Here is a 57671-nt window from a genome sequence, read left to right as displayed (position 1 = left end):
GCCAAAGTACTGAGATCCATGGCCCTTGCCCGCAACGTCCGGGAACTCCAGCGGGAGCTGGACAAAACAGGTGGGGTTGGCCACACCAGCGGCCTCCATCGAGGCGGCACAGGAGTTTGCCTCCGCGTACTGGGTGTACCAGAAGCCCATCTGGACCATCGCAGCCGAGCCCTTCATGAAGGCCTCGTTTGCCTGAGGGTACTGGGTGCCGTCGAGTACGTTGCTGGCGATAATACCGTCCTTCTTCATCTTGGCGATGATCTCCAGCACCTCGATTCCGGCCGGGTCATTCCACTTCGCCTTACCGGTGGATGCCTTGATAAAGAATTCCGGGTCTACCGAGTTGGCGATGGAGTGGTACATCTCGGTGGGGAACGTGTCGTCCCCACCTGCGGCCATCGCGAAACAGGTTTTTCCGATGGCGGTGATCTTCGCGCAGGCGTCGACCCACGAGGTGTAGTCGGTGGGTACCGTTGCTCCGGCCTCATCGAAAATGTTCTTGTTGTACCAGAGGAAGCCCGCGGACATTCCGCCCAGCGGAAGCGAGACGATGCGTCCGTCCGATCCGGTCAGCTGGTCAACGTACCCGGCACTGAACTTCTTTTTCCAGTCGTCACCGAGGGTGTCCTTTGCGAGTGGCTCCAGATCGATCGCGTAGGGACCCCAGGTGTCGGGCACGCCGCCCGCGGCGGACAGGTCATAGACATCCGGGCCCTTGCCGGACTCGAGGGCGGGGACCAGGGTATTGCGATAGTCCACGTTTTCAAAGTTCTTGTAGTTGACGGTGATGTCCGGGTATTCCTTGTTGAACTCGGCGATGTATCGCTTGGCCACGGCGGTGTCCGGAGTCCAGCCCCACCAGTTCACCTCACCGGACGTTGCCGGCTTGACGTTGGCATCCGCGGCCCCACCGTTTCCACATCCGCTCAGGATCAGGACGGACGCTGCGGCGAGCCCGGCTACGGCCAGGAACTTCTTGGTTTTCATACGGTTCCTCTCACTTCATTGTGATCTGTTTCCGCGCGTGTCGCTCCAGGGGAAAGCGCGCATCATCGCGGCCAACATCGAACCTCTTCCCGTGGAAAACCGCGGGTTTCCGGCTCAATAGAAACTTACTATACTTTTGTTTCTAAGTTCCAACAAGGGTTGCCGGGTATTTTTTCCACGGAAAAACCCGTGGGTCGCACATCGAAAAGAAGTGCGACCCACGGGTCAATCGTGATGCCGGGAACGGTGCGGTGCCTAGCCCTCAGCGGGCACCGGGGCGGCGGCGCGAGTCTCGGGCGCCTCCCACACCGCCTTCTTGGGCTTCTGGAAGAACAGCACAAACACGGCACCCAGCAGGGCCACGGCGGCGGGCAGTAGCAGCGTCTGTGACATCGCCGTGGTGAACGGCTCGTGCAGGAACACGGGCAGCTCTCCCCCACCGATTTCCGACAGGCCGGAGGCACCGCCGGGGGCGGCGGGCATCTCGGCGGTCAGGCGCGCCTGGATCAGCGCGGCGATGCTCGCGCTACCCAGCACGGCACCAATCTGACGCGTGGTGTTGAACACGCCCGAGCCAGCGCCGGCCTTGTGCGGCGGCAGGTTACGCGTGGTCATGTTGGACACCGGACCCCACATGAAACCGTTGGCGAAACCGAGCAGCGCACTCGGGAAGAGCATCATCCACAGCGGCTGATCCGGGGTCATGAGCAGCGAGTACCACAGCAGCGACACCGACAGCACGGTGAGACCAAACAGCGCGAACCACTTGGGGTTGACCCGGTCGATCATCTTGCCCACCACGGGCGCGAGGCCAGCCGAGATCACGGCCATCGGCACCAGCATCAGCGCCGACTGCGTCGGGGTCAGGCCGCGCACCGTCTGGTAGAAGAACACCAGCGGCAGCGACATGCAGGTGATGGTGAACCCCACGGTGGTAATCACGAGGTTACCCACCGAGAAGTTGCGGTCCTTGAAGAGATCAAGCGGCAGCAGCGGCTCGGACTTCGTGATCGCCTGCCACCCCACAAACGCGGCCAGCACCACGATGCCCGCAATGATGAGGCCCCACACGCTGATCGGCCCCGTGATGGTGCCCCAGTTGTAGGTCGCACCCTCCTGAATACCGAACACCAGCAGGAACATACCCACGGCACTCAGGAACACGCCGACGATGTCGAAGCGGTGCGGGCTGGTTGCGAGCTGCGGCACGTTGCGCCACACCATGATGAAACCGATGATGCCCACGGGGACGTTGATGAAGAAGATCCACTCCCAGCCGACGCCATCCACGAGGACGCCACCCAGGATCGGACCCACGAGCGTCGCAACACCGGCGGTGGCACCCCAGAGACCCATGGCGGCGCCACGACGATCCGGCGGGAAGATTCGGGTAATGACGGCCATGGTCTGCGGCGTCATCAGTGCGGCGCCGAGACCCTGCACGGTACGGGCGATGATGAGCACCTCAACACTGCCCGACAGGCCACACCACAGCGAGGCCAGGGTGAAGATCGTGAGACCGATGAGGTAGAGGTTTTTCGGGCCGAAACGGTCGCCGAGGCGGCCGGTGATCAGCAGCGGAACGGCGTACGCCAGCAGGTAGGCGCTGGTCACCCAGATCACGGTGTTGATATCGGTGTGCAGACCACGCATGATCGCGGGGTTCGCGACCGAAACGATGGTGGTGTCGATCAGGATCATAAAGAATCCGATGACCAGCGACCACAGCGCCGGCCAGGGCCGCACGGCGGTAGCGGGGGGTGTTGACATGGGTGTCACTTTCTACTGAAGGGGGATCAAAAAATTCAGGGGGCCGGATAGAAGTTGCGGGTCTTCGCCGCGGTGGCACTCGCGCGCTCCTCGGGCGAGCGGCAGTCCTCCCAGGGCAGCGCACCGGACGCGAATCGGGCCAGTTGAGCCTCGAGCCAGGCGATCTCCGCCTCGTACATGGCGAGCTGATACGGCGCGTTAATCCAGTACATTTCGGGGACACCGAGGCCGCCAACCGTCTCAATATCGCCGCGAAGCCTGTCCACGCGGACGCGCAGTTGCGTCACCCGCTCGGACAGGAGCTCCCGCACCTGCGGGGCGGGCAGAACGTGGGCCTCGGAGAGCGCCTGGAGGACTCGTGGACGCTCGGTCATCGGGGTGCGCAGCAGCTCAGCCACATCGACAAATAGGCGCTCACGGCCGGGATCGGTGATCTCAAACAGGGTGCGTTCGGGCCGAGCACCCTCGCGCTCAACCTGCGCGGCGATGGCAAAGCCCTTCTGCTCCAGCGCGTACACGGCACGGTACAGCGAACCCGGGCTCACCTTCACCACGGTGTCTTCCCGACGCTGGGTGGCGATCTGATACATCTCATAGGGATGCATGGGGCGCTCAAGGAGTAATCCCAGCGCCACGATCTCGATCGGCTTGAGCGTAATCTCTGCCACTTCACCCTCCAACAAAACTATTCCACATGGAATATACCCCCTGGAGGGGTCAACCGCAACACGATCAATTGCGGAAGACCTAGTAATTGTCCGGCCGATCGAGTTCACTGGCCTTATGGACCCAGCCCTCTCCGTACGCCCCTTCCGGGCCTCCGATGCCGCCCCACTGACCGATCTACTCCATGCCGCATATGCCGAGCTGGGTGCGATGGGGCTGAACTACACCGCCGTCGATCAGGACGTGGAGACCACGCGCGCTCGAGCTCTCGGCGGCCAGTGCTGGGTGATCGAGCGGGCCGGGCAGATCGTCGCATCGCTCACGATGTCCCTGCCGCCCTCGGACGGCCTGCGGGAGCTCACCGCCGAGGCCCGCGTCGGCGACCGTGCATGGCTCAACCAGGTAGCCGTATCCCCGGCCCTCCGCGGCCGCGGACTCGCTGCCGATCTGTGGCACCGCGGGCGTCGGTGGGCCGCCGCGCGGCAGGCGACGTCCATCGGCGTTGATACCGCCATCCCGGCGGTTCACCTTGTGCGGCTCTACGAGTCGTGGGGGTTCGAAACGGTCGACACGATCCACTGGCCCGGCAAGACCTACGACAGTGTGGTGATGGCCCGCCCGTTAGGCCCATCGGACGCCTGATCGAGGAAGCGGCGGCGGGAAGTGGTCCGGAGCCCGGGCCACCCCACCCGGATTACGCGAACTGGCCCGCAGAGGGTGTCGGTGATCCTTCGGTAGACGCGGTCGTGCCCGGGACGGGAAAACCCGTCCTGGGCACGAATACCTCCGCGTATCGTGAGCCTAGGCGGCCGTGGCCTCCGCGGCGGCGCGGGCGGCCGCGGGCAGCGCGGCGATAATCTCAGCCACGGCGGCCTCATCGTGGGCGGCCGAAACAAACCAGGCCTCGAACACGCTCGGCGGCAGGTTGATCCCGGCATCAAGCATGGCGTGGAAGAACGGGCCGTAACGGTAGACGTCCTGCGCCTGGACATCCGCGTAGTTTTCCGGCACCTCGGCGGCGAACACGAAGGAGAACAGGTTGCCCGCGCGCTGCACGGTGTGCACCACTCCGGCATCCGCAAGCGCCGCGGAAACCGTGGCGGCGAGCGTATCGGCGGTGCGATGCAGGTGCGCGTACACCTCGGGGGTCGCGCGGCGCAGGGTCTCCAGGCCCGCGGCCACCGCGACCGGGTTACCCGAGAGCGTGCCGGCCTGATACACCGGGCCGAGCGGTGCGAGGTGATCCATGACCTCGGCACGGCCACCCAGGGCCGCGAGCGGCATGCCACCGCCGATGACCTTGCCAAACGTGAAGAGGTCGGGCACATAGTGCTCCCCCGCCGCTGCCTGGAGGCCCCAGAACCCGGCCGGGCCGACTCGGAATCCGGTGAGTACCTCATCGAGGATCACCAGGGCGCCGTGGGCGTGCGCAATCTCGGCCAGTGCCGCGTTGAAGCCGGGCTTCGGCGGCACCACACCCATGTTCGCCGAGGCGGCCTCGACGATCACACCGGCGATGTTCTCGCCGTGCTCGGCGAACACCGCGCGCAGCGCATCAAGATCGTTGTAGGGCACCACGAGGGTCTGCCCGGCGGTCGCCGCGGTGACCCCCGCCGATCCCGGCAGCGCGAGGGTTGCGAGGCCCGAGCCGGCGGCGGCCAGCAGCCCGTCCGAGTGCCCGTGATAGTGCCCGGCGAACTTGACCAGCAGCTCGCGGCCGGTGAACCCGCGTGCAAGGCGGATCGCGGTCATCGTGGCCTCGGTGCCGGTGGAGACCAGGCGCACCTTCTCGATCGGGCTCACCCCGCCCACGCTAACCCGCTCGCGGATCAGCTCGGCCAGCTCGGTCTCGGCCGGGGTCGACGCCCCGAAGGAGAGTCCACGCGCGGCGGCCTCCTGCACGGCGCGCACCACGTCCGGCTGGGCGTGACCGAGGATTGCCGGACCCCAGGAGCACACCAGGTCCACGTACTCGGTACCCTCGGCATCGGTCACGCGGGCACCCTGCGCGGACACCAGGAAGCGCGGCGTACCGCCGACCGAACCGTAGGCACGCACCGGGGAGTTCACCCCACCCGGGATCGACGACTTCGCGCGGGTAAAGAGGTCAGCATTTTGTTCGTGAGACACGGGGCTCCTTGAATCGGGAACGGAAAGAACTAGGCGCGCAGCCAGGTGGCCAGCTCGGTGGCCCAGTAGGTGAGCACGGCATCGGCGCCGGCGCGGCGGATGCCGATCACCGACTCCTCGATCGCGCGGCGGCGATCGATCCACCCGTTTGCGGCGGCGGCCTCGATCATCGCATACTCACCGGATACCTGGTACGCCCACACCGGCACGGTCGATACCGCGGCCACATCGGCGAGCACATCGAGATAGGACATCGCGGGCTTCACCATCACGATATCCGCGCCCTCGGCGAGGTCGAGCAGGGTCTCGCGCATGCCCTCACGACGGTTGCCGGGATCGAGCTGATAGGTGCGGCGATCGCCCTGCAGCTGGGAGTCCACGGCCTCGCGGAAGGGCCCGTAGAACGCCGATGCGTACTTGGCCGAGTAGGCGAGCAGCGCGGTATCGATGTGGCCGGCACGGTCAAGGGCCGAGCGAATCGCGCCCACCTGACCGTCCATCATGCCACTGAGACCCAGGAGGGCGGAGCCCGCCTCGGCCTGGGCCAGCGCCATCGACACGTAGCGCTCCAGGGTCGCATCGTTATCCACCGCGCCGCCCTCGGTCAGCACACCGCAGTGGCCGTGATCGGTGAACTCGTCCAGGCACAGATCGGTCTGGACCACCAGGGCATCGCCCACCTCGGCGTGCAGGGCCCGGGTGGCCCGCTGCAGGATGCCCTCCGGAGCGTCGGCCTGGCTGCCCACGGCATCGCGGACGGTCGGGATCCCGAACAGCATCACGCCGCCGACGCCGGCGTCGGCGGCCTCGGCGGCCGCGGCCCGAAGGGTGTCGAGGGTGTGCTGGAAGACGCCGGGCATCGAACCGATCGCGCGCTTCTCGCTCAGCTCCTCGTTCACAAAGAGCGGCAGGACAAGCTGCGCCGGATCGACACGGGTCTCGGCCACCAGGCGACGCATCGCCGGGGACTGACGCAGGCGCCGCGGGCGCTCGGGCAGGGAATTCATGGGGTGTCCTCTCCGCCGCAATCGAGCGCGGCAGAATCGGGGTGTACGACTTCATAGTACGTTTCGAGGGCGGTAATCATGCCCTCCACGCTGCGGATCGGCGCCTCACAGGTGATCGCCAGCCCGAGGGCCTCGGCGGCCTCGGTCGTGCGGTCACCAATACTCACGCGCACCACGGACGCCGCGAGATCCGGCACCTGGGTGATGAACTGGGCGGCCACGCTGCCCGAGGTCACCAGGATCGCGGCGATGTCGCCGCGCGCCAGCGCGGTGCGCACCTCGGGGCTCAGATCCACGGGGATCGTGCGGTAGGCGTGCACGCGGGTAACGTCGGCGCCGAGCGCGGTCAGGCCGTCCACGAGGGTCGGCCCGGCGAGGGCGGAATCGAGCACCAGCACCCGGCCGAGGCTCACTCCCGGTTCGCCAAAGCAGGCGACCATACCGCGCGCGGTGTGGTCCTCGGGTGGCACCAGATTGACTCCGTAGCGGGCCTCCTCGAGGGCGGCCGCGGTCGCGATGCCCACCGCGGCCACGCGCGTGCCCGCGGGAATCACGGCGGCGTGGGCGCGCAGCACCCGGACGGTCGTTGCGCTGGTCACGGTGACCCAGTCGAACTCGCCCCGGGCGAGTGCCTCGAGCGCCGCCTCCAGGGCAGCCGCGTCCGGCGCCGGCTCAAAATCGATGACCGGAGCGATCACGGCCCGGGCACCGTGCGCCGCGAGACTCTCGGCCACAAACACGCCCCAGCGCCCGTCTCGGGGCACCAGCACGCGGCGGCCACCGAGTGCGGCGGGGACACCGGTTCGCGGCCCCCGCGTCCCGCTCGGGGATCTGGATGCCGCGTTTTCGCTGAGGTTCGAACTCATCGGCCTAGTTCAGCGGCGCGATGGTCGCGGCGCCGTCGGCCAGGAGTGCATCGGCAAGCTCGATGCCGAGACCACGCGCGGCATCGGCCGCAGCGCCCGCGGAAACCCGCGCGGACCGCGTCTGCTCTCGCAGCTCGGCACCGGTGGGAGCGTAGACCGCGGCATGCAGCGCGAGCGTAGCCTCGGTGAGTACCGCGTGGGCACCAATCGGGGCGGCACAGCCGGCTTCCAACCGCGCGAGTACGGCGCGTTCGGCATCGGCCTCGGCTCGGGTGGCGGCATGCTCCAGCGCGGCAAGGGCGGCGCGGATCGGGGTCGATTCGGCGGCCGCGAGATCCGCCGCCCGCACCTCGATTGCCAGCGCACCCTGGGCGGGTGCGGGCGGCCAGGCGTCCAGCTCGAAACGCTCCGTGATCGCGGCCTCGCGGCCGAGGCGTTCCAGCCCGGCCACGGCGAGAACCACGGCATCCATCTCACCCGAGGTGACAAACCCCAGCCGGGTGTCGATGTTGCCGCGGATGTCGACGATCTCGAGGTCCGGTCGGCGACGACGCAGCTGAGCGATCCGCCGCGGCGAACCCGTCCCGACGCGAGCGCCCTCGGGCAGTTCGGCGAGGGTGAGTCCGTCGCGGGCGCAGAGCGCATCGCGGGCATCCGCGCGCACCGGCACCGCACCGATCGCGAGCCCGGGGGCCGCCGCGGTGGGCAGATCCTTCATCGAGTGCACCACGAGGTCGCACTCCCCCGCCAGCAGGAAGTCACGCAGCGCCGAGGCGAACACCCCGGTGCCGCCGAGGCTCGCAAGCGAGGCCCGGGTGACGTCCCCGTGGGTGGTCACCGGAATCAGCACGGTTTCGATGCCGGTGGCCTCAGTAATGGCGCGCGCGACATCCCCGGTCTGGGCCAGGGCCAGCGCGCTGCCCCGGGTACCGATCCGCAGAACGGCACCCGGGGTCTCGGCGGGGCTCAGGGTCACGGCGCGATCCCCGCGAGGGCCGGCTTGAACCCGGCCCGGACGTTTTCGCAGCAGCCCGGGCGGCACACGTCGTACCAGGGGCCGAGGTCGGTCATCGCCGGACGCTCGGACACCGGCACGCCGTCGCGGCGCTCCAGAACCAGGTCAACCAGGCCCTTCACAAACTCGTGGTGGGTGCCCGGAGTGGGCACGCGCAGCGAGTACAGACCGGCGTCGGTGGCCGACTCGGTGGCCTCGTTGTCGAGATCCCACAGGACCTCCATGTGGTCGCTCATGAAGCCCAGCGGCACGATCACGACGGCACGGGTGCCGGTGGCCGGCAGCTCCTCGATCACGTCGTTGATGTCGGGCTCCAGCCACGGCATGCTCGGCGGGCCCGAACGGGACTGGTACACGAGCTCCCACGGTACGTTCTGATCGATCGCAAGTTCCTGCTGCACCGCGGCCATCACGACCTCGGCCACCGCGAGGTGCTGCGCCGCATAGGCACCGCCCTCGCCGAAGTTGCGCTCGGCGGGGCCGGAACGCACCGCGTCGGTGGAGGGAATCGAGTGGGTCGCGAACAGGATCTTGACCTCGGTCGCGAGATCAATATCGCGCACGTCCTGCACGATCTTCGCGAGTGCGTCACCCACACCCTCGATGAACGGGGTCACAAAACCGGGGTGGTCGAAGAACTGACGCACCTTATCGATCTCGATCTTGCCCTCGAGCCCGGTCTCGTCCAGCGCAATCGCGAAGTCCTCGCGATACTGACGGCAGGAGGAGAAGGAGGAGTAGGCGCTGGTCGCGATCGCGATGAGCTTGCGGTAGCCGCGGTCGTGAGCCTCCTGCACGGCATCGCGCAGGTAGGGGTCCCAGTTGCGGTTACCCCAGATCACCGGCAGGTCAATGCCGCGGCTCGCCAGCTCGGCCTCGAGGGCCGCCTTGAGCTCGCGGTTCTGGTCGTTGATCGGGCTCACGCCGCCGTGGTGGCGGTAGTGGACGGCCACCTCCTCGAGGCGCTCCTCGGGGATTCCGCGGCCGCGGGTCACGTTCCGCAGGAACGGGATCACGTCGTCCTGACCCTCGGGGCCGCCGAAACCGGCGAGCAGGATCGCGTCGTAGTCCACGGCGGTCTCCACAAACGGCGCACCTGAACGGGCGGCCTCGGTGGCACCGGGAACGATGTTGGCATCGGGCGTTGCGGCCTCGGGCACCGCGGCGACGGGTGCCGCCTCGATGGTTACGGCCTCGGCCGATCCCTCGCGCGAGCAGGCGCAGTTGCCGCCGCAGCCGCCGGACTGTTCAGTGGATTTCAGGTCACTCATCGGATCACCTCGGGAATCTCGGAGGCCGGAATACGCCGGCCGGTATAGAAGGGCACCTCTTCGCGCACGTGGCGACGGGCATCGGTAGCGCGCAGCTCGCGCATCATGTCGACCAGCTCGGTTAGCTCATCGGATTCGATCGGCAGGATCCACTCGTAGTCGCCGAGCGCGAAGGAGGAGACGGTGTTGGCGATGGCCCCGCGGAACGAGGCACCCATCCGGCCGTGCTCCATGAGCATCTGAGCGCGCTCCTCCTCGGGCAGAAGGTACCACTCGTAGCTGCGCACGAACGGGTAGACGGTGATCCAGTCCTTGGGCTCGCGGCCGGTCAGGAAGCCGGGCACGTGGCGCTTGTTGAACTCCGCTTCGCGGTGCACACCGAGGGCGTTCCAGGTGGGCAGCAGCTCGCTCAGCAGCTCGGTGCGGCGCAGCACGCGCGCGGCCGACTGCAGGTCTTCGGCACGGTCACCGTGGATCCAGATCATCAGGTCGGCATCGGCGCGCAGGCCCGACACATCGTAGAAACCGCGGGTCACGACACCCTTCGCGGCGAGCTGATCGACAACCTCGGACAGCTCTCCCACGGCCCCCGCGGAGTACTCGCCACGGAACGCGGGGTTCCGGCGAAGCACAAGCCAGAGGGTGTAACCGAAGGGATTTTCCGGCGTGTTTACCGGGCTGGTAGCGGTGGACATGGCTACTCCTTAGTGTTCGTGTCGACGGTGTTCGAGGGTGCCGTGGAGGCTGACGCGGGAGAGGGATCTTCCTCCCCGGCCACGGGCGCGGAGGGTGCTGCCGGGGCGGCACCACCGCGAAGCTCATCGTTTTCGAGGTACTCGGTGGCGACCAGGTGCCGCACGCGCTTGGCCGCCGCATGGGCGTCGGGCACAACCGAGGCGAGCCCCGTTCCCGACAGCCAGGCACCGGTCACGTCGAGCCCGGGCACCGCGGTAATCGCCGCGCGAATTCGTTCGGCACGCTCGCGCGCCCCGCGGGCGGCACCCGGCGGTGTGCTGCGCCAGCGCGTCCGAGCAAATCCGACAACCGCGCTCTCGGGAAGGTCGACGCCGAGAATGGCGGCGGCATCGGCGCGGGCGATCTCGGCCAGCTCGTCATCCGTGCGCTCGCCCAGGCGATCCGGATCGAAGGACAGCCGCACGGCGTGACGACCGGGGAACTCGGCAAGGGCGTTGGCCAGCCAGCCCCACTTCGCACTCGAGTGGGTCAGGGCCTTGGCACGCACGCCGCGCTCATCGGTCTGATCGGCGATCAGCACGCCGCTTCCGCGGGGATGACCATCGAGGTTCGGGGCATCCAGTAGCAGCGTGGCGAGCACGACCTCGGGGGAAACCTCGGCGGTTTCCTCGGCGAGGGCGGGCACGGCATCGGCCAGAAGCGCGAAGGCGGGCAGCTCGGCGGTGGCGATGATCACACGGTCGGCATAGTGGAGCACGTTACCCGCGGTGTGCAGGCTCCAGAGGGTGTGATCGCCCGCGGGCTCGGCCACGGCGGCCGGATCGGCGTCCTCAGCCATGGGGAGGTCCTCGGGGGCGATCGCGCCGGAATACAGCGCGGTCACCGGGGTATCGGCGTGCACGGCACCGCCCAGGCGGGTGATCTCGGCCACCAGAGCACTCACGAGCACGTGCATGCCGCCATCGATCCCCTCGACGCGCGCACCGGCGCGCGCGGAGCCGGCGGCATCGGTGAGTTCCGCGACCGCGGCCCCCAGCGAGCCGGTGCGGGTCAGCGCCTGGTTCAGGCCGGGAGCAACGCGATCCACGTCGATGTCCTCCGGTCCCACCGAGTAGACGCCGCGCACCACCGGGGTCACGAGCTCGGTGAGCACGCTCTCCCCCATGCGCTTGCGCACGAGCTCGGCGAGGTTGTGCTCGCGACCGATGGTGAGCACCGGGCGTACGCGATCCAGGTACGCGCGGGTCGCGCCGCGGGTGCCGATCACGCGGCGAACGTCTTCCGCGAGCGGATTCGCGGGAATACCCAGCAGCGCCGTCTTCGGCATTGGCACCGAGGCGCCGTCGCTGCGACGCAGCCAGGCACCGGCCGGATTCGGCGTGACGATCTGGTCCTCGAGACCGAGCGCGGTCACGAGCTCACGCACGTGGCCGCCGCGGGTCGCGTAGCTCTCGGCGCCGCCGTCCAGCACCATTCCGGCGACCTCGACGGGAGATACCGAACCGCCGAACATTTCGGAGGCTTCCAGAACGGTCACGCGGATGCCCACGCGGAGACAGTCAACCGCGGCGACGAGGCCGGCCACGCCGCCCCCGACGATAACGATGTGACGTGGCTCGATCACAGCGAGTGCACCAGTTCGACCACGCGGGTCAGTACGGCCGGGTCGGTCTCGGGCGGTACGCCGTGGCCGAGGTTCATCACGTGGGCCGGGGCGTCGAGTCCCCGGCGGTGCACCTCGCGGACGTGCGCTTCAAGGACCGCCCAGGGCGCGGCAAGCATGGCCGGGTCGATGTTGCCCTGAACCGGCACGTTTCCGCCGAGGCGCCGGATGCCCTCATCCAGGCGGGTGCGGTAGTCAATACCCACGACGTCGGCACCCACATCGCGCATCTGCGGCAGGATCTCACCGGTACCCACGCCGAAGTGAACCACCGGAACCCGCGCCTCGGTGGTCCCGTCGGGCAGCGTGAAGGTGAGGTCGCGCACGAACTCGAGTACGCGGGCGCTGGCCGGGGCCACGTGGCGCGCGTAGTCATCGGGCGAGAGGGATCCGGCCCAGGAGTCGAACAGCTGAGCGGCCGAGGCCCCGGCGAGCACCTGGGCACGCAGGAACCGGCCGGTGATCTCGGCGGTCCAGGCCATCAGCGCGGCCCAGGATTCGGGGTCCGAGTGCATCATCGTGCGGGCACGGATGTGATCCTTGCTCGGCCCACCCTCAACGAGGTAGGCGGCAAGGGTAAAGGGAGCGCCGGCAAAGCCGATCAGCGGGGTCGTGCCGAGCTCGGCCACCGTGCGGGCCACGGCGTCGATGATCGGGCCGAGTGCGCTGTCCAGCTGGGCAGGATCGTTTGCCACGAGTTCGGCGACGTCGGCGGCGGTGCGCACGGCCTTACCCATCACCGGGCCGCGACCGGGAACGATCGACACGTCGACCCCCACCAGCTTCAGCGGAACGACGATGTCGCTGAAGAAGATTCCCGCATCCACCGCGTGTCGACGCACCGGCTGCAGCGTGATCTCGCTCGCGAGCTCCGGGGTGAGGCAGGCCTGCAGCATCTCGGTTCCAACGCGCAGCTCCCGATACTCGGGAAGTGAGCGGCCGGCCTGACGCATAAACCAGACCGGAGTCGTGGCCGGACGGATACCGCGGTACGCCGAGATGAGGGTGGACTCGGCGGTCAATCCCGCCTGAAGCGGGTGTGTGGTGGGGACAAGCATGACCCCATCATCTCAAACCTCGCGCGAAAAGTTGCCGACAACCGGTCGAGGCCTCGCCGACACCGTGTCGGGAACTTTATCCCGGTCAGCGGCCAAAAAACTCGGGTTACTATGGATACGTGCTGATCTGTTTGACCGCGAGCCACAAGAACTCCTCCTTCGACCTCCTCGAGCGACTTTCCGCCGCCGAGGGGCGTCTTGAGCGCGCCCTACTGGATGCCAACCCCGACATCACCGGGGCCGTCATCATCAACACGTGCAACCGCTTCGAGGCCTACCTCGAACTCGGCACCGACGGCACCCCGCCCGAGGCGCGCACCGCGCTCACCGAGGCCGCCGCGAGCTCGGCGCAGATCGCCACCGATGAGCTCGTCGACACCTGGGATCTCCACGTGGGCGAGGAGGCAGCCCGGCACCTCTTTGCCGTCTCCTCCGGGCTCGAATCCGTGGTGGTGGGCGAGGGAGAAATCGCCGGTCAGGTGCGCCGTGCGCTTGATTTTGCCCGCGCCGAAGACACCACCACGAGCGATCTTGAACGACTGTTCCAGCGCGCCTCGCAGACCTCCCGGGCGGTCAAGAACAAGACCCCGTTGGGCCGGGCGGGCCGCTCGCTCGTACGCCTTGCTCTGGATCTCAGCGAGAGCCGCATCCACGACTGGTCGACACTGCGCGTGCTCCTGATCGGCACCGGTGCCTATGCCGGGGCGAGCCTCGCCGCGCTGCGTGATCGCGGGGTCACAAACGTCGCCGTTTACTCACCATCCGGGCGCGCCGCCCGCTTCGCCCAGGGCCACGATATCGAGGCCGTCGCGGCCGCCGACTTCGCGGCCGCCGTGGCCGAGGCGTCCCTCATCGTGACCTGCACCACGGCCTCCGACTTTGTGCTCGACGCCGATATTGTCACCACCGGGCGTCGCCTCGTGCTGACGAACCCGCCGCAGCTCGATCACGAGGATGCCCCGGGCTGCCCGATCACCGCGCCAGCACGCCAGCTGGTCATCGACCTCGGACTGCCGCGCAACGTCAATCCCGACGTCGTGAGCGCCGGAAACATCGAGCTGCTCGACCTCGAAACCATCCGACTGCACGCGCCGCTGGAGGAGGTCCAGGCCACCGAACACGCCCGCGTGCTGGTCAATCGCGCCGCCAAAAAGTTCATTCAGGTGACCTCCGAACAGGGCCTCGATCCCGCGGTGGTGGCCATGCGCCGACACGCCCATGAGATCCTCGAGGAGGAGGTCGCTCGGGTTGCCCCGCGCGATCCGGATGGCGTCGCCGAGCGCGCACTGCGTCACCTGATGGGTCGGATGCTGCACGTGCCCACCGTCCGCGCTCGGGAACTCGCCCGCGCCGGCGAGCACGATCGCTACCTGGAAGCGCTCGAAACGCTGCTCGGTCTCGCGGTACCCGACGCGACGGTTGAGCATGCGGAATCGGACACCGAGGGTGCCGCCCGTCAGGCCTCCTAGGCCTGTCCCGCCACGTTTCGCGGCCCTGAGGATCGACATCCCGTCGGTATAAACACCTCGAAATCGCGCTACTTTATGGTTAGGCTACCCAAAGCGGAACCCGCCATTTAGACGGCTTCCCTCCCCCTACCCCACCCGGAGAGTCATGACCCAGATCCCGCAGAACACCCCGTCCTCCGCGAAGCTGCGCACGGACGCGGTGTCGATCGGATACGACCGCACGGTCATCAGCAGCGACCTCTCGGTGGAGATTCCCGAGGGTTCGTTCACCGTCATCGTCGGACCGAACGCCTGCGGAAAGTCCACCCTGCTGCGCTCGCTGGCACGCCTGATCACCCCGAGCGAGGGCACCGTCCTGCTCGACGGAGCGGACATCTCAAAGCTCGGCACCAAGGAGCTGGCGCGCCGCCTCGGGCTGCTCCCGCAGACCTCGATCGCACCCGACGGCATCCGCGTAGCCGACCTCGTGGCGCGTGGCCGCTACCCGCACCAGGGTCTGTTCACCCGCTGGTCTGAGGCCGATGAGAGGGCCGTCGCCGGCGCACTCGCCGCCACCAAGACCACCGAGCTGTCCGAACGCCTGGTTGAGGAGCTCTCCGGCGGGCAGCGCCAGCGCGTCTGGGTCGCCATGGTCCTCGCCCAGGACACCGGGGCACTCCTGCTCGACGAGCCCACCACCTACCTCGACATCGCGCACCAGATCGATGTACTGGAGCTGTTCCGCGAGCTCAACGAGGGTGGCCAGACCCTCGTCGCCGTGCTCCACGACCTGAACCACGCGGCCCGCTACGCGACCCACGTCATCGCGATGAAGGACGGTGCCGTCCGCGCCAGCGGCACCCCGGCGGAGGTCATCACCGAAGAGCTCGTCGAGGACGTCTTCTCACTCCCCTGCCGCGTGATTACCGACCCGGTGACCGGATCGCCGCTGGTGATCCCGCTGGGTCGCGCCGCGGTCGTGGAGGCACCCGCAGAGGCCGCCACTTCCGGTTCGACGACGGGGTCCGGTATCGCTGCCTAGTCGACGCGCCGGAAGCGCTCCACGGCCTGCAGCTCCTGCATCTGGCCTCCGGAGTGGGTCACGAAGGTGTCCGCCAGGGCAAACTGGCTCGCGTGCGCCGCATGGGCCGCCCGTACTCGATCCCGGTGCTCGGCCCGTGAGATTTCGAGCGTGAAGTCCGGATCCTCGGGATCCAGGATCACGTACAGCGGAAGCTCAAGCTCCCGCGCCACCCGCCGCGTCATTTCGTGACAGGCGAGGTGATCGGGGTGTCCGTAGCCACCATCCGAGTCGTAGGTGACGAGGGCACCGGGGGCACCGGGGGCACCATCAAGGATCAGGGCGCGCAGGTCGGCGTCCATCTCTGCCGGTTCGGCCGCGGTGAGGGCCTCGGGGTCGCGGTCGGGCGCGGCGGCCGCGCGGCCATCCGCACCCCACACCATGCCCGAGTCTCGATAGTGACGGCGACCCGCGCCCAGGTAGGCGTGGCGTGACACGCCGAGCGCATCCAGCGCCGCCCGCAGTTCGGCGGCGCGCACGGCCGTGAGATCGGCACCGTTCGGCACCGAACCGGGCACGATTTCGCCCCGTTCACCGCGGGTCGCGGTCACCACGGTGACCGTGATGTCCGCCTCGGCGAGCGCCGAGATGAGCGCTGAGGTGGTGAGGGTTTCATCATCCGGATGCGCGTGGACGAGTACCACCCCCGCGGAAAACTCGGCGGGCAGACCGCTAGCCACGGGCACGCTCGGTCTCTGCGGCATCCATCAGCCCCGCATAGAGTTCACGCACGCGCGCGGCGGCCACCCGGGAGTCCGTTTCGGCCGAGTACTCACGGCCGCGCAGGCCCAGCTCACGTCGGCGCTCGGGATCGCGCATGAGCGACGTGATCGCCTCCGCCCACAGCTCCGGGCTGCGCTCATCCACGAGCAGACCGCTGACACCCTCGCGCACGGCATCCTGCAGGCCACCCGCGCGGGAGGCGATCACGGGGACGCCACTCGCAGCACCCTCGGTCGCGACGAGACCGAAGGTCTCCGAATAGGAGGGAATGAGCACGATCGCGGCCGAACGCATCGCGGCCGCGAGGTGCTCGCGATCGAGGCTGCCGAGGAGGCGAATCTCCACGCCCGCGGCGGCCGCGTGGTCGGTGATGCGACGACGATGGGTGGGCGTACCGCCACCGGCGATGCGCAGCTCGGGCCGCTCGGCCACCGGGATCTGCGCCAGCGCGTCGATCGCGAGATCGATTCCCTTGACGGTGCGCAGGCGCGCGGCGATCAGCAGGTAGTCGCCCGCGGGGCCGCCGGGATGGAAGAGTTCGCGATCCACACCCGGGGAGACCACGCGCACGTTACCCTCGGTGATCTGAGCGGCCTCGGCACGGCTCAGCGAGATCACGAGGTCGCTCTCGCGGGCGAGCATCGCCTCGCCCCGGAACCGCTCGGGCTCCTGCGGGCCGGCTCCCGGCGGACGCAGCGTCGCCGTCAACGCGGCCAGGGTGTGGAATGTCTGCACGTGCGGCACACCCCACTCGCGCGCCACCGGAAGCGCGGCCATACCGGAATACCAGTAGTGCGAGTGGATGAGGTCGTAGCGTTCCCCCGCGGCGAGCGCGCGCGAGAACGCCTCGATCAGCGGCGGCTGGAGGTCCGGCTTGTCCAGGTATCGGGGGTCGCCATCGTCGATCAGGCGTACGCGCAGACCCGGCTCAAGCTCAACGACGGCCGCATCGGCGGGATCGGTGCGACGCGTGATGAGGTCGACGCGTTCGCCGGCGCGCACCAGCGCCCGGGCCAGGGTGAGAAGGTAGATGGTCATCCCGCCGGCTTCGCCGGAACCAACCGGCTCAAGCGGGGATGAGTGCAGGGCGACGAGCGCGATACGGCGTGCGGTCACGACGGGTTTCCTTTCGTGCGCTCGCGGGTAACGGGTGCGAGCCACGGCTCAACGTTACCGGCTTCCCCGCACTCACAGAACTTCCCACGAAACGAACCTCACATTTGTGCGGGCTCGCGCGTTAGCCTGACAGAAGATCCCCTCCACACCCAAGGACGTCATGTCAGCTCTGCTTCCGTTTGAAACCGCCGTGGATCAACACGGCACCACGGTTCTGCGTGTGTGCCGCGCTGTCCTCGGCGTCCATACCGATGCCGAGGACGCCTGGTCGGAGACCTTCGCCGCCGCACTCGCCGAGTGGGAAAACCTGGCGAGCTCTGAGAATGTGCGCGGCTGGCTCGTCACCGTGGCGCATCGTAAGGCCATCGACGTACTGCGTGTTCGTACGAAGCAGGGCACCACGCTTGAACACGCGCCCGAGCCGCACTCCCGGCTCGGGCTCCCCCAGACCGACCACCTCGACCTCTACCGCGCGATCGCCGCACTCCCACCGGGGCAGCGTTCCGCCGTTACCCTGCACTATCTGGCCGGGCTTCCCTACGCCGATGTCGCCCGCGAGAGCGGGATCAGTCCCGCGGCCGCGCGGCGTGCCGGGTCCGATGGCGTTCGTACGCTGCGTGCGGCGCTCACGGTGAACGTGAGTTCACCCACTACCCCTACAGTCGTTACCCAGCCCGGCACGGGCACACACCAGGCAGACGGAGTCTCCGCATGACCAACACAGTTTCCAGCCCCCGGGTGCCCGACACGGCACCCACCGAGGCGCCGTTTACGGCCGACGCACCGTTTACGGCCGACGCACCGTTTACGTTCGGCCACGCTCCCCTGCCCGAGGAGGCAGACGTCCTCGCACGGCTGAGTGTCGCACTCCGCGAGCACGCCCGCGATACCGGAGCCCGGGACGTCGCCTACTCCGTCGTCGACTCGCCCCTCGGTCGCCTCCTGCTCGCCGCCACCGAGGTGGGGCTCGTCCGAGTCGCCTTTGAGCGCGAGGGCTTTGACGGCGTGCTCGAACACCTGGCGGAGCGGGTAGGGGCACGCATCTTCCGCGATGCCGATCCCGTATCGCATGCACTACACGAACTGAACGAGTACTTCGCCGGGGAGCGTCGCTCCTTCGACCTCACCCTCGATCGCCGTCTCACCACCCCGTTTCGCGGCGAGGTCCAGCGCTACCTGCCGAGTATCGAATACGGCCAGACCGTCAGCTACCGGGACGTCGCCGAGGCGCTCGGCCGGCCGCGAGCAATGCGCGCGGTAGGCACCGCCTGCGCCACCAACCCGCTCCCGATCGTGGTGCCCTGCCACCGGGTACTCCGCACCGACGGACAGCTGGGCGGCTACATCGGCGGACTCGAGGCGAAGCGCGCGTTGCTCTCGGCCGAGCGCAGGCATAGTGCCGGCCATCGAGGGTGACCCGGTAATCGGCGAGGACGGCCCGATCATCGGCGAGGACGGCCTGGCACGGCCCCCGTGGGCGGCACGAGACCCGCTGCTGCGCGAGTACTACGACACCGAGTGGGGCATGCCCGTGCGCGACGAAGCGGGCCTGTTTGAGCGGATCAGTCTGGAGGCATTCCAGTCCGGGCTGTCCTGGGCCACCATCCTGCGCAAGCGTCCCGCGTTCCGGAACGCCTTCACGGGGTTTCAGCCGGATGAGGTCGCGGCCTTTGACGAGCGAGACGTCGAACGACTCCTTGGGGACGCCGGAATCATCCGAAACCGACGCAAAATCGACGCCACCATTCGCAATGCCCGCGCCACGATCGAGCTGCGGGCCGATGGTGGGCTGGTCGAGTTCGTGTGGTCCTTCGGCCCCGCCACTACGCCCATGCCGCGCCGCGTCAGCGAGGTGCCAACCACCTCTGACGAATCGATCGCCCTCGCCAAGGCGCTACGCTCGCGGGGGTTCGGTTTCGTCGGCCCCACCACGATGTTTGCGCTGATGGAGGCGATCGGGATCATTGACACCCACCTCCTGGGCAGCCATCGGCGCGGAACCTCGGGAATCTGGCCCGGCTAATCTCCCACTCGGCGATCACGGCACCGAGCGTGCCCTGATTCCCGTGTGTGCTCCCGGAGTGGCCATCACAAAACTGCCATAATGTTCGGTAGCGGTAGTTCTCCCGGCACCCTCTGATCCCAGGCCGGCCCGTCCCGCGGAAAGATCGTCCGGATGGCGCCCACCGACCCCGCCGCGATTCCCAGCGTGCAGCGCGACTCACCACCCCCTGCCGGACGAACCGCGCGCGGGCGCTGGGTCCGCACGGAACTGATCGGTGTCGGCACCGCGCTGCTACTCACCACCCTGGCCGTCACGCACCTTCTCCAAACCGATCGGTCCTGGCTCCTCTTCGGCGATGGCGACTCTGTGTTTCCGCAGCTCGTACGCGCCTCCCTCCTGGCCGGCGAACCCCAGCACTGGGCCCTCTCGAGCGTGCTCTTCATCCCTGAACTCGCGCTGTACCTGATTCTCGCCGCGATTCTTCCCACCGCGCACGCCGCGCTCGTTGCCTATGCGGCCTGCTCGATGCTCCTCATCTATGGTGCCCTGCGCCTCGCCGCCGCGGCCGTCTCCCGCGGCGATAAGACACCTCGTTCGCACCCGCGCGCGGTCGGCGGCGCTCTCGCCGGGCTTGCACTCCTCACCCTGCTGACCCTGACCGAGTCGAGTATCACCCGGTCAAGTTTTGAACTCACCACGCTCGTGATGACCCCGACCTACTACGGTGCTACGACCATCGCACTGCTCCTCGGTGCCGCACTCTGCGCGTGGCTCCTCAGCACACCGCGCCCGGCCCCGCGACGCGTCCCCGTGATCCTCGCCCACATCGCACTGGCCGCCATCGTGGGCATTTCCACGCTCAGTAATCCACTGATCGGCGGGTGGTTGATTGCCCCCGCCTGCGTAGCCCTACTCTTCGTATGGAGAATGCGACGGCCGCGAACGGGGCGAGCACCCCTGACCCTCATCGCGGTCCTTTCCGGTGCGACGGTGCTGGGGTTCCTCCTCCGATTCACCCTCGGCGACCTGATTGCGAAGGAGGCCGACACCTACGTCCGACCGAACGCCCTCGCCGCCTCGCTCGATGCCTATGGTGCCGCATTTGCCACCTACATCCGCACACCGGGCGGTGTGGCGGGCACCCTGCTCGTGCTGGGTGCGCTCGCCTGCTGCGCCCAGGTGGTGCGGCGCGCGGACCGAGAGAATCGGTCGGCGGCACTGTTTCTCGGGCTGGTCTCCGTGGTCGCACCGATCATCGTGATCGGGTTCGGCATCGCACTCGGCACCGATGCGCCGCGGTACCTCGCACCGGTGTTCTTTGCCCCGCTCCTCGGCATCACCGCGCTGATAGCGGATATGCGCATCACGCCCGCGCCGATTGACGCACGCATCGGTACGGGGCGGCAGCTGCGCCTCGCCGCCATCGCGCTGACGGCGATTACAGCCCTTCTCGTCGGCCTGGTCGCGGCAACCCCGCGCCGCGCGCTCACGGATACCCTGGACCGCGATGCCGCCTGCGCCGCGAACTGGCTTGCGGCTCACGACGTGGTCGCGATCGGCTCGTTTTGGGATGCCCGCCCGGTCAACGCGCAACTGGGAATCCCGGGCCGCCTGCTGCAGGTGGATCCCGTGCTCAATCGCTACGTCTGGCTGGATAACCGGGGCACGGTGACGCCGAGCCACGCCTCCGTGCTGCTTCGCGGGCCCTGGTCACCCCTGAACGCATCCGCAGACTCCGCGGGAACCGGTGCGACCGAGACCGTGTCCTGCGGAAACTTCTCGCTGGTGGTGTACCCGGAAGCCGTGCTACCAATCGGGCCTCCGCACGCCTAAGGGCTCGACTTCGGGAAGTGTCGGTATCGCTGAGCGTTGATGCCGGAGAGTGTCGGTATCACTGAGCGTTGATGCCGGAGAGTGTCGGTGCGGAGTGAGAGAATAACCCCATGCCCGATCTGAGCTCCGCGTCCTCAAACTGGCGCGACCGGCTCATCCCCATCGCGGCCGCGCCGGCGAGCGATCCCATCCGGCTCGGGCTGCGTGCCGAGCTCCGTGAGGTCATTCCCCGCACCGCCGCCAGGTGGAACGGGCCCACCTCCCGTGCGGTCACCGCGGCATCCCTCGAGGCCCCCTCTCTGCCTGCGCACGTGCGGCTCGCCATTCGGCCGGTCCTGCGCGGTCCGCGTGGCTGGCTGACCACCGGCGTGGGTTGGAACACCATCGCGCATCAGCGCCACCGGCTCGGTCTCGGCGAGGCCGAACAGCGCTGGTTCGCGCAGTTCACGGCGCTCTACCGGGCCACGATTCCGGCCGAAACGGGGCAGGACCCTCAGTGGTACACGCTCGATGGCTTCGATAATCCGCTGCTCTGGCCTCTGCTCACCCAGGCCGTGGCGCTGAACATCCCCCTGGTGGGCTCGCGCACGGTACCGGAGATTCGCCTCGCGGGTGCGGGCACCGTGAGCCTGGATCTCAGCGAAACGGAGGAGGGTGTCCTGCTGAGGTCCCGGGTAGAGATCGATGGCGAGGAGGTACTCTCCGAACTCACCCGCGCGCTCGGCACCCACGGCGTGTATGCACTGTCCACCGAGACGCCGCGCACCCTCACCCTCGCCCCGCTGTCCACCCCCCTTCCCGCGGAGTATGCCGATCTCCTCGGCGCTTCGCCGGTGCGCGTCCCGACCGCCGAACGCCGCGAATTTGAGCGCGACTTTCTGCCCGCCCTCGCGCAGCGGGTAAGCCTACGCAGCTCCGATCAGAGCATCGCGGTGCCCGAGCCGGTGCCCGTCACCCTGATCCTGCACGTTCAGCACGAGCCTCGACACACGGTGTCGCTGCACTGGGAGTGGAGCGAGCTTCCGCCGGGCGGGGCGCCCCTCCGGGTGGCCGACGCACTTCCCGAGGGAATTCTCCCCGAGGGCTGGGCCATCGATCCCGCACCGGGCGGCCTTCCCTCCGCCCGGAAACTGCGGGACTTCGATGCCGCCGAATTTGCCACCGACCTCCTGCCCGCGTTGGCGGCGCTCCCCGGGGTCCGGGTTGAGCAGCACGGGGTGTCACCCGAGTATCGTCGGCTCCGGGGCACGCCGCAGATTTCGGTGCGCGCCGAGCCCGGCACCCGCACCGACTGGTTCGATCTCGGGGTCACCGTCACGGTAGATGGCGTTCAGATTCCCTTCGAGCCGCTGTTTCGCGCGCTGGCTCGAAACGCGCGCCGACTCAAACTCGTCGATGGCACCTATTTTTCGCTCAAGCACCCGGCCTTTGCCCCGCTCGCCGAGCTGATTCACGCGGGCAGCGATGCCGCCGAATGGATCACCTCCCCGAGCATCGGACCGCATCAGGCCACGCTCTGGAACGACCTCACCGAGCACGCCGACCACGTGGAGTCCGATCCCGCCTGGCAGCGCCTGGTGAGCGCCCTGACCGCCGAGGCTCCCAGCGAATCGGCCGAACCCGAGGGCCTCGCGGCCACACTGCGCCCGTATCAGCGTGCGGGGCTCGGGTGGCTGAAATTCGGGTATGAGCACGGCCTCGGCGGCATCCTTGCCGACGATATGGGGCTCGGTAAGACCCTGCAGTGCCTGGCCCTGATACGTCACGCCCGAACCCAGAAACCCACCGATGGCCCCTTCGTCGTAGTCGCCCCCACCTCGGTTGTGGCCAACTGGGCCGCCGAGGCCGCGCGCTTCACCCCGGGGCTCGTGGTGCGTACGGTGCGCGGCACCCGCGCCTCGGGTGAACCCGGCATCGCCGAACTCGCCGACGGTGCCGACATCCTGATCACCAGCTACACCCTGCTGCGTCTCGATCACGAGGAGTACGCCCGCCCCGCGAGCCCCTGGGCCGGACTCATCCTGGACGAGGCCCAGGCGGTCAAAAACGCGAGCGCCCAGACCCACGTTCGCGCCCGCGAGTTCCCCGCACGCTGGAAGCTGGCCCTGACCGGCACCCCGCTGGAAAACTCGCTGAGCGACCTCCATGCGCTCTTCGCGGTGGTCTCCCCGGGGCTTCTGCCGCCGGCCGCGCGCTTCACCCTCGAGTATGTGCGCCCGGTGGAGTCCGAGCCCGCGGGCATCTCGCGCGGCGTCGGGGCGGGCCGCGGGCCCGCCGACCGTGCCGCGCACCGGCTCGCGGTGCTCGCTCGTCTGCGCGAGCGCATTCGCCCCTTCGTGCTGCGCCGCACCAAGGAGGAGGTGGCCCCCGAGCTTCCCGATCGACAGGAGCAGGTGATCGAGGTCGATCTCGCCCCCGCGCATCGCGACCTTTATGACGTCTACCTCCAGCGCGAGCGCCAGAAGGTTCTCGACCTCCTCGAGGATCTCGATCGCCAACGCTTCATCGTCTTCCGCTCTCTCACACTGCTGCGCATGCTGGCGCTGGATCCCGCCCTGATCGATGCCGAGGAGCACGCCGATATTCCGGCCAGCAAGATTGACCTCCTCATCGCGCACCTCCTGGAGGCACGCGCCGAGGGCCACCGGGCCCTGGTGTTTAGCCAGTACCCCTCGTTCCTCCGCCGGATCGGCGATCGCCTCGCCGAGGTCGGTCTCGCCTGGGAGCTCCTCGACGGCTCAACCACTCACCGCCAGGAGGTCATCGACCGCTTCCAAAACGGCGACGCCCCGGTGTTCCTACTCAGCCTGCGCGCGGGCGGGGTGGGGCTTAACCTCACCGCCGCCGACTACGTATTTTTACTCGACCCCTGGTGGAATCCGGCGGCGGAAAACCAGGCGATCGACCGCGCCCATCGCATCGGCCAGACCCGGCACGTCTTCGTGTACCGCCTGATCGCGCGCGACACCATCGAGGAGAAGGTGCTTGCGCTGCAGCGCAAGAAGTCGGCACTGTTTGACGCGATGTTCACCGGCAGCGACGCCGTGGGGGCGGGGCTCACCGCCGAGGATATCCGCGGACTCCTGAGCTAGCGCGGACTCTAAGCCCAGCGCTTGTTCGCCCAGCGGGCGAAGATTCCGATCAGGGCATCGCTGAGCTTACCGATGATCGCGAGCAGGATGATCGCAAGGAAGATGCGATCGGTACGGCCGTTGTTCTGCGAGTCGGAGAGCAACCAGCCAAGCCCCATTGACGCCGCCAGTAGTTCGGCAGCCACCAGGAACAGCCACGCCTGCGCGAGCGCGAGGCGGAGGCCGGAAATCACCGAGGGCAGCACAGCGGGCAGCTGTACGGTGCGGAATAGCGCGAAACCGTTGAGGCCAAACGCTCGGGCGGCCTCGACCAGGTTGCGGTCAACGTGGCGCAGCGCGGCCGAGACGGTGGTGTACACGGGGAAGAACGCACCGATCGCGATCAGGGTCACCTTCGACACCTCGCCGTACTTGAGCCAGATGATCAGCAGCGGCACCCAGGCCAGCGAGGGCACCGTGCGCAGGGCACCGAGCGTTGGTGCCAGCAGAACGTCGCCGAGGCGCGAGAGCCCGACGATGGCCCCGAGGAAGAGACCGGCGGCCGCACCGAAGGCGAAGCCGAGGAAGACACGCTGCACCGAGATACCGATGTTGGGAAGCAGAAGACCGCGCTGGGCGAGATCCACCCCGGCATCCCACACCATCACCGGGGAGGGCAGCTGCGAGGTAGGCATGATGCCGAGCGACGCCACCGTCTGCCAGACTGCAAGCAAAACCAGCGGGATGATCGCGCCACCCAGGATTACCGTGAGCGAGCGGGACCTGCCGGTCCGCGGGCGGGCGGCGCGAACGGCGGTGGCGGGGGTGGGTGCGTGTGTCATGAGTCTTCCGGGGCATCCGCCCGCCGGCCGCGCGCACGCGGCCGGCGAGGGCGGTTAGGAGCGGTCGGTGGTCTTCGCGGCCTTCGCGAAGGTCGGGTCGAACAGGTTCTTCAGTGCGTCGTCCACCTGGGCCTGGTTTGCTACGTCACCGGTCTCGACAAACACCGGACCGATGATCTTCAGCACCTTCTCCTGGGCGTCACCGGGCACGGGATCAACATCGAAGTTGGTGCGCTCGGTGATCACGCTGGTCGCGACGGCCTGATCGAGGCTCGCGGTTTCGGCGAGGATCTTGGCGGTCTCCTCGGGGTTCTTTAGTGCCCACGCCCGTGCATCGGCGTAGACGTTGGCCACGGCCTGAACGAGTTCCGGGCTCTTCTTGATGAACGACTCGGTCGCGGCCACCACGTCATAGGAGTTGAAGTCGACGTTGCGGTAGAGGAACTTCGCACCGTTTTCCAGCGCGCCCCCCATGATCGGGTCGAGTCCCGCCCAGGCATCCACCGAACCGCCCTGCAGCGCGGACCAGCCGTCGGCGTGCTGAAGGTTTTCGATCGTGACATCCTGCGGGGTGAGGCCGGCCGATTCGAGCGACTGCAGCAGGAAGAAGTAGGGATCGGTGCCCTTGGTCGCGGCAATCTTCTTGCCCTTGAGCTCGGCCACATCGGCGATCGTGGAGTCCTTACCCACGATCAGGGCGGCCCACTCGGGCTTATTGGCGATGGTGATGGCCTTGATTTCCGAACCGTTTGCGCGGTTGAGCAGGGCGGCGGCACCTGCGGTCGAGCCCACGTCCAGTGCTCCCGCGCGCAGGCCCTCGTTGGCCTTGTTCGAGCCGGCAGACTGAATCCAGTTCACGGTCACGCCCTGATCCTTGAGGTCGGCCTCGAGCCACCCCTTGTCCTTGATGATCAGTGAGAGCGGGTTGTAGGTTGCGAAGTCGATGTTGAGGGTACCGCCCTTCGCGCCCCCGGCGGCGGGCGCGGCATCCTCGCCAGCGCAGGCCGACAGCCCCAGGGTCGTGACCGCGGCGAGCGCGATGGCGGCGAACAGGGTGCGTGAACGGGTTTTCATGGGGTTCCTTTGCTGTGTGCTGTGCTGTGTGAAAGCCTGGGGAGGGCTCGGGAAACTAGTAGGGGAAGATGGGAATGCCGGGCTCGGTTTCGATACCGCGCGCGCTGCCGTGACGGTCAATTCCGAGTCCGGAAAGCAGGCGGCCGCGCAGCTCGGCGAGCTCCGCTGATCCGCGGTCTCTGGGCCGGGTGCCGGGTACGGTGAGTTCCTCGATGATCGTCGCTCCGCTGATGCCCTCCTCGTGGCCGAGAACGATCACGCGATCGGCGAGCTGGAGCGCCTCATCCACATCGTGCGTCACGAGCAGGATGGTGGCCGGTTCGGCCTCGTGGATGCTGAGGAGGAGATCCTGCATACGCAGCTTGGTGAGCGCATCGAGCGCACCAAACGGCTCATCCAGCAGCAGGACGCCCGGGGTGCGGGCAAGCGCGCGGGCGAGCGAGGTGCGCTGCGCCATACCGCCGGAGATTTCCCGCGGGCGGTGATCGGCGAAGTCTTCCAGGCCCACGAGGGAGATCAGCCGGGCCACGCGCTCGCGACCGGCGGCGGCCGGGGTGCCCTGGGGCAGCCCCAGCGCGACGTTCTGCGTCACGGTACGCCAGGGCAGCAGCCGCGGTTCCTGGAAGCCGATCGCCGTGCGCTCATCGATACCGACGATGCTCTGTTCGTCGAGGCGCACGGCCCCGCCGGTCGCGCCGTCGAGGCCTCCCACGATGCGGAGCAGCGTGGACTTTCCACAGCCGCTCGTACCGAGGATCGCGATGACCTCGCCCGGTGCAACATCGAGCGTGACATCTCGGAGTACGCGCCGCTCCCCCTCGCTCCGGCTCGCGCCGGCGAAGGACTTTTCGACGCTGTCAAAGCGTACTCGGGCGGCGGCACTGGCAGGCACGGGACTCATCTCGGTCGGTCGGTAGCGGGGTCATCCGCCTAGCGGATTAGAGACCACGCTATCCACTCGCCGCGAGCGGTTCGTCACGAGACGTCATGAATCGTCATCTAGCTCGTTTTAGACGGCTCACTCTCGTGTGCCGTGATGGCCGCGAGGGCCAAGTGGGCGCGCCCGACGGTCCAGGGCTTGAGGCTTCCATTCCAGGACTGGATGCGGATTCTGCGCGTGGCAACGGGCGTCTCACGCACGACCCGATACGTCCGAATGAGGGTGTCGCGTCCGAGTTCCTGCGGTACCGAGGCCCCGCCACTCGAGCCAAACGGATGCCAGGTGACGTCGTCCTCGTCCGCGTACAGAACCGTCATTTCCGGCGGCAGAATGATCGAGAGCCCGTAGAGTTCCATCCAGGTAGTGGTGACCTCGCGAATGAGACGCGCCCGTGGCCCCAGATCCACGTCGTAGCTGGTGCCGTAGCGCGTTCCGGTGCCTCGCACCACATCGGCAGCGGAGGATCTGGCCCAGCGTGAGGTCTGGGGGCCAGCCGCCACATCGATCGGGTCTCCCGAGGTGAGGACCTGGAGTCGGGCGGGGGTACTCGAGGTGGGGCTCCAGGTTCCGCGCTTTCGCTGGTCGGGCGTGCTCTGCAGGTACGTCGCGTTGGAGACCTCTCGCCCCCGGGCTACGTCCGTCGAGCGAGAGGCACGCAGAGTGACCGAGTCGAGCATGAGCCATCGCTCCGGGGCCGTCCGCAGCTGAAGCTGGACGAAGCGGGCACGCCCGGCGCCGGGCAGCACGGAGTGTTCCCGGGTTGATTGTGGTGGCCGCGGCGCATCCTCGAGTGAGAGATACGGGCCCCACTCCCCCCAGGTGCCATCAGCGTTAGCGTTTCGTACCCGGCCCCCTCGAATGAACTCGATGGCCTGAGCCTCACTGCGAAGCGCGGTGATTCCCACCTCGGCCACCGACTGTTCGGTACCCAGGTCCACGGTCAGGAACGCATCCTGACCGTTTTCTGCGCCCATGAACCACCCGTTCCATCCCGACCCCGGCCCTGTTTCCGGGCCGTGTGCCCCGTCGGTGAGCCCTCGAGACCGAGTTCCGGGATAGCGCGGGGCACCGCCATCGAGGGTATACAGCAGCGGAGCGGGATTGAATCGCCGCAGGGAATAGCGTGCGCCGAGCGCGACATTTGTCTCGTTCTCGTTCTGCACAAAAACCTGCCCCGCGAGGGACCAGCTGTCGGCGCGCTGCTGGATCGCGAACCGAATGCGCGTCACCCCCACGATGGTGCGCACCGCCGTATGCCAGTACCAGCCCGAACCTCTCTTGTCGCCTATCCCCGCGCGGGCACGGGTGACCGCGGGCAGCGAGGCGATGAGCGTTCCCGAGGAGTCGTACAGCATGGCCTCCACGGCCGTGGGGGCGTAGACGTTGTTCGGGGGATCGTGCATCCACTGCGTTCCGATGCTCCGCAGTGCCGCATCCGCCGAGCCGTTTACGGAGGTGAGGTCAAGGGTCAGTACCCAGTACCCCGCGCGGCCCTTACTGTACTGGCCCTGCCAGCCCTGCTCAAGATCGGCCGGGGAGCCGAGGATCCCGTCGGTCAGGGCACCGCGGAAGAAGTGGCGCTCCGCCTCCTTTTCGTTGGGCTCGAGCACCGGTGCCAGAGGCTCCGGGATATCCGGGTAGAAGGCTGGATCGATCGCGATCGGGGTGGAGACGGGCCCGATTCCGCTCGCCCCCACACTCACGCCCTCCGCCGTTTTTGACAGCGCATAGGGCGCGCCAAATGCCAGGTTGAACGCGTCTACCGAGGGTGCGGGATCCCTCATTTCGAGCGCGCCACCCGTCCACTCCACAACCGCCATCAGGGGCTCGGTAGAGGGCGAGAACGTCCCCCAGTAGTCGAACGCCCACACCTGATATACGGCGGTGCGGCCCGGGCTCAGCTGATGGTCGAGATGAATGTTCGGCCCCTCGGCCGGATACTCAGCAATCACACGACCATCGCGGCGCACCTGATAGCCGGCAACCGTATACTCCGTTTCCGTGATCTCCTCGGGAGTGCTGGCACCCTCGGGTAGCGTGACGGGTGCGAGGGGTGTCGAAGCGCCCCAGGTTACCCGGGCTGTGGTGAGTGGGTCACCCTCGATGCCCACCGAAATACTCGCGTCCTGAGGCGCGCCAAGCCGGCTCTTGGGCGCAGATTCCCCGGCGACCCACGCCCGGTAGGCCCGGGCGTACGGCTCATCACGCGGCACCCGGGGGTCCATGACGTGAATCGAAAACATGATGAGGTCCGTCGCACCCGCACGCTTCATCGCCGCCAGGTTGCGGGAGAGCTGCCGCACCCCCATGTGCGTGATGCCGGCATTTTGATCGCGATAGTTTTCGGCATTACCCCAGACCTGCGCACCCGGGGTTCCGGATCGATCGCGTGCCGAGACGAGGGGCGCAAACCAGCGGGCAATATCGCTCTCGTCGGTCTTGCCCGATCCGGCACCATCCTGGGGGGCGACGATGTTCACGCTGGTGGTGCTGAACACCCGCGCCCAGGTGCGCTCCCAGCCGCCCAGCCGCTCGAATTCGTCGGAAGACTGGGGCGATCGCGTCATGGGACTGAAGAGTGGTGACACGAGAATGTTTGGGAGATCCGTGATCTCCATTGCCGCGCGGGAGGTGGGGGCGAGATAGTCGTCGACGTAGGCGCGGGTATTGTCAGAGTTGGCGCCGGTGCCGCTGAACCTATTCATCCGATAGCCCTCGATCTCGTAGGGCAGGTACCAGCCCACGATCGTGCCGGCGTAGTCGGCGCCGAACTCGGCCCAGATCGTGCGAATCGTGGCCGCCGCGCGATCGGCCTCCACGCGCAGCCAATCCGGATTGTTCCAGCCTGCCGCGGGCTTAAACCACGTGGGTTGGTCTACGCCCAGACCGATCGTGACCTCTAGTCCGAGTTTTTTCGCCGCCTGCAGGACATAGCCGAGCTGCTTATCCAGTCCCGTCCGGTTGCCACTAAAGGGGGGATAAATGGGCTTGCTGGTGACGACGTCCCTATTCGAGAAGTATGGTACCCACTCGGGAACCGGCTTGTTGTCGATGATACGAGCCTCGGCGACTGCCTGAACGATGATGCCCTCGACGCTCGAGTCTTTCAACGGTCCGAGGGATTCCAGCCAGTCCTCCGGTGAGAACTGTGGTTTGCCAGAGGGGTTGTTGTACGAGATACGTACAAAAACGGCACTCGGATTGATCCGCCCATCGGTATCTCCGTTCGCCGGGATACACTCCGGGGTGCCCCCAATCCGGCTGATGCTATCGTCTCGTGCCACGCTGCTGTTCATGTTGCGCCGCCCTTCCCGCGGTCACCAATTTTCCTCACGGTAGGCGCGAAAACTGTGTGCAAACATGATGCAATTCCGTGAATTCTGTGTCCGATCAGGCGTTATGTTCGGGGGGGGGGTGGCGCCCTACCTGTCCGCGATCAGGTCGAGCAGCGCTCGGGCGGGCGTCGAGAGCTCGGTGCCGCGTGCCCACACGACACTCAGCGGCCGGGTGATCCGCAGCCCGCGTACCCTCACCCGCACGAGCGTGCCGGCTCTCAGCGCCTCGGTGACCGCGAGCACGCTGAGCACGGCCGGAGCATCACCCGCGGCGGCCATGGCGCGCACCATGGCGGTGGTGGGCAGCACCGCGGCGGGTACCGCTCGGTCTTCCCTGCCGTCGAGCGCAAGATCGAGGGCCTCCCGGGTTCCGGAGCCGGCTTCCCGAACGACGAGTGGCCGGGTAGCGAGCTCGGTCGGGGTAACCCCGGAAATACGCCGGGCCCAGGGGTGACCGGGGGCGACCACGGTCACGAGTTCATCGGTGGCGAACCGCCGTGACGCGAGGTCGGTGGGCGCCGTCGGGGTCTCCACAAAGCCGATATCGGCACGGCCTGCGCGCACCGATTCCGCCACCGCCGCGCTGTTAGCCGCGGTGAGTTCCACCGCCGGAGCCCCGGCAACGCGCAGCCGGTGCAACCACTCGGGAACGAGGTATTCGGCGATGGTGAGGCTCGCGGCGACGCGCAGGGGTGCCGGATCCGCTTCGACCAGGGTGCGGACGGACGCCGCGAAGACATCGGCCGCGGACACCACGTCGGCGGCCCAGCCGGCAATCACCGAACCCTCGGCCGTCATCGCCGAGCCCCGCGCGGATCTGCGCACGAGCGGCACACCCAGCCGAGCCTCGAGGGTGCGCATTCGCGCGGATACCGCCTGCTGCGTCACCCCGAGCCGCCCGGCAGCGGCCGAGAAGCTCCCGGTTTCGGCCACCGCCACCAGCACCCTCAGCGACGCGGTATCACTCTCCGACATGCCCACCTCCAGCCACAATGAAGCCTTGTATGCCCCCAATCGTATCCGTCTACCCCGCCCCGTGTCGCGGGAGAAGGATGGAGACATGACCACCCCGCTCGCCCCCGCCACCCGGCTCCCCCTCACCGTGCAAAACCTCACCCCCAACTGGTTCGCCGCGGTGATGGGCACCGGAATCGTTGCCACCGCGGCCGCAACGCTCCCGCAGCGCACGCCCTGGCTGCTCGATACCGCCCGAGTCGTCTGGCTCCTCGCCGCGATCCTCCTGGTGACGCTCCTGGCGGCGACCGCCCGCCATCACCGTCGCTACCCGGACATCGCGCGCGGGCACCACCGACACCCGGTGTTCGCACACTTCTACGGCGCACTCCCGATGGCGATCCTGACGGTGGGTTCCGGAGCACTCCTGCTGGGCGAACCGATCCTCGGAACCGCGGCGCTCCCGCTGGCCTGGACGTGCTGGGGCATCGGCACCCTGCTGGGCATCGGGTGCGCCGTCGCGCTCCCCCTGCTGGCGATCACCGGAAGGCTCACGCTCCGCACCAAGGAGGCTTTCGGCGGCTGGCTGATGCCCGTGGTCCCCCCGATGGTGTCCGCGACCGGTGGTGCCCTCCTCGCACCCAGCCTGGCCACCGCGGGGCAACGCGTCACCCTGATGCTCGTCTGCGCGGCGCTCTTCGGGATGAGCCTGATCGCCTCGCTCATCATCATCGGGTGCATCTGGATGCGCCTCCTCCGGGGCGGGCCGGGCGCCGCGGGCACAGTTCCCACCCTCTGGATTGTGCTCGGCCCGCTCGGCCAATCGGTGACCGCGGCGAGCACGCTGGCTGCCGCCGCGCGGGGCACGCTCTCCCCCGCACACGCCGAGACGGCGGCCCTCCTCGCGATTGCTTACGGCACTCCGGTGCTCGGCTTTGCGCTGCTCTGGGCACTGATCGCCGGGGCCATCACCCTCCGAACCATCCGCCACGGGCTCCCATTTTCACTCACCTGGTGGTCGTTCACCTTTCCGGTAGGGACCTGCGTCACCGGGCTCAGCGGGTTGGCCGGGCTCACCGGATCTGCGGCCCTCGCCGGTGCCGCGCTGGGCGGATACATCGTTCTGGTCTGCGCCTGGCTGGTTGTGGCGTCCCTGACCGTCCGGGGCGCGCTGGTGCGCCGCGATCTGCTGGCCGGCCCCTCCGTCGCCCACTCCCCGCGCGGCCACCCCGAGGAACTCCGCGATGGCAGCGACCGAGCGCTCGGTCGCGTGGCCATCCCCGTAGGGGTACGGTGCCTCGGCCATCGCCGCATACTCCTCGGGATCGGTGAGGAGACGGTCCACGGCGGCGACGATCTGGACACGGTCGACACCCACGAGGCGGGCGGCCCCGGTGGAGAGGCTCTCATGCCGCTCGGTTACCCGGCGCATCACGAGCGTCGGAATGTGTAGGGCCGGCCCTTCCTCCTCGGCCCCCGAGCTGTCGGAGAGGATCACCGCACTGCGGCGAAGTAGCCGGCAGAACGCGAGATAGGGCAGCGGATCGATCAGGGTGATGTTGCGAACATCGGAGAGCGCGGGCACGAGGACGTCTCGAACCGCTGGATTCGGGTGCACGGGAATCACGATACGCACATCGTGCCGGCGCGCAATCTCGGCCAGGGCACCGGCGATCTCTCGCATCGGGGCACCATGACTCACTCGATGGTGGGCAGAGGCCACGATCACGCGGCGCGGATCCGCATCGAGGTCCGCCAGGAGCGGATCCTCATAGTCGCCCGTGCGAGACAGGCCCCAGTGCAGGGAATCCACCACCGTATTGCCCGTGATCGCGATGGCCGCCTCGGCAATCCCCTCCCGAATAAGGTTGGCGAAGTTTCCACGGGTGGGTGCCAGGTGCAGCGCGGCAAGCTGTGCGACGAGCTTTCGGTTTCCCTCCTCCGGATACGGCGATTCCGGATCCCCACTGCGTAGCCCCGCCTCAACGTGAACGATGGGGATTTCCGCGAGGAAGGCGGCGAGAGCTCCCGCGAGGGTCGTGGCGGTATCCCCGTGCACGAGCACAACGTCGAGGCCGCGGAGTGCCGGCGACGACCCAAACTGTGCGAGCGCACGATGGGTCACCTCGGTGAGCGACTGGCCCGGCCGCATGATCGCGAAGTTCGCATCGGCCACGACCTCGCACTCCCGCAGCGTGTGTTCCAACATCTCGGCCTGCTGCCCGGTGGAGATTACGCGGAGGGTAAAGCGCGGATCGGCGCGGAGGGCGCGAATAATCGGCGCGAGCTTGACCGCCTCGGGACGGGTCCCGAGGATCACTCCGATGGACTTCACCGTCGGGATCCGCTCTGCTGACCGGCCGCGAGCGCGTCGACTGCGAGCGCGTCGGCTGCGTGTCGGTGCAGCGTGATCTCGGCCCGCGGTGCCACGAAGTAGTGTTCCACCGAGTACGAGATGGTCGCGAAATCGGCGGTACCCGTGCCGTCGAAGTCGGCAACCACGATGCGGGCAACCGACTCCTCGCCCACCCGCCAGCGCAGGAAGAGCCCGCGCGCCGCATCAACCGCCTTGTAGTAGAACACACCCTGCCACGGGGCGGGACCGCGCAACCCGATCAGGAACTCATCATCACCATCGCCGTCGAAGTCGGCGGTGATCACCGAGTGGCCGGGGCCCTCCCCGTTTTCGTTCGGATCGCCGAACGTATCCAGCACAAATCGGTCCCAGGTGTCCGGGGTACCCGGCCGTCGCACGTAGACGGCGATCGTGTTGCCGTGAAAGGGTTCGATCGCCGCCACGTAGGCGAGTGGATCGTCGCCCAGCCGGCCCCCGTCGAGGTCCCCGCTCCCCCGAAACGTGGTGCGTTCAAACTGTCCGGATTCGCCCTCACCGAGGTGTTCAAACACCCATTCGCCCTCGGTGAAGTACAGCCAGGTGACACCCTCATCGGAGGCCATCAGGACGCCGTCCCTGCCATTCGCTTCGGGCCCTGGACGTTTTGCGACTCCGTGCACCATGCGAAATCGATTGTCCGAGATGACCTCCCGGTCCCACTGTGTCGCGGTGTTGAGATCGTCCGGCTCGGTGAAGAGCACGATCGGGAGTACCGCGTGCACGCTCGCTACCGCGACGATGGGAAACCCGAGAATCTGAATACGATCGTTGCGGGTAAAGTGCCCCACCCGGAGACGGTGCATACCGACGGCACGCCCCACGTGGTGCCGCGGCCAGCGCTCGCCCCGCCGTGCGGCATCGGCCCCCGGGTTTTCCAGCCAGTCGATCCTGCCACCCTCTGGATCGGCGTGATGGATCGTTCCTCCCGGCCCGTAGAGCTGGTAGCAGACCACGTAGTCGTCACCGCCGTGGCCGGTGATATTACCGAAGTCGGCGCCCACGGGTTCGACGATACCGTCGATAAGGAGCCGCTTGTCCCAGGTTGGATTTTCGTACCAGTAGAGCTCGCCGGTCGCCAGCCCGTGCCCCACGAGGTCGGGGGTGCCGTCGCCGGTGATGTCCGGGGTTTCGAGCCAGTAGCCGTCGCGCAGAAAATCGGTGACCGTCTCGGCCTGAAACTGTGGCGGGGTGATCCGTGAAATACCCCGCAGTGGAACGGGCGCAGGTGGGCGAAAGCCCGGGATGTTATAGGACATGGTCTGTGTGCCTCACTCCGGAAATGCGTGAACGCATTCGCCAGCTCGCGCATTTCCGGGAGACCGCGCTGGCACTCCCACTCTCACGTGGACGCCTATAGCGAGCAATGCCCCTGTGCGACCTACCCCTCCGTCGCCTAGCCTCATCCGGGATAGGCGGATTCCTCGGCACGTTGAGATCGTTGGGCGTATGCGCTTCACCGATCGAAGGGTTCCACCATGTCCGGTACATTCAGCACTGAGCCAGGCTTTTCCTCGGGTGTCCAACGAGCCGAAATCGTGACCGATGCCGATCACTGGGAGCTCACGCACCGGGCGGTCGTGGTCAACCTCGCCGCGAGCCCCGCCCGCATCGATGTGCCGCTCGGAGGGGTTATCCGCCCGCTGAGCTCCACGCTGCTCACCGCGGGCACCCCGGTCAGCGGGGCGCTGCTCGGGGTGTTTCCGGTCCCAGAGCAGGCCCCGACGGAGGAGAGTGTTCGCGCGCTCGGATGGCAGGACTTCTTCGGTTCCCGCCCGGTCGGGGGCGAGGAAAATCCAGGCGTCCCGGTGCTGCTGCGCTCGCCGCAGGCAATCGTCGGCTCGGTGAGCTTGGTTCCCGCTCACGCGCTCGAGGATTCCCGAGCTGGCGCATCACCGCAGGAATACGTGGTGCGGCTCAACCTCTGGTTCAGCCCGGCCGGAACGCACTGCGGCATCCACCGCGAGCACCCGTTTATTGAGACACACACGCAGCTCGTCGGGCGGGGGCGGATGCAGAAGTTCCGCACGCGCGATCCCGAAACCCTCTTTGAGGAACAGCTGCTGGCCCCGGGACAAACACAGCCCACGATCTTCGGCCGCTGGGACCACGGCACCCTCACATACCCGTGGCATCAGTACCACGCCGAGACCGACGTGATCTGGTTGGCAGTCGAGTATCACGCCCAGCGATCCGCGTAGTCTGGGTGGGCGGGTGCCGCGGTCCGGCTCTAGGGGGCCTCGACGGGCGAACGCTTCGGCAGGCGCAGACTGATCGCGATGATGACGCCCGATACCAGTGCAATGGCCGCATTGACCGCTATGGCCAGCTGGATCCCGGAGAGCAGCCCCACGGCCAATTGGCTCGCGAGCACTGCAGACATAACGGGCGTTCCCAGGGTGATGCCCACCTGCTGGCTCATCGTCACCAACCCGGTTGCGAGGCCCTGCTGCTCGGGCGGAACCGCGGTCGTCGCGGTCACCGTGTAGCCGACGATCGCGACCAGGTTGGCGATGCCGCCGATGAAGGTGAAGATAAGCAGCGGAATGACCCAGCCGCTGGACTGATCCGCGAGGGCAAGCGGCAGCGTGGCCAGCCCCTGGAGCACCAGGCCCACCACGATCGCGAACTTCGCGTTTGTGCGCCCGATCACCCGCGGGGCAATCAACCCGCCGATTACCGTACCGATGCCGAGCACACCGAGCATGAGCCCCGCGGATACCGCGTTGAACCCCAGGATTTCCTGCAGGTAGAGCGTAAGCACAAACACCAGTGAGGTCTCGGTGGCGAAGGCGATCAGCCCGGCAATATTCCCCCAGGCGACGTTTGGTCGCCGCAGCATCGAGAGCGCGACGAGGGGCTCTCGTACCCGGCGTTCGATGGCCCAGAACGCGATGAACAGCAGAATGGCCGCGGCGATCGGTGCCCAGGCGCCGACACTCGCCCAGCCGTCATCGCCGGCGTTCGTGATGCCCCAGACCAGGAGTCCGAGGGCCAGGGTAACCGTAAATGCCCCCGGAATATCAAGCTTCGGCCGGTTATCGGCGCGTTTCTCACGCAGCACGAACGGCGCGATCACGATCACCGCGAGGGCGACCACGACGTTGATAAAGAACGCCCATCGCCAGCTCACTACGCCGGTGAGTACCCCACCGAGCACGGCCCCACCGGTAAACCCCGCGGCCATCAGCGCGCCATTGAGACCGAGCACCCGGCTGCGTGCCGGCCCCTCGGGGAAGGTCGTGGTCATCAGCGAGAGTGCCGCGGGCGTCACCATCGCGGTCGCGATGCCCTGGCCCACGCGAGCGAGGATCAGCACGGTCGGGTCAAGTGCAAGCCCGCCGAGGAGCGAGCTCAGCCCGAGCAGGACGATACCCGCGAGAAAGAGCCGCTTGCGCCCGAACAGATCGGCTACCCGGCCGAAAAACAGGGTGAAGCCGGCCGCGCAGAGCGCAAACGACGTGACGATCCACTGCAGGCTCTCGGTGGGGAATCCCAGTTCGGCACCGATGTGCGGCAGCGCGACGTTGAGGATGGAGAAGTCCACGGCCAGGGTGAAGTTGGCCGTGAGGAGAACGCCGAGGGCGAGGCGCTGAACGGGGGTGAGCCGGGCGGGGCGGGACGCGTGGTCCGCGGAGGTTCCCGATTGTTGAGATGACATGGTTCTCATCCTGAGGGGCCGGGTTTTTCCTAGCCAGGTCCCCGAGAGTCCTAACACTCACAGGGGTACTCTAACTTCGATCCGGAACAGCAGAATGGAGCTATGGACAACACCGCGACACCGCCACCGGCAGAGACACCGGGCGACACATCGGGCGAGGGCGGTCCGGGTGAGCTCGGGCGGTTTCTTCGTTCCCGACGCGATCGGCTCACCCCCGAGGATGTTGGCGTGCGCTCCTACGGGCGGCGGCGGGTGAGCGGGCTTCGCCGGGAGGAGCTCGCTCCCCTCGCCGGGGTGTCCGTCACCTACTACACGCGGCTCGAGCAGGGGCAGTCGCAGAACGCGTCAGACTCGGTCATCGAGGCCCTCGCCCGCGCACTCCAACTTCGCCCGGATGAGCGCGCACACCTGTTCGCGCTGGCTCGCCCGGGCATGGTGAAGCGGCCAGCGATCGCCCAACCGGAGATTCCAAATCCGGGTGCCTGTCAGTTGCTTCACGCCATGGAGACCGTGCCGGCCCTGCTCCTGGGGCACAGCAACGACGTCCTCGCCTGGAATCGCGCGGGGCACCGCCTGCTCGCCGGGCACCTCCCCTTTGACGCCCCGGCCACGGCAACGCACCGGCCGAACCACCTCCGGATGCTGTTCCTCGATCGACACTCCCGAGCGCTCTACCGCAACTGGCAGGCCGAGGCCGAGGTGGCGGTCGGATCGCTGCGCTACATCGCCGCCCAGTTTCCCGACGACCAGCGCCTGCACGAGCTCATTCACGACCTCAATCTGCACAGCACCGAGTTCTCGCGGCTCTGGACGGAGCACACCGTCCAGTTCTGCACCAGCGGTACCAAAATGCTGCGCCATCCGGAGGTCGGCGACCTCGACGTCGACTACGAGATACTGCACCTGCCCGAGGGCGAGGGGCAGCGCATTCTCACCCACTCGACCGCCCCGGGCACGCCCGCCCACACGACCCTGCGTCGCCTGTTGAGCGGGCCGCTACCCGGATAGCGCTCCTACCCGCCCCCGTCGCGCCGGAAGGCCTCGGCGAGGAGCATGTACGAGTGAGCGCGCACCCGCGGATCACTGGTCAGGGTGTTCACCATGACCTCATCGGTGCCGTGGATGCCCGCGAGCTCGCGCACCCGTTGCGCGAGCAGGTGCGGCGTCCCGTGCAGAATCTCGGCCTCGCGGACATCCGCCCGGACACGCTCGGCCTCCGACCAGGTGCCGTGGGCTGCCCGCTCGATACTCGGAATCGGGCCGTCGATTCCGAGGTCCTTACGTGCGCGCCAGAGGGCCATTGCGCGGGCCAGACAGCGTGCTTCCTCCGCGGTGTCGGCCGTCACCGCACGAACCGCAAGGATCGCGAATCCCGGTCGGGATTCGTGCGCTTCTCGATAGGCGTGTAGCCCCCGTGCCGTCGCACTCGGAGCCAGAAAGTGCCCCTGCGCATAGCCCGCACCGAGCTGCCCCGCCAGCGTCGCCGAGGATCCGCCGGCTCCGAGCACCCAGACGCGGTGCTCGGGCTCGCGAGCCGCCTCGGGAAAGCCGGGCGGCAGCAGTGAGCGCACGCCCTCGAGTCGTTCGCGAAAGTCCATCGCGGCAAACGCCGCACGACCGACTCCGATATCCACGCGATCGCCATGGATCCGCTGCAGAAGGCCCAGCGACTCGGCGACCTTTTGTGGGGCATAGAGCGGAAGTAGGATGCCCCCGGTCCCCACCCGAATGCGCGAGGTGAGCTGGAGCGCGAGCGCGGTCAGGATCTCGGGGGCGGCACCCCCGAAGGACAGCGAGTTGTGATGCTCGGCAAACCAGAGGCGATGATACCCCTCCCGATCGGCGAGTTCGGCCAGGCTCAGGCTTTCGCGCAGCGTGGCATCGCGATCCAGATCGTCCGTGATCGGCGACTGGTCCAGGATCGAGAGTCGCAGATCACGCAAGGCCTCACCCATGCTCGGCCACCCCGGCAACTCGCCGCCGGGCGGTGGCGGGGATGATCCGCCAGTTACCCCCGGTCTGAAATACCAGGTTGTGAATGTCACCGGCGGCGATACTGCGAATAATCGGCAGCAGTTCCAGGGCCTGGGCGTCGGAGTCGACGTTGAGCGGCCACTCCCCGACCGTTGCGCCGCGGATATGCGGATGGTGGAACCGGGCACCGTAGGTTGCGATGACGCTGATCGGGGCGAGCCCGACGTCGCGCTGTTCGGGCCAGCTCAGCAGCCAGGAAGAGACCAGGCCGCCACTCGGGTCGCGGAACGGCCCGGTGCCCTCGGTTCGGCCGGTTCCCAGGAGCAGGGTCGCGTTGATCTCGCCGAGCGCCTGCCGCACGGGTGACTCGAGGTGCAGGATGGCTCGTTCAAACGCCCTCTCCTTTCCCTGCCGGGTGGTCTCGCCAAAGTGGTCGCCGTCGCGCAGGTCGGCGAAGTGCCGCTCAAGCGCCTTCAGGGTGCCGCGAGGTTCAGTGTTCATGGGTGTGGTTCCGTTCCGTATGGGTGGGGCGGTGCACGAGCGTGAGTGCCTCCGCAAGGGTGTGAAGAATTCGGCTGTGCGGGGTGAGGATGTCACCGTGGCGAATGCCGGGGAGAACGCTCAGGCGCACCAAGACGCCCGCGCCGCGCAGGTCACTGGCGTAGGCCTCAACGTCATCGCGCACCGGGTCGAGCGACCCGACCGCGAGGACGGCGGGGCACACCCCGGCCAGGGAGGGCGCATCCCGCGGCGTGGCACGGAGGCGGGTGCCGTCCGTCGCGAGGTTCTTCCGGGTCGGGTCGCCGAGCCAGTCACGCCACTGGGCGCGGAGGGTCAGCGGATCCGGAAACCCGGCGGGGTCGGTGAAGTAGGAGGGTGCACGGCACTCGGGATCGTAGGGCGGGTAGGCGAGGATCTGGGCCCGCAGGGGCTCCCTGCGATCCCGAGCGACCACCGCCGCAGCGGCGGCGAGGGTACCGCCCACGCTGTCGCCCCCGACCGAGATCACCCCGAGGGGATCCACCGATCGCACCCAGGCGATGGCAGCGAGCATATCGATCAGGGCGTCGGGGTGGCGTGACTCGGGCGCGAGACGGTAGTTCACCGAGAGCACGGTTACCCCGGTGAGCCGGGCAAGGTTTGCCGTGGCACCGGCCCAGGTCTCGGCGCTGCCGTGGTGCCAGGAGCCTCCGTGGGCCCAGACGAGCCATCCGGGGTTGTCCGGGCGAGCTGGCCGATGCAGGACGGCGTCGCCCCGGTGACCGTCTGCGGTGGGGATCGCCACCCGCCAGGTCTGCACGTCACCCATGATTCGCGCTCACCGTTCCAGCGCTCATATTTGCCGCAGCGCTCCGCCGTCGACCGACCACTCGGCCCCGGTGACCTGCGAGGCTCGCGGAGATAGCAGGTAGGCGATCGGGGCGGCAACGTCGATCGGGGTGCCGATTCGCCCGCTGGGGAGGCGACGCTCGCCGGTGATGAAGTGGGCGATGGCGTCCTCCGGCGGTAGCTCGAATCGCTGCGAGAGCTTCTCGGCAAAGCCCCCCGGGGCATCAAACAGGGCGGTACGGGTGGGCCCCGGCGACACCACGTTCGAACGGATGCGGCCGCCGTATTCGATGGCGAGCGACTTCGAAATCGAGAGCAGTGCGGCCTTTGCCGCCGCGTAGTCGGCGATCGTGGGGTCGGGCATACGCGCGGCCTCGCTCGCGACGTGGACGATCGCGCCCGCGGTATCTCCCATACCGAGCGCCGGAAGCGCCGCGGTGACCAGGCGCACCCCGGCAAACACCGCGAGTTCGAAGGTGCGATGCCACTGATCATCATCGATGTCGGTGAATCCCGCTCGGGCATCGAGCGCCGCCGCGTTGTTGACGAGTCCGTCGAGCCGGCCGTGCCGGCCCAGGGTGTGGGTTACCGCCGCGGCCGCACTCGAGGGATCGGTGAGGTCGGCGCGGAAGAGTTCGGCGCCGGACGGCAGCGGCGTGTCCGAGCTTCCGCGGGCGATTACCACCACGCGCGCGCCCTCCTCCACGAGGAGCGTGGTCGTGGCGAGTCCGATCCCGCTGGTGCCTCCACTCACGATGATGACCCTGCCGTCGAGTTTGAGTTCCATGCTGTTGACCTTTCTGTGGGGTGGCGCTTAGGACCCGGCGCCGGATGGAACGGGGCGGCGTGGGCGGGCGAAGCGGTCCATCATCGGCTTTTCAACGAGGGCATAGAGCGCCCAACCTGCGAGCAGCGTCCAGACGAAGAACGCGAGGATCAGGAGCACCGCAATCGGGGTGGGATAGACGACGCCGTTCATCTGCTGTCTCACCCAGAAGATGGTGATGCCCTGAACCAGGTAGAAACCAAATGAGATGTTCCCGAGCCACTGCAGCGGCGCGGAGGCAAGGAGGCCTCGGTGACCGGCGGCATCCCGCGCGGCAGCGGTCGCGATGAGTACCGTCACCGGGATGATCGTGGCCACGCTGAAGGACCAGACAAACGGCACCGTGTTTGCCGCCACATACCCGGCGACCGCGAGTAACAGCACCGGCCACCGACGCTGCAGCGGCCAGCGCCCGGCGAGCACGATGCGCGCGGCGATGGCTCCGAGCAAAAACTCGGGAAGCCGAGTCGGCGGGAAGAGGTAGCCGAACCAGAATTGGGAGGAGGACACCGGGGTCAGCGCGGAGACCGGGGTGTCGGGGATCAGGGTGAGGGTGGTGATCTGGAGAAGTACCATGACGCCGATCAGGGCCGCCGCCGCATACCAGAGGCCGGTGCCCGTGATCCGCAGGATGACCGGCAGGAATACCGGAAACAGCAGGTAAAAGAGCAGCTCGCTGCTGAGCGTCCAGGCGGGCGGATTAACCGCGACGTTGACCGCCTCATCCGCCGAGAACGCGTGGAGGAGCACGCCGCTGAGGATCGAGGCGTGGAGCGGGGTGAACGCGGCGGCGAACAGCAGGAGTGACAGCGCCCAGGTAACGAGGTGGTTCGGGAAAAGCTTGAGGATTCGACGTCGCCAAAAGGCACCGGGACGCTCGCCCGGTTTTGCCGCCCAGGTCAGTAAAAAGCCGCTCAGGACAAAAAAGAATGACACCCCGATGTAGCCGGTGGCCCGAAACACGCGGCTGGTCACCCGCGCCACGTCGTCATCGGCAAAGAGGGTGATGGGGTCGTTCGGTGGGATGGGTGAGGCCGTCAGCGTGATGTGGAAACCGAAGACCAGCAGTGCCGCAAAAAAGCGCAGGGCGGTGAGCGAGGGCAGCGGCGGTGCACGCAGAACGGATCCGGGATGCGGCGTCATGGCAGTTCTATCGCGAGTGAGTGCGTGAAGAAGTTCCAGGGATCCCAGGTTTTCTTTGCCCGCTGGAGGCGAGGATAGTTGCCCTGAAAGTACAGTTCCGACCAGTGCATCCCCGAGCGGTTGTGGCGCACGTCGGCAATATCGCTATCCGGATAGTTGATGTAGCAGCCATCGACCCGATCATCGGGCACCGGGACGCCGCCGGAATGGGCAAACATCGCCTCATAGGTTTCTCGAACCCAGGCGAGGTGGTGGGCGTCATCCTTCGCGTCGCTCCAGAAGGTTTGCAGGCAGATCTTGAAGATAGAGTCCCGCTGCACGTTGGCGGTTGCTGAGCGTTTCACCGCGTTGACCGCACCACCGAAGGAGAAGATGACGAGCATCGTGTCTGGATTTGTAAACCCCGGGTCGCGCATTTGCCGCCAGAGAACACCCACCTGGGCCTCCGTGAAGCGCTTCTTGAAGTAGGCGGACTTGTGCGCGCCCCGACTATTCGGATCGGTGATGACCGGGTTGTCCGCACCGACCGTGCGCGTGGCCTGAAGCCAGGAGAGTTCTCGGGTGGTGTGAAAGCCCGGCATTGCCGGCAGCTCGCCGCTGGGCGCGGTCATGGCCCGGGTTTCGACGTTCACGCCGTCGGTGATGCGCGCGATGAAGCGTTCGAGGACGCCGGTGGCATCCGGGGCGTCGGCGTCGATCTGGGTGAACATCCCGATGCTGCCGTGGGCCGCATGGTTGAGGTTGAACAGGCTGGAGAGCGCGGTTTCCGGCGTACCGGGACCGCCAAACTCCTCGTGCCAGGCACCCCAGTTGTCGAGTATCCGGCGAAATGCGCGCTCATCCATCGACTCCCAGGGAAACGAGAGCGCATTCACCAGCACCCGTGCCGGCGCGCGCACCAGCTGGTTCTCGGGCTTCGATCCGGTGGCATCGGGTGAGCGAAACCAGTACTTGGTGACGACCCCGAAGCTGCCCCCGCCGCCGCCCGTATGCGCCCACCAGAGATCCCTGAGCGCGCCGCGGGAATCGCGCGTGGCTACCCGCAGGGAGGCGCGGCCGCGGACATCCACCGTGACCACCTCGATCGCGTACAGGTGATCCACGACGAGCCCGTGTGCCCGCGACAGCAGCCCGTATCCCCCGCCGACGATGTGGCCGCCCGCGCCGACGCTGTAACAGATGCCGCCGGGAATCGTGACACCCCAGCGTTTTGCGAGCTGCTCGTAGACGTGCAGGAGGCGTGCGCCGGGCTCGACGACAAACGCGCGCATCCGTTCGTCATAGTCGACACCGACCATGGTGGAGAGGTCGAGGATCACCTCGACATCGGGGTGGCAGACAAAATCGACGAAACAGTGCCCACCGCTGCGGATCGACACCCGCTTTCCCGCGTCGACGGCGGTTTGGACCGCCCGTCTGGCATCCTCCGCGCTCGCGATGAGGCGCACATACTCGGGGTCGGCGGTAAACCGCACGTTGTTGCCCGTCCGCAGATCCGAATATCGGGAGTCTCCGGGGCGAATCACCACTCCCCGGGACCGAATGCCCTGCACGATCGGCGGGGTCGCGGCGGCGGGCTGGGCGGTGGCGCCCACCGCCAGTGCTCCCGCGGCCGCGGCCCCCACGGAGGCGAGGAGAAATGAGCGTCGGCCCAGGGCGTTTTGGGGCGCATCTTCGGCGGAATTCTCGTGCACGGCGTCTTCCTGTGGAAACATGGCGATGCCCTCCCGGGAGCCTCGGTGTGCCGCTCACGGCACGCAGCCGGGTGAGGGCGGGCCCGCAATCGTGCGCGACCCTGACACCATTCGACCAGCGGGCGGCGATCGGTACCAGACCCGGGTCAGCCCAGCCAGCGCAATACCAGCCCGAGCGGGGCTAGGCTTCGTGACGGGCGGCACCGCGGCTCGCCCACAACGCAAAACACCCCGTCCGAAGACGGGGTGTTTCTGTGCGAATCGCACGGGGGTGGATGCGATCGAGCGTTGCGGAAACTGGCGACAACCGGTTCAGAAGCTCGTTTCCTCATGGAATCAAGGGATTCAGCGCGGTACCGACGGCGAAGGCGAGGCCGATGCCACTCTCCCAGGCGACGTAATCAATGACGGTCGCCTGCTCGTTGGTCAGGACGACGCTCAATAGCGGATCGGAGAGCTCACAGATCGAGGCACCTGCGCTCAGCGGCAGTTCATCGCCCGCGTACTGTGGCAAGTAGGCGTCGATCTCGGCAGGATCGGTCGGAACCGGATCATCATAACGTGCTCACGCACTCGCCCAGAGCCAGCGTCTCCTCAGCGATCACCGTCCCCGGAGTGGGAAGGCCCTCTGCATCCTGCCCGGGAACCGGGGCGGCCACGGTGAGGAGGAAGTGGACAGTGCCGTCGTCGGCACAGGTCGTCCAATTCCGTTGCGGTTCAACCGATGACGAGACAACGTTCCCTGTCTCGTCGACCTCGACACTCCTCAACACCTATCTCTGGGGTCGGATGCTGCAGAAGAGTTCGGAGTCGTCATTCATCTTCACAATCTCCAGCCCCGCCACGGCGGACTCACTGATTGCCAGCGTCACGAGCGGCGCAGGTACTGCCGCGTGCGCAGAACCACCAGGTCGGCGAGTTCCCGCTCATAAGCCTGACCGTGCGGATGCGGTGCTCAAACTCGTCCATCGATCACCTCGCCTACTATGTTGTTCGGCGTTGCCATCGAGCAGCGTCTTTAGCACGCGGCGTGCACGGTGCAGCTTCACGCGCACACTCACGGGTGAGATACCAAGGATCGCGGCGATCTCGGCACGGGAGAGGTCTTCCCAGTACGCCATGTAGACGATGTTTCGGTCGTCTTCGCGTAAAACGTTCAAGCAACGCTGGATGTCGATCGCATCGTCACCGTCGAGCTGGAAAACAGCATCCCCGGAGAGGCGCCCGACACGCTCGCAGAGCTGGGTGGAGCGCGCGATACGCTGATACTCGTTACCGATCACGTTGCGCAGCACGCAGTACGCAGTACGCCCACGCCAGCGACAGCTCCCCTCCGTCGAGATGATGCGCCCAGGTAATGCGGAACGTCTCCGAGGCGGCGTCCTCCGCATCCGCTACCCTCGCAAGACGTTGTTGAGCGACGGTGAGGATTGCTCGGTAGTGCCGGGAGTAGAACTCCGCGAACAGGTCGACTATTGGCGCGTCAACCTGCGCTAAATCATCGTCCATACCCTGCCCCACCTGTTGTCATCAGCCCGCCGCTGGACCGCCGGTATTTGTTTAGTAGACCACGGTAGCACTTCGCGAACGTGACGGTCCTCATCTCAGGTCTTTGACGCGGCGGGGTGTGCGTTACACCCATCGTGGAGTGAACCTCCTTGAAGCCGCCGATGCCCTTTCCAGCACCCTGCCGTCGTCCAAACCCAGCCAAGGCACAGTGCAGGGAACCGCCGCCAGGAACGTCATTGTTCACAAACTCGGCCGGATTCGCGCCCCCGCGGACGCGAGAGGCGCGAGATTCGGAGATGAGTTTCGCACAGAGAACGGTTGTACTGGGATCATCCCCTGCACCGCTCCGGACGAAAGAAGAAGCGATGTGTAACGCGAGATGGCTCAGCACAAATAACCCAAGTGAGGGGGACGAGTCCGACAAGCCGTCGGCTGGCCTCGATATCCAGATGGGGGTACGCGAATGAAGCGTGCAGTCCGTAAGTTCCGAAACGTCGGCCTTGGGGCGGTGCTCACCGGCGCGCTCATTGCCTGTGTGGCCGTTACTCCGGCGCAGGCGTCCGAGGATGAGACCGCTGCTGACGAGACGACGACGACATCCAGCGCCGTCACCGTAGACACGCTCAGCGTGCTGTCAGACATCGTCGACCTGACGCCCCAGGCCCGCGCTGCACTCAGTACCCTCGTGGGAGAAGCGACCGTGAGCGCAGCACCGGAGGACAGTGTGTTCGACGGCATCGTCGCAACGGAGGCCGGGGCGACCGTGCTCCTGCCTACAGCGGAGGACTCGTCCGCGGCAGTGCTCGGCAGTGAGTCACTCGGGGCACGCGTGCCTGGCGCTGAGGTCACGCGAACCGAAGGCGTGGTGTCGGTGCTAGAGAACAAGAACGAAACTTTCGTCGTCGCTCCGGGCAGCACCGGCGGTGTGCAGTTCATCAACATCGCTACCGAGCACGTCGTGGAGCACAGCTTCGACGTTGAGACATCGATCCCAGAGGGGGCGAGCTGGAGCGTCCTGCCTGACGGTGGGCTGCAACTCATCGATGCCGTGGGCTCGCTCTCCGCGTACGTCGAGACTCCCTGGGCGGTCGACGCCAATGGTGTTTCCCTCCCCACGCACTTCACCGTCGAAGGTGGCATGATCACACAGCACGTCGACACGAGCAATGCCACTTTCCCTGTCGTCTCCGACCCCTCGATTTGGACGGTGGCGGAGTGCCTTGGTAGTATCGCGCTCCTCATCGGCTTCGCCGCCGCAAAGATGGCGACAGTGATCGCGAAGATCGCCACAGTCATCAAGAAGACGACTACTCTGGTTAACAAATGGAAGGCCGCCATCGGCTCCGCAAACTTCTCGGCCGCCGAGTTCAAAACGTTCGCCGGTCTACTGCAGGGCTGGATGAACAACACGTTGACGGCGGCGAAGCGTACCAAGGTAAACGCCCTGATGAATGCGGCTGGAGCCACGCTTCTTACGATCGTGGGGCTCGAGGCATGCTGGAAATGGTACAAGAACGGCTGACGCGCCGAAACCTTCATCCACCACGCTGCGAACGAGAGAATGCAATGCCAATCACACACTTCATCGCGATACCACTACTGATCCTGTTGGCGCTCTACCTAGGGTTCCAGGTTGCCCGGCTCCAGCGCAGACCGCGCGCGCGAGGCAACAGTCAACCACCGAGACACCCGTCGGCGAAGTCACTTGCTTGGACTGCGGTGTTTGTCCTGGCGTTCACCCTCATCCTCACGGAGCGCGCAGTGCTGCCTCCGCTCTGGTTGCAGCTCGTCGTGCTGACTATTGCTCCGCTCGCGGTTGGTTACGTGGCCGGGCTAATCGCGTCGACGCGAGGTGCGCAAAAACCCAGGTGAGCTACTGTGGGGCGGGATGCGCCGCTGGTGATTGGCCTCCCCCGCCCCCGCAGTTGCAGTGTGAGCCGCAAGTAGGCGCAGGCTCAGCGCTACATGCTCACGTTGGGCCCGTCGTAACGGGGGCCGCTGTGGCGTGAGAGTGACGCGCGGCGCTGGTGTTCGCGTTCCGCGAGCCTGAGCGGGCGTCGAGAAAGGCGCTGGGGTACTTACACACGGTCTCTTCGCCGAAGATGATGACGATGACCTCGCCGGGGGCCACGTCCAGGTTCACGTCCCGGAGGACCGTGCGCTCGGCGTCTGCACGACTCGCACCGGCGAAGGACTTCGTGACGCTGTCAAAGCGTACTCGGGCGGCGGTACTGGCAGGCACGGGACTCGTCTCGGTCGTCGGCATCGGGGACATCCGCCTAGCGGATTAGAGTCCAAGCTATCCACTCGCCGCGAGCGGTCCGTCACGAAACGTCATCTAGCGGCGCAGCACGCCCGTTTGCTCGCCCCCGGTGCCTGGGCGATCACCTCCAGGAGGGTCCGCGCCGGGGCCGAGAGTTCGGTGCCGCGGGCCCAGACTACGCTGAGGGGCCGGGTGATGCGCATTTCACGCATCGGAACCCGCACCAGCGTGCCGTTCTCGATTGCGTCAGCAACGGCGAGCACGCTCAGCACGGCAGGGGCATCCCCCGCGGCCACCGTGGCGCGAACCATCGCGGTGGTGGGGAGTACCGCGGCGGATTGCAGTGTGGACCAGTGCGTCGCCGAGTGCGCGATTCAGCGCCTCACGCGTTCCCGACCCCTCCTCTCGCACCACGAGTGGACGAGCGGCAAGCTCCTCGGGGGTGATTCCGGAAGTGCGACGCGCCCATGGGTGGCTGGGGGCCACCACGACGATGAGTTCATCCGTGGCAATCCACCGGAAGTCCAACCCCGCCGGCACCTCGGGCGACTCGATAAAGCCGATCTCCGCGGAGCCCTCCCGCACGCGTGTGGCCACCGTGGCACTGTTTGCGGCGGTGAGTTCGGCCCGCGTTGTGCCCGCGGCGCGCAGGCGATGCAGCCACTCCGGTACCAGATACTCGGCGATGGTAAGGCTGGCGGCGATGCGCAATGGTGCCGGATCCGTTCGGGTCAGGGTGTGAACTGATTCCGCGAAGGAGTCTGCCGCCGAAACCACCTCCGCGGCCCATCCGGCGACCACCGTGCCCTCCGGAGTCATGGTGGATCCGCGCGGAGAACGCCGCACCAGGGCAATGCCGAGCCGGGATTCCAGCGTGCGGATGCGAACGGACACCGCCTGTTGTGTGACCCCGAGGCGTCCAGCGGCCGCTGAAAGGCTCCCGCTCTCGGCTACCGCGACGAGCATCCGCAGTGCTGCCGTGTCGATCTCCCCCATCGGGAACCCCCAGTCACAAACAGGCGTTGTATGTACCCAATGTTATCCCCCTACTCCCCCTCGTGCGCCCCGAGAAGGATGGAACCATGACCCTCACTCGAGCCCCTTCCCCCTCCCGGACCCGCATCGCCCAGATACCGCCGACAGTGCAAAACCTCACCCCCAATTGGTTTGCCACGGTCATGGGGACCGGAATCGTGGCCACGGCCGCCGCGACACTCCCCCAGCGCACACCCTGGCTTCTCGAGGCGGCACGTGTCGTGTGGGTGCTCACGGCGCTCGTGCTGATCACGCTCACCATTGCCACGGTGCGTCACCACGCACGGTATCCGGGTGTCGCCCGCAGCCACCATCGACACCCGGTGTTTGCGCACTTCTACGGCGCGATCCCCATGGCCGTGCTCACCGTCGGTTCCGGTGCGCTCCTCCTCGGTGAACCGATCCTGGGCGACGCCCGGCTCCCCGCGGCCTGGACCTGCTGGATTCTCGGCACCGTTCTCGGCATCGCCTGCGCGGCACTCATCCCCCTGCTGAGCTTCACCGGTGCCCTCCGTCTCCGCGCCGAGGACGCCTTCGGTGGGTGGCTGATGTCCGTGGTTCCGCCCATGGTGTCAGCTACCGGCGGTGCGCTGCTCGCGCCCACGCTCCCCACCGCCGGGCAGCGCGTGTCCCTCATGCTGGTCTGCGCCGCACTGTTTGGGATGAGCATGATCGCCTCGCTCATCATCATCGGGTTCATCTGGATGCGCCTCCTGCGGCACGGTGTCGGGGCGTCGGCCGGCGTTCCCACGCTCTGGATTGTGCTAGGGCCCCTCGGACAGTCGGTCACCGCGGTGACCGCGCTGGCTGCAGCCGCTCACGGGACGCTCGCCCCGGAGCACGCAAGCGTCGCAGACGTGCTCGCTGTCGCCTGGGGCGTCCCCGTCCTGGGGTTCGCGCTGCTCTGGGCCGTCATCGCCGGAACGATCACCGTGCGCACGCTGCGCAGCGGCCTCCCGTTCTCGCTCACCTGGTGGTCCCTCACCTTCCCCGTGGGCACCTGTGTCACCGGACTCAGCGGACTCGCGGCACGCACGGGCTCCCCCGTACTCGCGACCCTCGCACTGTGCGGATACGTGGTGCTGGTGTGCGCCTGGGCGATCGTGGCGGTGCGGACGCTCCGCGGCGCGCTCATCACCCGAGCACTCCTCGCCGCACCCGTCCCACAAACGCAAAACACCCCGTCCTGAGACGGGGTGTTTCTGTGCGAATCGCACCGGGGTGGATCTGAGGGGACTCGAACCCCTGACCCCCTGCATGCCATGCAGGTGCGCTACCAGCTGCGCCACAGACCCGGATTGTTATTTACTCGGCCGTGGCCTCGTGTTCAACATGTTTAGATTACAACACGAGGCCACGGCGAGAAAAATCGGACACGCCGCGCGGGCGCGTCGCCCGCGCGAATGCCACTACTGGGTGATGTCTACCGGCTCCGGCAGGGTGATCTCGATCTGCGGGCAGTCCTTCCACAGGCGCTCGAGATCGTAGTAGGAACGCTCTTCGTCGTGGAACACGTGGACGACCAGCGAACCGAAGTCCAGCAGGACCCAGCGGCCACCGGCGCGACCCTCGCGACGCTTGGTCTTGATGCCGGCCTCGTTGAGCTTGTCCTCAACCTCGCCGGCGATCGCGATCACGTTGCGCTCGTTGCGTCCGGTGACGATCAGGAATGCGTCCACAAAGGGAAGCGGCTGGGAAACATCCAGCGCCAACAGCTCGGAGCCGCCCTTCGCATCCGCGGCCGCGGCGGCGATCTGAATCGCGTCGACGACGGGAAGTTCGGAAGTCATAGATACCTTTCGGTGGGTGTGGGTGGGTCTAGATGGACCCGGAAACAATGGCGACGATCACCACGGCCACGAGGGCCACGGCCAGCACGCCGGCGGTGATCGACAGCACCATCAGGAGACGATTGTTCTTGGCGGGAGCGGGCGGGGCGATCACGTCGCGGGTTGCGGCGTGTGAGCTCACCGCGCGACTCGCCGAGACCGGGTTTCCCGCGGTCACGGGCTGAGGATCTTCGTCGTGATCGAACATGGTGTCCAGATCGCCCTTTTCAAAGCGGTTCTGGCCGGTGTTGCTGAGGCTACCCGGAAGATCAATTGTACCGGTGACAATGACCTCTCCAGAACCCAGCACCGGGCCGCTCAGCGGACCGCTTCCGGGCACGGAGGGCAGGATCAGGGCGTTTGTGGTCGGTGAGCTTCCACCGGTGGTGTCGACGCCGCGGGCGATGATGTCATCAAACGCCCCGGTGTTGTGCTGCGCGGCCGGCGCGAGACCAAAGCCCTCGCCCAGTCGCGGCATGGCGATGGTCTCGTCGAGGGCGGGCGCCGCGGGCGTGATGCCCAGGGTCGACAGCGTGGCATCCGACACCGGACGGGCCTGTGCGGCACGCTCCTCGGCGGCGCGCTCGGCTGCCCGAGCCCGCTCCTCCGCTACGCGACGGCTCTCGGCCTCGGCGGCGGCTTCGGCGGCGGCCTTTTCCGCCTCGTCCTTGCGGGAGGCCTTCTTCTTGGCACGCTTACTACGGCCACTCTCCTGCTCGGAGGCCAGGCGCGCGGCCTCAGCCACGCGGGCAGCCTCGGCGGCCTCACGTTCGCGGCGCGCGGCGCTTTCGCGGGCGGCCTTTTCTGCGGCAACCCGCTCGACCTCGGCGCGAACCGCGGCGGCACTGGCCTCGGCCTCGGCGGCGCGATCGCGCACGGGCGGCGCGGGAATGGGTGCGGTAGCCGCACGCGGCGGCTCGGCACGGGGCACAACACGCTCGGTCACGCGCCCGGATTCGGCGGCGCGGGCATCCGCGGCGGTACCGGTTCCGCGTGCGCGCTCAAGATCGCGCAGCTGACGACGGGTGAGCGTCACCCCGCTGCGCTCGGCCTCAAGGAGGGCACGAATCGCGCCGGCATCGAGCGGGGCGGTGTTGTTCGTGCTGGTGTTTGTGTACGGCGACGCGGCCTGGGTGGCGGACGGCGCGGCGGGCACCACCGGGGCGGCGGGCTCGGCGACAGGAGCGACCGGCTCGGCGGGCGGAACCGCGGGTGCGCGGCGCGCAGCCGGCGGGGTCTCTGCCTCCGGTACGCGCGGAACCTGAGCCGTCTGACCCTGCGCGCGCTCGCGCAGTTCGCGCCGCGACAGCGGCTTATCGTCGGATGATGTACTCATGCATTACTCCGATACAGGTGGTGTTTGCTGATGTACTGAACGACGCCGTCCGGTACGAGATACCAGACCGGGGAGCCGTCCTTGACTCGGGCCCGACAGTCGGTGGAGGAAATCGCCATGGCGGGCACCTCGAGCACGGCTACCTCCTTGTTCGGGAGAGCCTCCTCGGTGAGCACGTGGCCGGGCCGGGTGACGGCGACAAACTTCGCCAGCGACCACAGTTCGTCCACGTCTTTCCAACCCAGAATCTGCTGGACGGCATCCGCGCCCGAGATGAAGTACAGGTCGGAATCGGGCCGTTCACGCTGCAGATCGCGCAGGGTGTCGATGGTGAAGGTGGGACCCTCGCGATCCAGATCGACCCGGCTTACGGTGAAGCGGGGGTTGGAGGCGGTGGCAATCACCGTCATGAGGTAGCGGTGCTCCCCCTCGGTCACGCGGCTCTTTTGCCACGGCCGACCGGTGGGGACAAACACCACCTCGTCCAGGTCGTACGACTGTGCTACCTCACTCGCGGCCACGAGGTGGCCGTGATGGATCGGGTCAAAGGTTCCACCCATGACCCCGATCCGTGGGCGCCGTGTACCGGCCTGCATCCTGACAGCCTCCGTTAGTGGTGGCTACCGGCACCCGGCTGTGCGGCCGGCTTCTGGCTGTGACGGTTCGCGACGTCGCGGTAGGTGAAGGTGGTCACACCGAGGATGGTGAACACAACCAGCGCAACCACGCCATACATAAAGCTGGGCATGGGCAGTTCTACGTGCGCGGCCTCAGCAGCGGAAACGAGGATCGTCGAGATCGACATCAGTTCTCCAATTCACAGTTCGGGCAAGAATCGCCTCGGACCAGTCTAACGGTTAGTTGCGGGCCTGACCCGCGCCACGCACGATCCACTTGGTGCTGGTGAGCTCGGAGAGTCCCATCGGACCGCGTGCGTGCAGCTTCTGGGTCGAGATGCCGACCTCGGCGCCAAAGCCGAATTCTCCCCCATCGGTGAAGCGGGTCGAGGCGTTGACCATGACAACCGCGGAGTCGACCTCGGCGAGGAAGCGCTCGGAGGTGCGAACATCCTCGGTGATGATCGACTCGGTGTGTCCGGTCGAGTGGGCACGAATATGGGCCAGGGCCTCGTCGATGTCGTCGACAATCTTGACGCCCAGGGTGAGGGTCATGTGCTCGGTTCCCCAGGTTTCCTCGGTGGCGAGCTCGGCCGCGGGATACAGCTCACGGGTGCGCTCATCCGCGAGCAAACGCACGCCCGAGCGGGTCAGGGCGTCGAGAACGCCGGGGAGCACGCGTTCGGCGGCGGCACGGTGCACCAGCACCGTATCAACGGCGTTGCAGACGCTCGGGCGCTGCACCTTGGCGTTGTGGACGATGTCGATCGCCCAGTCGAGGCGGGCCGACTCGTCGAGGAAGATGTGCACGACGCCGGCTCCGGTCTCGATAACCGGCACCTTGGCGGTGTTCAGCACCGCCTGGATGAGCGAGGCACTGCCGCGCGGGATCAGCACGTCAACGAGGCCGCGGGCGGCCATCAGGGCATTGGCTCCGGCGCGGCCGAAATCGTCAACGCTGGCAATTGCATCCGGATTGAGGCCGTTGGCCGCCACGCCGTCGCGCAGCACCTGTACGAGCACCCGGTTGGAGTTTTCGGCCGCGGTGCCGCCGCGCAGGGCGATGGCGTTTCCGCTCTTGATCGCGAGGGCCGCGATGTCGATGGTGACGTTCGGACGCGCCTCGTAGATGGCACCGATCACGCCGAAGGGGACCCGCACCTGGTCGAGCTTGATGCCGTTGGGCAGGGTGCTGCCGCGCACGGTCTGGCCGAGGGGGTCCGGCAGGACGGCGATCTCGCGCACGGCGCGCGCGAGGGCGGCGATCCGCGGGGCGTCCAGACGGAGGCGATCAAGCAGGCCGGCACCGATGTTCGCACGTTCGCCCGCCTCGAGGTCGAGGGCGTTGGCGGCGATGATGCGCTCGGTGGAGGCCTCGATGCCGGCGGCGATTGATTCCAACACCGCGTTGCGGAGGTTGCCGTTGGCGATGGCCAGGCCGCGGGCGGCCTCTCGGCTCGCGCGCAGGCGCTCAAAAACGGCGGACTCTACCTGATCGGCGCTGACTTCACTCATGCCGATAGTGTAGCGACTCCACCCGGGCGTGCGTCACCCAGATGACAAACCCGGTCATCGGTGCAGGGCGTGTGGGAACGCACGAATGAACCCTACGCCTGCGGGCGCGGCTCAAACCAGGTGCCGAGGTTCTCACCGTTCAGGGCGCGGGCAACGTTCGGGGTTGAGGTGATCAGCACCGCGGTACCGCTGTCGGCGGCGAGGCGCGCGGCGGAGGCCTTGGTGGCCGCTCCCCCGGTGCCCACACCGGCCTTGCCGGGCTCACCAAACTCCACACCCTCGAGTTCGGCACCAAACGGCACCAGCGGGATGGGCTCGGCTCCGGGCTCGCTCGGCGGGCGGGTGTACAGGCACTCGATGTCCGACAGCAGCACGAGGGCGTCCGCCCCGATCAGGCGCGCCACCATCGAGGCGAGGTGGTCGTTGTCGCCGAAGCGGATCTCGTGGGTGGCCACGGTATCGTTTTCGTTGACGATGGGGAGGATGCGCAGGCTGAGTAGCCGTGACATCGCCCGCTGCGCGTTGACGCGGTGGGCGTCGAGCGCGAGGTCGTTGGCGGAGAGCAGCACCTGCCCGGCGATGATGCCGTGGCGGTCAAGCTCCTCCTGATAGCGGTGGATCAGCTGATTCTGCCCGACCGCGGCCGCCGCCTGCTGGGTAGCAAGGTCGGTCGGCCGGCGGTCGAGGTTCAGGAATGGCAGACCCGTGGCGATGGCGCCCGAGGACACCAGGACGATCTCGGTACCGCGCCCATAAGCCGCCGCGAGGGCGTCCACGAGCGGGGTGATCTGGGCGACGTTATCGCCGCTGATCGAGGAGGATCCCACCTTCACAACCACGCGGCGGGCGCCACGCAGTTCGGCACGGTTCTGCAGGGTCACGCGGTTTTACTCGCTTTCACCGCGGAGCTGAATAACCTCAACCCCGTGGTCGTCGTCGAAATCGCCGTCCTCATCGTCGTAGTCAACGGTGCCATCAGCGAGAATCGCATCCTCGGCGATTTCCGCGTCCACGTCCCAGAAGCCGGTCTCGCCCTCGCGGCGGAGCTCCTGACGAGCCTCCTCCTTGGCGTCCATTCGGTCGAGGTAGTCGGCGCGACGCTGCTTGGCGGTGGGGCGGTGCAGCTGGTCGAGGCGGGGGTCGGTTCCACGCGGGGTCGCGATCTCGGCGGAGGAACTCATGGTGGGCTCCCAGTCGAAGACCACGCCGTCACCGGTACCGATGACCACGGTGGATCCGGCTACCGCACCGGCCTTAAACAGGCCGTCTTCCACGCCGAGCTTGTGCAGGCGGTCGGCCAGGTAACCCACGGCCTCATCGTTGTTGAAGTCGGTCTGCTGCACCCAGCGCCACGGCTTTTCACCGAGCACGCGGTAGAGGTTTCCGTAGGAGCCGCCCTCCACACGGATCTGGAAGCCCGAGCGGTCCACGGCCTTGGGACGCAGCACGATGCGAGGCGAAGCCTCGATCGCGGCCACAACCTCGGCGCGGGACTCCTCGACCAGCTCGCCCAGGGCGTAGTTCAGCTGGGTCAGGCCCTCGCGACTCACGGCGGAGATGAGGAACACGCGGTAGCCGCGCGCCTCGAGGTCCGCCTTCACGAACTCGGCGAGTTCGCGCGCCTCGGGGACGTCGATCTTGTTCAGGGCGATGAGCTGCGGACGCTCGGTCAGCGGCTTCTGACCCTCGGGGACCGGGTAGGCCTCCAGCTCACCGAGGATGATGTCGAGGTCGCTGATGGGGTCGCGACCCGGCTCCAGGGTGCCGCAGTCGAGCACGTGCAGCAGGGCGGCGCAGCGCTCGACGTGGCGCAGGAACTCGAGGCCGAGTCCGCGACCCTCGCTGGCACCCTCGATCAGTCCGGGGACGTCGGCGATGGTGTAGCGGGTGTTGCCCGAGTCGACCACACCGAGGTTGGGGTGCAGGGTCGTGAAGGGGTAGTCGGCGATCTTCGGCTTGGCCGCGGACATCGCCGCGATCAGGCTCGACTTACCGGCCGACGGGTAGCCCACGAGCGCCACATCGGCGACGGTCTTGAGTTCAAGAACGAGGTCGCGCTCAACACCCGGGGTGCCAAGAAGCGCGAATCCGGGGGCCTTGCGCTTGGAGTTGGCGAGGCCGTTGTTACCGAGACCACCGTGGCCACCCTCGGCCGCGACGAAGCGGTCGCCGGCCTGAGTCAGGTCAACCAAAACCTCGCCCTCGAGGGTCTTGACGACGGTGCCCAGCGGAACCGGCAGCACCAGTTCCTCACCGTTGGTACCGCCGCGGTAGTCACCCATACCCGGGCCACCGTTGTCCGAGCGACGGTGCGGGGAGCGGTGGTAGGCCAGCAGGGTGGTGGTGTTGGGGTCGGCCACGAGAACGATGTCACCACCGCTGCCGCCGGGGCCACCATCGGGCCCGCCCAGCGGCTTGAACTTCTCGCGCTTTACCGAGACGCAACCATCGCCGCCGTTACCGGCGTTGAGGTGGAGAGTGATCTGATCGACAAACGTGGTCACGGTCTGTACCCCTTGTAGAAAATGCGCGGGATCTCGCGCGAAAGCAGGTTCTCCGAAGGTTCCCGGAAAACACGTGAGGGGTAAGCCGAAGCTCACCCCTCACATAATGTAGCGGAAACGCGACTTAGGCGTCGACCGCCACGATGTTGACGACCTTCCGGCCACCCTTTGCACCGAACTCAACCGAGCCAGCTGCGAGGGCGAACAGGGTGTCATCGCCACCACGGCCCACGTTCACACCGGGGTGGAAGTGGGTTCCGCGCTGACGCACGATGATCTCGCCTGCGTTGACGGTCTGGCCGCCGAAACGCTTTACACCGAGACGCTGAGCGTTCGAGTCACGACCGTTGCGAGTGGAGCTCGCACCCTTCTTATGTGCCATTAGAGGATCTCCTTGCCGTCTCTACTTGATGCCGGTGATCTTGAGGCGGGTGAGCTCCTGACGGTGGCCCTGACGCTTCTTGTAACCGGTCTTGTTCTTGAACTTCTGGAT

General features: G+C 67.4%; 52 protein-coding genes, 1 tRNA gene and 2 pseudogenes (1 of these 55 running past the window's edge). 13 read left to right on the top strand and 42 right to left on the bottom strand.

Features of this window, described 5'->3' with window-relative positions:
• The 3 genes from D9V32_RS03970 to D9V32_RS03960 form a co-directional block, all read right to left on the bottom strand.
• Positions 1-987, bottom strand: the 5' portion of a protein-coding gene (locus tag D9V32_RS03970) for an ABC transporter substrate-binding protein (RefSeq protein ID WP_121647616.1). Its footprint begins 387 nt before the window's first position; the window shows 987 of its 1374 coding nt (coding positions 1-987); the start codon lies at positions 985-987; its stop codon lies beyond the left edge, outside the window.
• Between the two features lie 255 nt (positions 988-1242).
• Positions 1243-2757 carry a DHA2 family efflux MFS transporter permease subunit gene (locus D9V32_RS03965; protein WP_121647615.1) on the bottom strand — a complete coding sequence of 505 codons (1515 nt, stop codon included), beginning with the start codon at positions 2755-2757 and terminating at the stop codon, positions 1243-1245.
• A 35-nt stretch (positions 2758-2792) separates the two neighbouring features.
• Entirely contained in the window at positions 2793-3425 is a 633-nt protein-coding gene (locus D9V32_RS03960) for a PadR family transcriptional regulator (RefSeq protein ID WP_183086171.1), read from the bottom strand.
• A 115-nt stretch (positions 3426-3540) separates the two neighbouring features.
• Here D9V32_RS03960 and D9V32_RS03955 point away from each other — a divergent pair, with 115 nt between their 5' ends.
• The gene (locus D9V32_RS03955) at positions 3541-4065 is read left to right on the top strand and encodes a GNAT family N-acetyltransferase (RefSeq protein WP_183086170.1); all 525 of its coding nucleotides are present in this window, start codon (positions 3541-3543) and stop codon (positions 4063-4065) included.
• A gap of 159 nt (positions 4066-4224) precedes the next feature.
• On the opposite strand, the gene hemL is transcribed toward D9V32_RS03955, so the two are convergent.
• Genes hemL through hemE form a run of 8 tightly spaced genes read right to left on the bottom strand, consistent with a single transcriptional unit; the run spans position 4225 to position 13129 of the window.
• Positions 4225-5553, bottom strand: coding sequence for a glutamate-1-semialdehyde 2,1-aminomutase (gene hemL, locus D9V32_RS03950; protein WP_121647612.1), 1329 nt, complete (start codon positions 5551-5553; stop codon positions 4225-4227).
• A gap of 29 nt (positions 5554-5582) precedes the next feature.
• The gene (hemB, locus tag D9V32_RS03945) at positions 5583-6560 is read right to left on the bottom strand and encodes a porphobilinogen synthase (protein ID WP_121647611.1); all 978 of its coding nucleotides are present in this window, start codon (positions 6558-6560) and stop codon (positions 5583-5585) included.
• Entirely contained in the window at positions 6557-7426 is an 870-nt protein-coding gene (locus D9V32_RS03940; protein WP_121647610.1) for a uroporphyrinogen-III synthase, read from the bottom strand. The genes hemB and D9V32_RS03940 overlap by 4 nt, the downstream gene beginning before the upstream one ends.
• Before the next feature lie 4 nt (positions 7427-7430).
• On the bottom strand, positions 7431-8402 hold the full coding sequence (gene hemC, locus D9V32_RS03935; RefSeq protein WP_121647609.1) for a hydroxymethylbilane synthase: 972 nt from the start codon (positions 8400-8402) through the stop codon (positions 7431-7433).
• A complete protein-coding gene (locus tag D9V32_RS03930; protein WP_425461996.1) occupies positions 8399-9703 on the bottom strand; it encodes a ferrochelatase in 1305 nt (434 codons plus the stop codon). The genes hemC and D9V32_RS03930 overlap by 4 nt, the downstream gene beginning before the upstream one ends.
• A 5-nt stretch (positions 9704-9708) precedes the next feature.
• Complete coding sequence (gene hemQ, locus D9V32_RS03925; RefSeq protein WP_121647608.1) at positions 9709-10407, bottom strand: hydrogen peroxide-dependent heme synthase; 699 nt, start codon at positions 10405-10407, stop codon at positions 9709-9711.
• A gap of 2 nt (positions 10408-10409) precedes the next feature.
• Positions 10410-12032 carry a protoporphyrinogen/coproporphyrinogen oxidase gene (locus D9V32_RS03920; RefSeq protein WP_121647607.1) on the bottom strand — a complete coding sequence of 541 codons (1623 nt, stop codon included), beginning with the start codon at positions 12030-12032 and terminating at the stop codon, positions 10410-10412.
• Positions 12029-13129 carry a uroporphyrinogen decarboxylase gene (gene hemE, locus D9V32_RS03915; protein WP_121647606.1) on the bottom strand — a complete coding sequence of 367 codons (1101 nt, stop codon included), beginning with the start codon at positions 13127-13129 and terminating at the stop codon, positions 12029-12031. Before hemE ends, D9V32_RS03920 begins: the two co-directional genes overlap by 4 nt.
• 119 nt (positions 13130-13248) lie before the next feature.
• Here hemE and D9V32_RS03910 point away from each other — a divergent pair, with 119 nt between their 5' ends.
• The gene (locus D9V32_RS03910) at positions 13249-14598 is read left to right on the top strand and encodes a glutamyl-tRNA reductase (RefSeq protein ID WP_121647605.1); all 1350 of its coding nucleotides are present in this window, start codon (positions 13249-13251) and stop codon (positions 14596-14598) included.
• A gap of 145 nt (positions 14599-14743) precedes the next feature.
• Positions 14744-15619, top strand: coding sequence for an ABC transporter ATP-binding protein (locus D9V32_RS03905; protein ID WP_121647604.1), 876 nt, complete (start codon positions 14744-14746; stop codon positions 15617-15619).
• On the opposite strand, the gene D9V32_RS03900 is transcribed toward D9V32_RS03905, so the two are convergent.
• A complete protein-coding gene (locus D9V32_RS03900) occupies positions 15616-16344 on the bottom strand; it encodes a PIG-L family deacetylase (protein WP_183086169.1) in 729 nt (242 codons plus the stop codon). The two genes, D9V32_RS03905 and D9V32_RS03900, sit on opposite strands and share 4 nt — an antisense overlap.
• Positions 16331-17497, bottom strand: a complete 1167-nt coding sequence (locus D9V32_RS03895; protein ID WP_121647602.1) for a glycosyltransferase — start codon at positions 17495-17497, stop codon at positions 16331-16333. The genes D9V32_RS03900 and D9V32_RS03895 overlap by 14 nt, the downstream gene beginning before the upstream one ends.
• 160 nt (positions 17498-17657) lie before the next feature.
• On the opposite strand from D9V32_RS03895, the gene D9V32_RS03890 reads away from it, so the two are divergent.
• The 5 genes from D9V32_RS03890 to D9V32_RS03870 all read left to right on the top strand — a co-directional run bounded on the left by D9V32_RS03890 (position 17658) and on the right by D9V32_RS03870 (position 24427).
• A complete protein-coding gene (locus D9V32_RS03890; protein WP_121647601.1) occupies positions 17658-18212 on the top strand; it encodes an RNA polymerase sigma factor in 555 nt (184 codons plus the stop codon).
• Positions 18209-18913: a methylated-DNA--[protein]-cysteine S-methyltransferase gene (locus D9V32_RS03885; protein ID WP_121647600.1), complete on the top strand. Its 705-nt coding sequence runs from the start codon at positions 18209-18211 to the stop codon at positions 18911-18913. The genes D9V32_RS03890 and D9V32_RS03885 overlap by 4 nt, the downstream gene beginning before the upstream one ends.
• Positions 18894-19520, top strand: a complete 627-nt coding sequence (locus D9V32_RS03880) for a DNA-3-methyladenine glycosylase I (RefSeq protein WP_281272122.1) — start codon at positions 18894-18896, stop codon at positions 19518-19520. Before D9V32_RS03885 ends, D9V32_RS03880 begins: the two co-directional genes overlap by 20 nt.
• Positions 19521-19673: 153 nt before the next feature.
• On the top strand, positions 19674-21335 hold the full coding sequence (locus tag D9V32_RS03875; RefSeq protein WP_121647599.1) for a hypothetical protein: 1662 nt from the start codon (positions 19674-19676) through the stop codon (positions 21333-21335).
• Between the two features lie 110 nt (positions 21336-21445).
• Entirely contained in the window at positions 21446-24427 is a 2982-nt protein-coding gene (locus D9V32_RS03870; protein WP_121647598.1) for a DEAD/DEAH box helicase, read from the top strand.
• Positions 24428-24435: 8 nt separating this feature from the next.
• Here D9V32_RS03870 and D9V32_RS03865 read toward each other — a convergent pair whose 3' ends face one another.
• The 5 genes from D9V32_RS03865 to D9V32_RS03845 form a co-directional block, all read right to left on the bottom strand.
• Positions 24436-25248: an ABC transporter permease gene (locus D9V32_RS03865; protein WP_121647597.1), complete on the bottom strand. Its 813-nt coding sequence runs from the start codon at positions 25246-25248 to the stop codon at positions 24436-24438.
• Positions 25249-25302: 54 nt separating this feature from the next.
• Positions 25303-26322 carry an aliphatic sulfonate ABC transporter substrate-binding protein gene (locus tag D9V32_RS03860; protein ID WP_121647596.1) on the bottom strand — a complete coding sequence of 340 codons (1020 nt, stop codon included), beginning with the start codon at positions 26320-26322 and terminating at the stop codon, positions 25303-25305.
• A gap of 55 nt (positions 26323-26377) precedes the next feature.
• The gene (locus D9V32_RS03855; protein WP_121647595.1) at positions 26378-27223 is read right to left on the bottom strand and encodes an ABC transporter ATP-binding protein; all 846 of its coding nucleotides are present in this window, start codon (positions 27221-27223) and stop codon (positions 26378-26380) included.
• A 98-nt stretch (positions 27224-27321) separates the two neighbouring features.
• Positions 27322-30558, bottom strand: coding sequence for a DUF4434 domain-containing protein (locus tag D9V32_RS03850; protein WP_121647594.1), 3237 nt, complete (start codon positions 30556-30558; stop codon positions 27322-27324).
• Between the two features lie 126 nt (positions 30559-30684).
• A complete protein-coding gene (locus D9V32_RS03845) occupies positions 30685-31572 on the bottom strand; it encodes a LysR family transcriptional regulator (RefSeq protein WP_121647593.1) in 888 nt (295 codons plus the stop codon).
• On the opposite strand from D9V32_RS03845, the pseudogene D9V32_RS03840 reads away from it, so the two are divergent.
• Positions 31571-32701 (top strand): annotated as a pseudogene (locus tag D9V32_RS03840) (TDT family transporter); the annotation flags it as partial. The gene D9V32_RS03845 and the pseudogene D9V32_RS03840 overlap by 2 nt on opposite strands.
• 153 nt (positions 32702-32854) lie before the next feature.
• On the opposite strand, the pseudogene wecB reads toward D9V32_RS03840, so the two are convergent.
• Together wecB and D9V32_RS03830 are read right to left on the bottom strand one after the other, a co-directional pair.
• Positions 32855-33871 (bottom strand): annotated as a pseudogene (wecB, locus tag D9V32_RS03835) (non-hydrolyzing UDP-N-acetylglucosamine 2-epimerase); the annotation flags it as partial.
• Positions 33872-33882: 11 nt separating this feature from the next.
• A complete protein-coding gene (locus D9V32_RS03830) occupies positions 33883-35202 on the bottom strand; it encodes a VCBS repeat-containing protein (protein ID WP_245982030.1) in 1320 nt (439 codons plus the stop codon).
• A gap of 219 nt (positions 35203-35421) precedes the next feature.
• On the opposite strand from D9V32_RS03830, the gene D9V32_RS03825 reads away from it, so the two are divergent.
• Positions 35422-36144 carry a hypothetical protein gene (locus tag D9V32_RS03825; RefSeq protein WP_147440387.1) on the top strand — a complete coding sequence of 241 codons (723 nt, stop codon included), beginning with the start codon at positions 35422-35424 and terminating at the stop codon, positions 36142-36144.
• Between the two features lie 29 nt (positions 36145-36173).
• Here D9V32_RS03825 and D9V32_RS03820 read toward each other — a convergent pair whose 3' ends face one another.
• Positions 36174-37604, bottom strand: coding sequence for an MFS transporter (locus D9V32_RS03820; RefSeq protein WP_121647591.1), 1431 nt, complete (start codon positions 37602-37604; stop codon positions 36174-36176).
• A 102-nt stretch (positions 37605-37706) separates the two neighbouring features.
• Between D9V32_RS03820 and D9V32_RS03815 the strand changes: the two genes are divergently transcribed.
• Entirely contained in the window at positions 37707-38612 is a 906-nt protein-coding gene (locus D9V32_RS03815; RefSeq protein WP_121647590.1) for a helix-turn-helix transcriptional regulator, read from the top strand.
• A gap of 5 nt (positions 38613-38617) precedes the next feature.
• Here D9V32_RS03815 and D9V32_RS03810 read toward each other — a convergent pair whose 3' ends face one another.
• From D9V32_RS03810 to D9V32_RS16630, 8 genes are all read right to left on the bottom strand, one after another.
• The gene (locus D9V32_RS03810; protein ID WP_121647589.1) at positions 38618-39559 is read right to left on the bottom strand and encodes an LLM class flavin-dependent oxidoreductase; all 942 of its coding nucleotides are present in this window, start codon (positions 39557-39559) and stop codon (positions 38618-38620) included.
• The gene (locus tag D9V32_RS03805) at positions 39552-40079 is read right to left on the bottom strand and encodes a hypothetical protein (protein ID WP_121647588.1); all 528 of its coding nucleotides are present in this window, start codon (positions 40077-40079) and stop codon (positions 39552-39554) included. The genes D9V32_RS03810 and D9V32_RS03805 overlap by 8 nt, the downstream gene beginning before the upstream one ends.
• Entirely contained in the window at positions 40069-40887 is an 819-nt protein-coding gene (locus D9V32_RS03800; protein ID WP_121647587.1) for an alpha/beta hydrolase fold domain-containing protein, read from the bottom strand. The genes D9V32_RS03805 and D9V32_RS03800 overlap by 11 nt, the downstream gene beginning before the upstream one ends.
• 24 nt (positions 40888-40911) lie before the next feature.
• Complete coding sequence (locus tag D9V32_RS03795; protein ID WP_121647586.1) at positions 40912-41694, bottom strand: SDR family NAD(P)-dependent oxidoreductase; 783 nt, start codon at positions 41692-41694, stop codon at positions 40912-40914.
• 27 nt (positions 41695-41721) lie between these two features.
• A complete protein-coding gene (locus D9V32_RS03790; RefSeq protein WP_121647585.1) occupies positions 41722-42876 on the bottom strand; it encodes an acyltransferase family protein in 1155 nt (384 codons plus the stop codon).
• Positions 42873-44570: an FAD-binding oxidoreductase gene (locus tag D9V32_RS03785; protein WP_245982029.1), complete on the bottom strand. Its 1698-nt coding sequence runs from the start codon at positions 44568-44570 to the stop codon at positions 42873-42875. Before D9V32_RS03785 ends, D9V32_RS03790 begins: the two co-directional genes overlap by 4 nt.
• A gap of 926 nt (positions 44571-45496) precedes the next feature.
• The gene (locus D9V32_RS03770; protein ID WP_183086168.1) at positions 45497-45865 is read right to left on the bottom strand and encodes an RNA polymerase sigma factor; all 369 of its coding nucleotides are present in this window, start codon (positions 45863-45865) and stop codon (positions 45497-45499) included.
• Positions 45843-46079: a sigma factor gene (locus tag D9V32_RS16630; protein ID WP_147440386.1), complete on the bottom strand. Its 237-nt coding sequence runs from the start codon at positions 46077-46079 to the stop codon at positions 45843-45845. Before D9V32_RS16630 ends, D9V32_RS03770 begins: the two co-directional genes overlap by 23 nt.
• A 463-nt stretch (positions 46080-46542) precedes the next feature.
• Between D9V32_RS16630 and D9V32_RS03760 the strand changes: the two genes are divergently transcribed.
• A complete protein-coding gene (locus tag D9V32_RS03760; protein ID WP_121647579.1) occupies positions 46543-47601 on the top strand; it encodes a hypothetical protein in 1059 nt (352 codons plus the stop codon).
• A gap of 447 nt (positions 47602-48048) precedes the next feature.
• Here the strand turns inward: D9V32_RS03760 and D9V32_RS03750 are convergent, their stop codons facing one another.
• From D9V32_RS03750 to D9V32_RS03745, 3 genes are all read right to left on the bottom strand, one after another.
• On the bottom strand, positions 48049-48321 hold the full coding sequence (locus D9V32_RS03750) for a hypothetical protein (protein WP_147440385.1): 273 nt from the start codon (positions 48319-48321) through the stop codon (positions 48049-48051).
• 92 nt (positions 48322-48413) lie between these two features.
• The gene (locus D9V32_RS16550) at positions 48414-48653 is read right to left on the bottom strand and encodes a LysR substrate-binding domain-containing protein (protein ID WP_281272121.1); all 240 of its coding nucleotides are present in this window, start codon (positions 48651-48653) and stop codon (positions 48414-48416) included.
• Positions 48589-49338, bottom strand: coding sequence for a LysR family transcriptional regulator (locus tag D9V32_RS03745; protein WP_281272120.1), 750 nt, complete (start codon positions 49336-49338; stop codon positions 48589-48591). Before D9V32_RS03745 ends, D9V32_RS16550 begins: the two co-directional genes overlap by 65 nt.
• An 86-nt stretch (positions 49339-49424) precedes the next feature.
• Here D9V32_RS03745 and D9V32_RS03740 point away from each other — a divergent pair, with 86 nt between their 5' ends.
• Positions 49425-50567: a TDT family transporter gene (locus D9V32_RS03740; RefSeq protein WP_121647576.1), complete on the top strand. Its 1143-nt coding sequence runs from the start codon at positions 49425-49427 to the stop codon at positions 50565-50567.
• Positions 50568-50599: 32 nt separating this feature from the next.
• Here the strand turns inward: D9V32_RS03740 and D9V32_RS03735 are convergent.
• From D9V32_RS03735 to D9V32_RS03690, 10 genes are all read right to left on the bottom strand, one after another.
• Positions 50600-50672 (bottom strand) — tRNA-Ala (locus tag D9V32_RS03735).
• Between the two features lie 114 nt (positions 50673-50786).
• The gene (gene rsfS / locus D9V32_RS03730; RefSeq protein WP_121647575.1) at positions 50787-51167 is read right to left on the bottom strand and encodes a ribosome silencing factor; all 381 of its coding nucleotides are present in this window, start codon (positions 51165-51167) and stop codon (positions 50787-50789) included.
• Between the two features lie 28 nt (positions 51168-51195).
• Positions 51196-52542, bottom strand: coding sequence for a hypothetical protein (locus D9V32_RS03725; RefSeq protein WP_183086167.1), 1347 nt, complete (start codon positions 52540-52542; stop codon positions 51196-51198).
• Positions 52539-53138: a nicotinate-nucleotide adenylyltransferase gene (gene nadD, locus D9V32_RS03720; protein WP_121647573.1), complete on the bottom strand. Its 600-nt coding sequence runs from the start codon at positions 53136-53138 to the stop codon at positions 52539-52541. Before nadD ends, D9V32_RS03725 begins: the two co-directional genes overlap by 4 nt.
• A gap of 14 nt (positions 53139-53152) precedes the next feature.
• On the bottom strand, positions 53153-53347 hold the full coding sequence (locus D9V32_RS03715; protein ID WP_121647572.1) for a hypothetical protein: 195 nt from the start codon (positions 53345-53347) through the stop codon (positions 53153-53155).
• Between the two features lie 52 nt (positions 53348-53399).
• Positions 53400-54674: a glutamate-5-semialdehyde dehydrogenase gene (locus D9V32_RS03710; protein ID WP_121647571.1), complete on the bottom strand. Its 1275-nt coding sequence runs from the start codon at positions 54672-54674 to the stop codon at positions 53400-53402.
• Between the two features lie 92 nt (positions 54675-54766).
• Positions 54767-55555, bottom strand: coding sequence for a glutamate 5-kinase (gene proB, locus D9V32_RS03705; RefSeq protein ID WP_121647570.1), 789 nt, complete (start codon positions 55553-55555; stop codon positions 54767-54769).
• Positions 55556-55561: 6 nt separating this feature from the next.
• Positions 55562-57178, bottom strand: a complete 1617-nt coding sequence (gene obgE, locus D9V32_RS03700; protein ID WP_121647569.1) for a GTPase ObgE — start codon at positions 57176-57178, stop codon at positions 55562-55564.
• A gap of 124 nt (positions 57179-57302) precedes the next feature.
• On the bottom strand, positions 57303-57560 hold the full coding sequence (rpmA, locus tag D9V32_RS03695; RefSeq protein WP_030143781.1) for a 50S ribosomal protein L27: 258 nt from the start codon (positions 57558-57560) through the stop codon (positions 57303-57305).
• A 21-nt stretch (positions 57561-57581) separates the two neighbouring features.
• On the bottom strand, positions 57582-57671 hold a 90-nt coding region (locus D9V32_RS03690), incomplete at its 5' end, for a bL21 family ribosomal protein (protein WP_183086166.1).

The organism is Mycetocola tolaasinivorans (genome assembly GCF_003667565.1).
In the GTDB taxonomy this organism is placed as follows: Bacteria; Actinomycetota; Actinomycetes; order Actinomycetales; family Microbacteriaceae; genus Mycetocola; species Mycetocola tolaasinivorans.
The sequence above is the reverse complement of the archived record's forward strand: the minus strand, read 5'-3'. Positions and strand labels throughout refer to the sequence as shown.

What these genes read in the sequence shown, in the direction of transcription:
- D9V32_RS03965 (WP_121647615.1), bottom strand. Translation starts at nt 2,757, where the DNA reads ATGTCAACACCCCCCGCTACCGCCGTGCGGCCCTGGCCGGCGCTGTGG.
- D9V32_RS03955 (WP_183086170.1), top strand. Translation starts at nt 3,541, where the DNA reads ATGGACCCAGCCCTCTCCGTACGCCCCTTCCGGGCCTCCGATGCCGCC.
- hemB (WP_121647611.1), bottom strand. Translation starts at nt 6,560, where the DNA reads ATGAATTCCCTGCCCGAGCGCCCGCGGCGCCTGCGTCAGTCCCCGGCG.
- D9V32_RS03940 (WP_121647610.1), bottom strand. Translation starts at nt 7,426, where the DNA reads ATGAGTTCGAACCTCAGCGAAAACGCGGCATCCAGATCCCCGAGCGGG.
- hemQ (WP_121647608.1), bottom strand. Translation starts at nt 10,407, where the DNA reads ATGTCCACCGCTACCAGCCCGGTAAACACGCCGGAAAATCCCTTCGGT.
- hemE (WP_121647606.1), bottom strand. Translation starts at nt 13,129, where the DNA reads ATGCTTGTCCCCACCACACACCCGCTTCAGGCGGGATTGACCGCCGAG.
- D9V32_RS03905 (WP_121647604.1), top strand. Translation starts at nt 14,744, where the DNA reads ATGACCCAGATCCCGCAGAACACCCCGTCCTCCGCGAAGCTGCGCACG.
- D9V32_RS03890 (WP_121647601.1), top strand. Translation starts at nt 17,658, where the DNA reads ATGTCAGCTCTGCTTCCGTTTGAAACCGCCGTGGATCAACACGGCACC.
- D9V32_RS03885 (WP_121647600.1), top strand. Translation starts at nt 18,209, where the DNA reads ATGACCAACACAGTTTCCAGCCCCCGGGTGCCCGACACGGCACCCACC.
- D9V32_RS03875 (WP_121647599.1), top strand. Translation starts at nt 19,674, where the DNA reads ATGGCGCCCACCGACCCCGCCGCGATTCCCAGCGTGCAGCGCGACTCA.
- D9V32_RS03870 (WP_121647598.1), top strand. Translation starts at nt 21,446, where the DNA reads ATGCCCGATCTGAGCTCCGCGTCCTCAAACTGGCGCGACCGGCTCATC.
- D9V32_RS03865 (WP_121647597.1), bottom strand. Translation starts at nt 25,248, where the DNA reads ATGACACACGCACCCACCCCCGCCACCGCCGTTCGCGCCGCCCGCCCG.
- D9V32_RS03860 (WP_121647596.1), bottom strand. Translation starts at nt 26,322, where the DNA reads ATGAAAACCCGTTCACGCACCCTGTTCGCCGCCATCGCGCTCGCCGCG.
- D9V32_RS03855 (WP_121647595.1), bottom strand. Translation starts at nt 27,223, where the DNA reads ATGAGTCCCGTGCCTGCCAGTGCCGCCGCCCGAGTACGCTTTGACAGC.
- D9V32_RS03850 (WP_121647594.1), bottom strand. Translation starts at nt 30,558, where the DNA reads ATGAACAGCAGCGTGGCACGAGACGATAGCATCAGCCGGATTGGGGGC.
- D9V32_RS03845 (WP_121647593.1), bottom strand. Translation starts at nt 31,572, where the DNA reads ATGTCGGAGAGTGATACCGCGTCGCTGAGGGTGCTGGTGGCGGTGGCC.
- D9V32_RS03830 (WP_245982030.1), bottom strand. Translation starts at nt 35,202, where the DNA reads ATGTCCTATAACATCCCGGGCTTTCGCCCACCTGCGCCCGTTCCACTG.
- D9V32_RS03825 (WP_147440387.1), top strand. Translation starts at nt 35,422, where the DNA reads ATGTCCGGTACATTCAGCACTGAGCCAGGCTTTTCCTCGGGTGTCCAA.
- D9V32_RS03820 (WP_121647591.1), bottom strand. Translation starts at nt 37,604, where the DNA reads ATGTCATCTCAACAATCGGGAACCTCCGCGGACCACGCGTCCCGCCCC.
- D9V32_RS03815 (WP_121647590.1), top strand. Translation starts at nt 37,707, where the DNA reads ATGGACAACACCGCGACACCGCCACCGGCAGAGACACCGGGCGACACA.
- D9V32_RS03810 (WP_121647589.1), bottom strand. Translation starts at nt 39,559, where the DNA reads ATGGGTGAGGCCTTGCGTGATCTGCGACTCTCGATCCTGGACCAGTCG.
- D9V32_RS03805 (WP_121647588.1), bottom strand. Translation starts at nt 40,079, where the DNA reads ATGAACACTGAACCTCGCGGCACCCTGAAGGCGCTTGAGCGGCACTTC.
- D9V32_RS03800 (WP_121647587.1), bottom strand. Translation starts at nt 40,887, where the DNA reads ATGGGTGACGTGCAGACCTGGCGGGTGGCGATCCCCACCGCAGACGGT.
- D9V32_RS03795 (WP_121647586.1), bottom strand. Translation starts at nt 41,694, where the DNA reads ATGGAACTCAAACTCGACGGCAGGGTCATCATCGTGAGTGGAGGCACC.
- D9V32_RS03790 (WP_121647585.1), bottom strand. Translation starts at nt 42,876, where the DNA reads ATGACGCCGCATCCCGGATCCGTTCTGCGTGCACCGCCGCTGCCCTCG.
- D9V32_RS16630 (WP_147440386.1), bottom strand. Translation starts at nt 46,079, where the DNA reads ATGGACGATGATTTAGCGCAGGTTGACGCGCCAATAGTCGACCTGTTC.
- D9V32_RS03760 (WP_121647579.1), top strand. Translation starts at nt 46,543, where the DNA reads ATGAAGCGTGCAGTCCGTAAGTTCCGAAACGTCGGCCTTGGGGCGGTG.
- D9V32_RS16550 (WP_281272121.1), bottom strand. Translation starts at nt 48,653, where the DNA reads ATGGTTCGCGCCACGGTGGCCGCGGGGGATGCCCCTGCCGTGCTGAGC.
- D9V32_RS03745 (WP_281272120.1), bottom strand. Translation starts at nt 49,338, where the DNA reads ATGGGGGAGATCGACACGGCAGCACTGCGGATGCTCGTCGCGGTAGCC.
- D9V32_RS03740 (WP_121647576.1), top strand. Translation starts at nt 49,425, where the DNA reads ATGACCCTCACTCGAGCCCCTTCCCCCTCCCGGACCCGCATCGCCCAG.
- rsfS (WP_121647575.1), bottom strand. Translation starts at nt 51,167, where the DNA reads ATGACTTCCGAACTTCCCGTCGTCGACGCGATTCAGATCGCCGCCGCG.
- D9V32_RS03725 (WP_183086167.1), bottom strand. Translation starts at nt 52,542, where the DNA reads ATGAGTACATCATCCGACGATAAGCCGCTGTCGCGGCGCGAACTGCGC.
- nadD (WP_121647573.1), bottom strand. Translation starts at nt 53,138, where the DNA reads ATGCAGGCCGGTACACGGCGCCCACGGATCGGGGTCATGGGTGGAACC.
- D9V32_RS03715 (WP_121647572.1), bottom strand. Translation starts at nt 53,347, where the DNA reads ATGTCGATCTCGACGATCCTCGTTTCCGCTGCTGAGGCCGCGCACGTA.
- D9V32_RS03710 (WP_121647571.1), bottom strand. Translation starts at nt 54,674, where the DNA reads ATGAGTGAAGTCAGCGCCGATCAGGTAGAGTCCGCCGTTTTTGAGCGC.
- rpmA (WP_030143781.1), bottom strand. Translation starts at nt 57,560, where the DNA reads ATGGCACATAAGAAGGGTGCGAGCTCCACTCGCAACGGTCGTGACTCG.